The following is a 57,671-nucleotide window of genomic DNA, read 5'->3' on the forward strand; positions in this document are numbered from 1 at the left end:
ATTGAAAAACAGCTATCTCATAGCCGTTTAGATGTAAGGATATTGGATATTCATCGGGACAACCTTTGCGGTTCATACCATCCCCTCCTTGAGGAAATTTTCCTTATTCTTCATTTTAAAAATAGGACCAATGTCACTCAGCGATTAATGTCACAGCCCTTAACGGAATTTGCCAAGCGAAGGGAGGAGTTAAGACATTTGAAGTATTTAGACTCCCTTAAGAATGGCGGTATTATCACCTTGGCCTTATTTGTGTCAGATTTCCAACAAAATATAAAAGATAACAAATTAATCAATGTAGCTATAATAATTACAGCTCAAAGGAAAACGTTTACATTTGACTTTTAGCTGTCTTTTGAGATTATCGTACTTCCAGCAGGTTATTTTGAAAGTAATATTTATCACTAAGTATCCTTGTTAATAGTACTATTGGTCCATTTGTCATTTTTTTGTAACTATTAATTAAATCGCAACCGACTATAGTAGTTTCCTGTTATATTTTTTATTTTGTTTTATAATAAGGAAGGAGTTATTTTCTAAAGGAGGCATACATAATGGCAATCAAAAAGGTATTAACCATAGCTGGTTCTGATTCAAGCGGCGGAGCGGGGCTGCAAGCTGATCTAAAAACATTTCAAGAGCTTGGCGTTTACGGGATGACTGGGATTACCTGTATCGTCACGATGGATCCAAAAGGATGGCATCATAACGTATTTCCGATTGATGTGACCATTCTCGAGAAACAACTGGATACCATTTTGTCAGTTGGAATTGACGGGATGAAAACAGGAATGCTTGGCACTGTTGAAATTATCGAGCTAGTCGCACGAAAAATCGATGAACATCAATTAAAGCATGTGGTTATTGACCCTGTCATGGTTTGTAAAGGAGAAGATGAAGTCTTAAATCCGGAAACGACGGAAGCGATGCGGGAATTGCTTCTGCCACGCGCTTATGTTGTGACACCAAACCTTTTTGAGGCTGGTCAGCTGGCAGGAATGAAGACACCAAAGACCATTGAAGAAATGCAGGATGCAGCTGTAAAAATTCACGATCAGGGTGCTAAGTTCGTGTTAATTAAAGGCGGCAGCAAGCTCCAAACAGAAGAAAAATCAATCGATCTTCTTTATGATGGCAAGGAGTTCCAGATTTTCGAATCAGAGAAGATTGAAACAAACTATACCCACGGTGCAGGCTGTACGAACTCAGCGGCTGTTGCTGCAGAAGTGGCAAAAGGAAACTCGGTCTATGATGCAGTCGATGTGGCAAAGAGATTTGTCTCTGCAGGGATTCAGCAAGGTTTCCCATTAAATGAATATGTAGGTCCCACTTGGCATGGTGCCTACCGCAGTGGACGAGCTGTAACAGAGTATTGTGAGGACTGTGAATAATAAAGATAAAGATGAAGAACCGAGCTTGTTCGGTTCTTTTTCGTTGGGTCAGGAAGTTAATAATTAACGTGTAAAATTTGCCCAGCGTGAAGCGCCTTGGAAAAAATGAACTACCTTCTCCCATGGGCAAGGCGCTTGTGCTCTTTTATTAAGCACAGATTTCGCATTTTCTATTTGATTTTAGTATGATAATTACATTATGAAAAACAATACTCATTAGGTATAAATCCATCATTTTGGAAGGAGGCTGCACTTTGGAACTTATCGATGTTAAAAAAGTTCAGGACGCTATCAACCTTTTTGCTAATAAGGATGTTTATATTCATCTTGAAACAACCAATGGTGCCTATGCAACACATAATGACCAATCGTTCTTCTCTGCCGGAGCGTTTATCCGCAACGCCCTTGTCCGCTATGAAATCGGAAAAATTAAAGGACCCGGTCCGTATCGTGTGGGTTTAAAAATCAATCTCGGCTGGATTTATGCTGAGGGGATCACCCACTTTGAAATTGATGAAGAAAATCATCTATTGTTAGCAGGTCATGACTATGATGGCAAGCTTGCTGTGGCATTAGAAATTAGTCTAACGCCATTTGAATAAGATGTCCTATTAGACCCGAAAGGAGAATGATTTATGGAAAAAGAACGCCATTTATTGGTCGTTTTCCCTCATCCAGATGACGAGGCGTTTGGTGTATCCGGGACGATTGCAACACATGTCGAGAACGGAACTCCTGTTACCTATGCTTGTTTAACCTTAGGGGAAATGGGGCGCAATATGGGAAATCCCCCGTTTACCGATAGGGAAAACTTACCTAAAATTAGAAAAGAAGAATTAAAAGCGGCTGCTGAGGCTATAGGGATCCAAGACCTTCGCATGCTTGGTTTCCGTGATAAAACCGTTGAATTTGAAGATGATGAAAAATTAGCAGACACCCTTACAGCCATCATTGATGAGGTAAATCCGTCCTTGATTATCACTTTTTATCCTGGTTATTCTGTTCACCCTGACCATGATGCCACCGGCGCGGCTGTCATAAGGGCAGTTGAAAGAATGCCTGCTGCCGCACGGCCAACCTTACACTGTGTTGCCTTCTCCAAAAATTGTATTGATGAGCTTGGTGAACCTGATATTATCAAGGATGTTTCACCTATGATACATAAGAAGCTGGCTGCCATTCAGGCACACCGGTCGCAAACAGAGCATTCATTTAAAGGCACTGTAGAAAAGTTGAAAAATCAAGAACCGCAAATGATGGCTTGGATTAACAATGAACGGTTTTGGACCTATAAATTCTAAAGCGTAAGCGCCTTGATCAGCCCCGACAAGCACAAGACGAGCCGGCCGAAAGGTTGCTCTTTAACCTTTTGGACGGATTGGCTTGTGACCTCGAGGGGCTAGGCGCTGGAGCTGGATGTATATAACCTGTAATAAGCCATCACCCAATACCATTACCAAAAGCCCTTCAATGCGAAGGGCTTTTTGATTGAATCTTTTTGTTGAAACCTTTTTTAAATAACCTCAAGTATCGCCTGTGCGACTCCGTGTTCGTCATTTGTATCGGTAATGACATCACATAGTGCCTTGATTTCATAGCTGGCATTGCCCATGGCAACCGACCTTCCTGCCCGCTCGAACATGGAGACATCGTTTAGGTTATCACCAATCGCCATTGTCTCAGCCATATCGATTCCTTTAGCTTTTGCAAATGTTGCGAGGGCAAGACCTTTCTGAGCCTGTTTATTCGTTATTTCAAGGTTTTCGTGGCCAGAAGAAGTAACGTCCAAGTCTGAAAAATCAAGAAGGTCCACGCCGGCAGCCTTAAGTTTACTGCGATCAAAACAAAATGCCAAGACCTTATAAATCAGATAATTTTCATCAGCAAATAGAAGCTCGTAGTCGTCAATTTGGTGAATTAAGCCATCGCGGATTCTCGCTCCCGCTGCATGTCTAATTTCCTCAGGATCAATCTCGGGATTAGCACTAACAACAATGTCCACTAAGATGGAAACAGCCTTTTCCGGATCAAGCGTGTAGGCACCCTTGTCAGTATAAACCTCGTAATAGACATCATGTTCACTTAGTTTTGCTGCTACCGCTCTCGCAAGTTCCTTACTTATGGGGGTTGAAGAGAGGACATCGCCTTCTTTTGAGCGGACCTCCGCTCCATTCACACAGATAACAGGACAGGATAAGCCGGCCTCAGATAGTACGTATGTAGCTTCTTGATAAGACCTTCCGGTAGCAACGACAAATTCAACACCCTGGGCCTGTGCTTTTAAAATCGCTTGTTTATTTTCTTCACTAATTTGCTGCCTTGAATTTAATAATGTTCCATCCATGTCTGAAGCAATACATTTAATCATGTTGTCCACCTTTTCCCTTTTTTCTATCTACATTATTGCCATTCTAACACAGATCTCGAGCCATTAAAGAATGGAAAGCTCACCCCAAATACTTACTGCCTTCGCGAACACTTAAAGGGGCTAACTTATGTCCCTCGATAAATTTCTTCACAGATGCTGGATTTGTTTTTGAATACTCCCGCAATGCCCAGCCAATCGCTTTTTGAATAAAAAATTCCTTCCTCTCGGCATTTTTCAATATGTATCGATATAGCAGGTTTTCATTCGTTTTCTTCTTATATTTTAGTTGAAAAAGAATCGCGGCCCTCCGCAGCCAGATATTTTCATGAATGGCCCAGCCATCAATCGTTTCTTCGATAACATCTGGAAATTTCTCTGCTATATTTCCGACTGGTTTAGGAGCAATGGCATCAACAGTATCCCACCAGGATTTGGTCGTAATCAGCCATTCCATGAAAGGCAGATCACTTTTTTGTAGTTTCTTCAGGGATTTTTCCATATAAGTTAAAGCCGTATACTGATATTCTCTTTCCTCTTTATTCCAAAGCTCTTCTATGAATTCTTTATTAAAAGGCTCAAGTAACAAGCCTGTTTCCTGAAAGAATTTCTTTTCTAAATCCTTACGTAAAGGGGATTTTATTCCTAGAAAAGAGAAATGACCTTTCATATAATTTTGCATTGGTCCAGCGTTGTCCTCATTGCGGTTCTCCTCAAACAGCTTTGTTAAAACATGTGTCTTTGTTACCATTAACATCCATCCTCTCCCAAATCACCGATAACTAATTCTACTACTTCCCATTTTTCCCTTTATTTTATCCGGATAATCCACTGACTCAATGACACACTATTAGCAGATAGGGGGGATACATAAATGACAAAGAAAATAAATAAAGGCAGCCGTAATCAAAATTCACCACAAGCAGGTCACGCGGAAGCGGAATTCGGCACGGAGTTTGTCAGCGGCGATAACAGCAAGGGGAATAAGCGTAACAAAGGCCAGCAGAGTAAGACAAATCCACATAAATAAAAAGCCGGGGGACCTCCCCGGCTATACCCGCTTCTATAGGATCTTACTAGCTGCCAAATCATTTATTTCCCCAGCAATTCTCTCATGGATTTTTTCAACAACCGAAAAATCCATTGCTGCTACATAAATCTCTTCCAGTTCATCATGCAGGGATTTAGCTTTTGCCAGATAACTTGTCGCTTCGGTCATTTTGTTTTTATATTTTTCAGCAATATTACTGATGAAATCAGCAAACAGCTCATCCGTTCCAGGCTCAATCAAAATCTCATACATATCAATAATCTCATCGCCGTCTCGGCTTGGGAAGTATTCATGCGGGGCCGTACTGTCGAAAATCGCCACACCCAGTTCCCGGAAAATGACCATATCGAGGCTGTGTGGATCAAAACCGCAATGATAAACTTCTACATCGATACCGCGCTCTTCTCCTGCGGCTGCCAGCTTTTTCAGCATTGTCGACTTTCCGGAACCTGGACGTCCTTTAATAAAATAGCGTTTAGGAATTTCCTCTGTCAAATTCGGAACATAATCAACCGCTCCTTGCGGCGTGGCAGCTCCTAAGAAGCGATGACGGACATCAGGCGTTTTATTTAACTTTATTTTTCCAAAAAAAGAGTCAATTAATTTATTGGTTAATTGGTCCGCCTTTTTAAAATTCATGCTATTAATATAAATTTTTTCCCAATCATCATGGATTTCTAATGCCTCTTTAAACGTTGCATAGGCTTTCTGAAATGATTGACTGATTTGGTTTGTCAGCTTTTGAATCACATTTTTCTGCCTATTTAGGTCGCGCGAATTCCAAGCTTCGCCAAGATTTATATACTCTTCAACTGCACCTGGTGCCTTAGGCTCAATCACATGCGGCGCTGTCCCGTCAACAAGACCTACCTTTAACGCGGGAATAATCACGCCATCAATGGACAGGTTATCAGATGAACAATGAAGAAACTCAATATTATAACCTTTCTCGACCCACTCTTGGCCTATTTTCTTCATAAGTGAGGATTTCCCGGTTCCTGGGCCGCCTTTTAAAATAAACAATCTTTCTAATCCTTGCAGATTGGAATCATATAGACTATAAAAGCCTCTAGCCGTATTGCCGCCGGCATAATAATTTTTGATTTTCCCTGCCACTCTTCAACACTCCCTTTTAACAAATCAACTTGCTTAAAAGCTTAAGATGTATAACGTTCGATTAGTTTCCTACAAGTAAGGCTGTGTTAATCTTGAATGTTGATTTCCGCTCCAGGAAGCTTCGATTTCCGCGGGCGTGCCGGGGAGCCTCCTCGGTGCACTTGCGCCTGTGGGGTCTCCCCTGGCCCGTACTCCCGCAGGACTTTGAATTTGCATCCTCGAATCCGCCCACGCACGAAGGAAATGCGATAGCATTTTCGAGGAGTCTTCGCCGCCTTCCGCTCCAATCAACTTGTTAAAAATCATCATTAGCCTTTAACACAGCCATAAGTAAAGTCTAATTCACCCGATTTTCAGGTGATTCACTTTCACGTTATCTTATGCTTTTGTTGTTTTTTAGGTGAGTGCCTATGAAAAATTTATCTTACATCCATCTACAAATTAGATTGTCAGTCCTGCTGTCATTTTGTTACTGGGATCCATTCAGCACTTGTTACTTCCTGTAATTTCATTGGGGAGACCACAATCTGAACACCTATTTTCCCCGCGCTTACGACCATATTTTCCAGTTGTCTGCTGCTTTCATCGAGGAATGTCCTATAATCCTTCTTCATGCCGATTGGGGAACAGCCGCCGCGGATATAGCCTGTCCATTTTTGAATATCCTTCATTGGCAGCATCTCAATTGCCTTTTCTCCTGCAGCCTTGGCGGCCTTTTTTAAATCCAGTTCCTCCGCAACAGGAATGACAAACACAAGAATACTTTTACTGGCGCCTTGGGCAACTAACGTCTTATAGACGATTTTAGGGTCTTTTCCAATCTTCTCCGCTACTGATATCCCGTCAATTTTTCCATCTTTATTATCGTATGTAAGCACGTCATACTCGACCTTCTTTGCATCAAGTATTCGCATCGCATTTGTTTTTGGCTGTGCCATCACCATCATCCTTTAAACCATTTTTATAGTAGGATTATATCATTGCCATTTTGGATTGAAAAACCTAGACATACACAAAATCACCCAAAATCTGTCACCCGATTGTCACTCTATTACTCCATTATTATAGTAAACTAAATTTAGATCCTAACAAAACTACACTTGGGAAAGGGCAGATCGCCAGCTATCCAGCCATAGACCTTTGTGAAACCCCTCACATATCTGACTGCCTTCACACAAACTACTTTTATAGAAAAGTATTCCCCCATAAATTGACCTGAGGTAAAAACTATGAAATACGATTTAGTTTTATTACATGCGCCAAGCGTATATGACTTTAGAAAAAACTCATTACTTGCCGGTCCAATCAGCGACGTAGTCCCATCCTCACCTGTGTTTGAGATGTACCCAATTGGGCTGACAAGTATTGCCGATTATCTAGAGCGGTACGGCCTTAGGGTAAAAATTATTAATATTGCCAACCGGATGCTGATGAGTGAAAAATTTGATGTGGAAGCAAAGCTCAGGAAAATTAAGACGAAGGCATTCGGGATTGACCTTCATTGGCTGCCACACGCACACGGCAGTATCGAGCTCGCTAAAATTGTTAAAAGCCTTCACCCTGAGACCCCCATCATCTTTGGTGGATTATCCGCTACTTACTATCATAAAGAGCTAATTGAATATCCTTTTATTGATTTTGTAATGCGCGGTGACTCAACCGAAAAACTGATGCTTTTACTTATGAATAAGATTGAAGCAGGCAATACCCATTATGCTGATATTCCTAACCTTACCTGGAAAAAAGGCACAGAGTGCGGTTACAATCCTATTACCTACGTTCCAAAAGATCTCGATGATATTGATGTTCCAGGTTATCGTTATACCATTCGCTCCGTGTTTAAATACCGGAACTTTCTGGACCCGCTGCCCTACAACGGCTGGCTCCAATATCCAAACACTGCCCTGTTAACAGCCAGAGGATGTACGCAAAACTGCTTGATTTGCGGCGGCTCGAGAGAAGCTTATGACCAAAATTGCAATCGGAATTCTTTAGCATTACGCTCCCCGAAGAAATTAGTAGAGGATATTCAATTTATTTCCCGCTTTAGCCGAGCACCTATTTTTATTCTGCATGACCTCCGTCAGGGTGGACGTGAATATGTACAGGAATTTTTCAGCCGTTTAAAGGAACTCCATTTAAAAAATGAAATTGTGTTTGAATTGTTCCAATATGCTGATGAGGAATTCTTTAAAATGATGAATGACAGCGTCCCAAAATACAGTATTGAAATCACGCTTGAAACACATGATGAAAAGATGAGACGCTATAATGGCAAATTTAGCTGTACCAACCAAAAAGTGATCGATACCCTTAATTTCGCTTTAAAAAATGGCTGCAAAAAGATTGATCTGTTCTTTATGGTCGGAATTCCAGGGCAGACCTACATAAGTGCGGTCGAAAATATTGATTTTTGTGAGACCATTCATCTGGCATGTAACAAAGACCCTAGAATCTTTTACTTTGTCGCACCACTAGCACCATTCTTAGATCCTGCCAGCCCGGCCTTTGAACATCCTGAAATTCATGGCTATAAGAAGTATTGTCACACTCTTGAGGATCACCGTAAGGCCATCACACAGCCTTCCTGGAAGCATATGCTAAGCTATGAAACAAAGGATATGACACGCGATGACATTGTCAATTCCACCTATGAAGCAGCCGAACGCCTTAATGACTTTAAATTAGAGTACCAGTTGATAAGTAAAGAGGATTACTTTGATATCAAAGAAAAGATTGAGAAATCAAGGGAATATATTAAATTGATTGACCATGTTCTTTCTCTTCCCGCCGAGGAGCAGGCCGCTGAACTAGCTAAGATTCAAGAAGAAATAGAAGAGTTAAATAAGTATAGTATCTGCGGGAAAAATGAATTGAAGTGGGAAGTACCAAAGAATTATGCCAATTTCTTTTCACTCGCCTTAGTTGGTATGGAACAATTATATGAAGATTATGTAAACAAACTCAGACATCTCCTCAGTCCGAAACGCCGCCAGCAATTTAAACTTGATGCGGATTATCGGAAAATAAAAGGCTAAAATAGTAAAAGGTATCGGATTCTTTTCCGATACCTTTTTTAAGAGATAAGAAACTATAAAATTACTTTGAAAATTGTCCAGCTCCAGCGCCTAGGGGCTCGGGGTCATAAGCCCCTGTTCAAGGCGCTTCCGCTTTTCTATTAGTGCCCGCCCAGGTAGGCTGCTCTGATTTGATCGCTTTGGCTGAGTTGTTCAGCTGTTCCGGAAGCGACTATTTTTCCTGTTTCAATAACATATGCACGATCGGCAATGGATAAAGCCATATTGGCATTTTGTTCAACCAGAAGGATCGTGGTTCCAGTTTGATTAATCTCTTCAATAATACGGAAGATGGTTTTAACTAAAAGTGGCGCAAGACCCATTGAAGGCTCATCTAACAGCAATAGGCGCGGTCTAGCCATTAAGGCCCGGCCCATCGCAAGCATTTGCTGCTCTCCTCCTGAAAGCGTACCGGATAGCTGTTTGCGGCGCTCTTCTAAGCGGGGGAATAACTGATAAATTTTATCAAAGTCTTCCTTGATTCCTTTTTTATCTTTTCGTAAATAAGCACCTAATTCTAGATTTTCCTCCACCGACATATTAGCAAAGACACGACGGCCTTCAGGAACATGTGAAATACCTCTCTTTACGATGGACTGGGCTACCTTACCAGCTACATGCTCATTTTCAAATACGATTTCCCCGCTTTTGGGTTTAAGTAAGCCGGAAATCGTTTTTAACAATGTACTTTTTCCCGCACCATTGGCTCCGATTAAGGTCACGATTTCACCCTGATTAATCTCTAGGGAAACTCCCTTTAATGCATGTATATTGCCATAATAAACGTTCATATCATTAATTTTAAGCATTACGAGACCTCCTCGCCAAGATACGCTTCGATGACTTTTGGATTATTTTTGATTTGCTCTGGTGTACCTTCGGCAATTAATTGGCCATGATCTAGTACATAAATCCGCTCACATACGCCCATTACTAGAAGCATATCATGTTCAATTAATAGAATGGTAAGATCGAATTTTTCTCGAATTAACGCGATTAAATTCATTAATTCTTCCGTTTCCTGTGGATTCATCCCTGCCGCTGGCTCATCGAGCAGCAATAGCTTGGGATTAGCCGCTAATGCCCGGGCAATTTCTAAGCGGCGCTGCTGACCGTACGGCAAATTTTTCGCTTGTTCATGCAGGACATTATCAAGCTTAAAGATTTTCAAAAACTCAATCGCTTTTTCCTCCATTTCCTTTTCACCCGCAAAGTGAGAGGGAAGACGGAAGATCGAGCTTAAAATTGTATGCTTCGCAAGCGCATGATAGGCTACCTTAACATTGTCAAGAACAGATAGCTCATTGAATAAACGGATATTCTGAAATGTCCTGCTAATTCCTTTTTTCGTTATTTTAAAAGGGGCTAACCCGTTAAGTTTATCTCCATCGAGTGAAATACTTCCTTCTGTTGGAACATAAACTCCCGTTAACAGGTTGAAAAAGGTCGTTTTACCGGCACCATTTGGACCGATTAAACCAACAAGTTCACCCTTCCTTAATTCCAAATTTACATCAGAAACAGCCTTTAAGCCGCCAAATCGGATACCGGCATTTTCTACCTTAAGCAACTGTGTTTTTGCTGTCATGCTGTATTCCTCCTTTAGCCGATTTACCAACTTTAAAGAATGAGGTAATTTCTTTTGTTCCTAATAATCCTTGTGGACGATAAAGCATCATTACAATCAGTACTAAGCTATAGATTACCATCCGCAGCTCTGGATAGCTTTGCAGGTAGGTAGAAATAATTGTTAAAAGGATGGCTGCAATAACAGCACCTGACATACTGCCTAAACCACCAAGAACCACATAAATTAAAATATCAAATGATTTCAAAAAGCCAAAGTTGGTTGGTTGAATAATATAAAAGTTATGAGCATATAATGCACCGGCAATACCGGCAAAAAAAGCACCAAGCACAAAGGCAGCAACTTTATAATAAGTCGTGTTAATCCCCATTGCATCCGCGGCTATTTCGTTTTCCCGAATGGAAATACAGGCTCTGCCATGGGTTGAGTTTGTGAAGTTCACAATGACGATAATGGTTAATAATACGCAGCCGATCAGCCAAGGCCATGTCGTTAAATGAGAGACCGTCATACCGCTTGCTCCGCCAACATAATCAATATTTAAAAAGACAATTCTAACAATTTCTCCAAAACCAAGTGTCGCAATCGCAAGATAGTCTCCTCTAAGCCGTAACGTAGGGATTCCAATAATAAGACCCGCCACCGCTGCTGCTAATCCGCCCACTAGTAGACCTACTGGAAAAGGCAGGCTTAATTTCATGGTCATAATCGCTGAGGCATAGGCACCAACTGCAAGGAACCCGGCATGTCCAATCGAAAACTGTCCGGTAATTCCGATAATTAAATGCAGGCTGACTGCAAGAATAATATTAATACCCATAAAGAACAAGGTATTTACATAGAATTGATTTACTGTTCCACCGGTAATTAAAAATTGCATAACGACTGCAAAAATAACGGCTAAAACGATTGATGTCCAGAAAAACTTTGCTTGTTTTAAAATATTCATCGTAGAAGCCTCCCCCTAAACCTTTTCTCTGACATTTTTGCCAAATAGTCCTGCTGGACGGAAAATTAAAATTAAAATAAGAACAATAAATGCGACGCCATCACGCCATAAAGAGTATCCTGCCGCACTAACAAGTGCTTCAATCACACCTAATAATAATCCGCCGGTCATCGCACCCGGAATAATTCCAATTCCACCTAAGACAGCAGCAACGAATGCTTTTAGACCAGGGATAATTCCCATTAACGGTTCAATCTTTGTATAATACATTCCGAAAATTACCCCAGCTGCCCCCGCTAAAGCAGAGCCAATTGCAAAGGTAGCAGAAATCGTGTTATTCACATTGATCCCCATTAATCTGGCAGCATCCATGTCATGTGAGACGGCACGCATTGCTTTTCCGATTTTTGTTTTATGGACAATAAATTGCAAAAGAATCATTAAGACAATCGATGTTAACAAAATTAAGATAGACTGACCACTAATTTTTACACCTAAGATATCCATATCTTTTAAAGGTACTAAATTACTTGGGTATGCCTCAGGCTGTGCCCCGCGGACATATATCGTCCCATATTCAATAAACAATGATACCCCAATAGCTGTAATAAGGGCCGCAATTCTAGTAGCATTCCTTAACGGCTTATAGGCAATCCGCTCAATTAACACTCCAAAGATCGCACATACAACCATTGAAATAAGCAGGGATGGGAAAAACCCTAAATGAAGAATAGTAATTGAATAAAAACCAATAAATGCACCTACCATGAAGACATCTCCATGGGCAAAATTAATTAATTTAACAATACCGTAGACCATTGTATATCCTAATGCAATTAATGCATAGATACTGCCTAAGGATATTCCATTCACGAGCTGCTGTATTAACTCCATATGTTTACACTCCTTCTGATGAACTCCTACATTTCTTTTTCTAAATACTAGTTTTTAAGTTTAGCACGCTAGTTACCTTATTATTCTTTTGTAAACTGGAATAGGGAGACATCAGCTCTCCCTATTCCTTGGCAAACTATGAATTTGTCTAGTGTTTACGGGTTAACCTTTGTCTTATATTGTTGTTGGCCGTTTACGTATTCTAGAATAACTGCGGCTTTAATTGGATCATGATGGTTATCAAGCTTCACTTTTCCTGATACAAGCTGTAGACCATCTGTTTCTTCTAGTGCCTTCTGAATTTTCTTAGGATCACTGCTTCCTGCACGTTTAATGGCGTCTGCAAGGAAGTAGACCGTATCATACCCTAGTGCTCCGAAAGCATCGGGGGATTTACCACCATATTTTGCTTTAAAAGCTGAAACAAACTCCTGAACCTTCTTGTCACTATCACCTGAAGAATAGTGGTTCGTAATATATGTGTTCTTAAGCGGATCGGCACCAGCAATATCCACTAGTTTAGGAGAATCCCAGCCGTCGCCGCCCATAAATGGAACAGTAATACCAACCTCACGAGCTTGTTTTACAATCAAACCGACTTCTTCATAGAAACCAGGAAGGAAGACATAATCTGGTTTTGCGGCTTTGATTCGTGTTAGGGTGGCATGGAAATCCGTATCCTTTGCCACGTATGCTTCTTCAGCGACAATCTTTCCGCCATTAGCCTTAAAGGCCTTTTTAAAAGCAGCTGCAAGTCCTTTTGAGTAATCGCTTGAGCTGTCAATTAAAACAGCCGCATTTTTCACCTTTAAGTCATTGGTTGCAAAGTTTGCTGCCACTGTGCCCTGGAAGGGGTCAATGAAGCAGGTACGGAAGACAAAGTCATTTAATTTTCCATCTTTATAGGTAATGGTTGCGTTTGTGGCAGTTGGTGTAATTAATGGAATTTTATTATCCTGGGCAATTTGTACTTGGGCTAGGGTGTTTGTACTAGTTGCTGCACCAATCATTGCTGCCACTTTATCTTGTGTAGCCAGTTTAAGGGCACCGCTTGTAGCTTCTGCTGCATCAGACTTATTATCGACCGTTACTAATTCAAGTTTTTTACCGTCAATACCTTTTTTGTTAATCTCCTCAATCGCTAATTCAATACCTTCCTTAGCAGATTGGCCATAGGAGGCTACTCCGCCTGAGAGTTCTAAGTTTGCGCCAATTTTGATGGTGCCGCCTTTTTCTCCATCACTACTCGCACTTGAATTACATCCTGCCATTACCCCTGCTGCCACCATAAAGGACATACATATTCCAGCTAATTTCCTCTTTCTCATCCAACTACCCCCTATTTTTTAAAAAAATGCCCAAGACCTTTGTCCTACTGTTTCAAAAAATCTATAATATTCTGAAAACATTGTACATTACTATTTGGGGGTTCGTCTAGTCCTATTATACAGTTATTTTAAAATAATTAAAAGAATAAGAAAATTAAAACGTTTTATTAGTGAAAAACGCTTTATTACAATAAAGTAATGATGAATAACTTTTTTAACGCAAAAACAATCTATTTTTAATATTTTGGTTAAATATAATCAGTTGTTCGTTCCAAAGAAAAAGGGATTCCTTTTTTTAGAACCCCTTTTCCATAAATATTATACTAATTCTTTATTTTTCGTTTCTTTTCCTAAAATAAAGACTGCTAATGCACCAATTAGGATTGAAAAACAGAAGATCATAAAGATGGTTGAGATCGCAACATGCTGAGCAACCAGATTTCCTACTAATAACGGACCCAATACACCGCCAATCCGCCCTACTGCGGCCGCAAAGCCTGTCCCTGTTCCGCGAATAATTGTCGGATACTGCTCCGGTGAGTAAGCATATAAACCGCCCCATGCCCCAAGGTTAAAGAATGATAACAGAATCCCAGACGTCATTAACGTGGCCGTAGTGTCTGCGTTGCCAAAGAAATAGGCGCTGATCGCAGTCCCAATTAAGTAAACTACTAAAACAAATTTTCTGCCAATTTTTTCAATAAACCAGGCTGCTGTAAAATAACCCGGCAGCTGAGCTATGGTCATGATCAGTACATATTGAAAGCTCTTAATGAGACTGAATCCTTTCATGACCATGACACTAGGCAGCCATAAAAACATCCCGTAGTAGGAAAAAACGACACAAAACCAAACAATCCAAAGCATTGCCGTCTGCCGTCCGTAATCCTTTGAAAATAATTTCTGCAAACTTTGACCCAATGTGGTCTTCTGCTTATCTTTTACTGCCGTAAACCGTGGTGAATCGGGAAGGCCCATTCGCAGATATAGGGCATATAGGGCTGGAATCGCACTAATGACCAAGGCAACCTGCCAGCCAAACTTCGGAATAATAAAATACGAAATGACCGCAGCCACTAACCAGCCGCCTGCCCAAAAACTTTCGAGTAAGACCACTATCCTGCCGCGCTTCTCAGCAGAGACGCTTTCTGAGACTAAAGTAGAGGCAACTGGAAGCTCGCCGCCCAAGCCTGCTCCAATAAAGAATCTTAAGACAAGGAAGGCTGCTAGTGAGGTCGTAAGTGCAGACGCGCCGCTACCTACTGAAAATAATAGTAAGGTAATGATAAAAACATTTTTCCGGCCGATTCGATCCGCCATTAATCCAAAAACAAGTGCGCCTACGGCCATCCCAATCGAATTGATACTGCCAATCCAGCCCATTTCTCCTGGCGTTAAATCCCATTCTACTTTTAAGGCTGCAATGATAAAGCTAAGCATCCCCACATCCAGGGCATCAAACATCCAGCCCATGCCCGCAATTCCGAGCAGTCTCCGGGTGGATATTTCTTTTTTATTTTTCATGATAATCCCCCTATGTAACAAGTATTTACATTATTCCCCAAAATCCTCTAATCTAGGTAAAAATAATAGTGAACATAAGGTATTCTACCAATTGTCTTGACATCTGTCATTATATTCCGCAAAAAAAGAGAATGCACAACTACCAGTGCATTCTCGTTCACCTTATCAATCATTCAAATTCACTCTTCCTAATCAAGCGCTCCTTCGACATTTTTAAATTGATTAAAAAACATCTGGTCATACCGGCCTTTGGCTTCCATTAATTCCTCGTGGCTTCCTTTTTCGATGATTTGACCATTGCCGATGACCATAATCATATCGGCATCCCGAATCGTATTTAAACGGTGAGCAATGATAAAGCTAGTCCGTTCTTCCATTAATTTAAGCAAAGCCTCTTGAATATGAAGCTCTGTTCTTGTATCAATGCTGCTGGTGGCTTCATCTAAAATGAGCAAGGCAGGTCTTGCCAGGATCACCCTGGCAATGGCTAAAAGCTGGCGCTGACCTTGGCTTAGATTTCCGCCATTTTCCGATAAAACTGTTTCATATTTATTTGGCAGTCTCCTGATAAAAACATCTGCATTAGCCATTTGGGCTGCCTGCTCCACCTCTTCATCCGTGGCATCAGGTTTGCCATATTTAATGTTCTCTTTTATCGTTCCAGAAAATAGATATGTATCTTGCAGAACAAACCCAAAACATCTCCGCAAACTATCCCTTGTGTAATCACGAATATCTCGTCCGTCTAACAGGATCCTGCCCTCTGTAACATCGTAGAATCTTGTCAGCAGGTTCACAATCGTGGTTTTCCCAGCACCTGTCGGGCCAACTAGGGCCGTGCTGCTGCCGACTTGGGCCTCAAAGCTGACATTCTTAATAATTGGAACGTCAGGGCGGTAGCCGAAACTAACATTTTCAAAGACGACATGGCCTTTTGGATTCATTAATTCCACCGCATGCGGCGGATCAACTACCTCCTCGGGCTCATCAATGATTTCAAAAACTCGTTCTGCCCCTGCCACACCTGACTGAAGAATATTAAAAATATTGGCAAGGTCATTTAACGGCCGGACAAATTGACGTGAATAAGTGATAAAGCTCGCAATCGCCCCAACCGTAACCAGGCTTTTCACTGCCAAAATCCCGCCAATAACTGCGACAATGGCAAAGCCAAGATTATTAATGACATTCATAATTGGCATTAAAAAACCCGACCAGATTTGCGCCTTAAGGCCGACATCACGAAGCTTGGTGTTAACCAATTCAAACTCTTTAATCACTTGTTCTTCATGATTAAATGCCTTAACGACTTCAATCCCTGAAATGGATTCTTCAATATGACCATTTAATTTACCGAGCTCTATCTGTTGATTCTTAAATAAGACACTCGTTCGCTTTGCAATTGTCTTGGTCAGTAAAAAAACTAGCGGCACTGTAATTAAGCTTGCTATTGTTAATAACGGGCTTAGGATAATCATCATGATTAAAGAGCCGGTAATCACAATCAGGCCGGACATTAGCTGGGTCGTGGACTGGGAGATGGTGTTACTGACATTATCCACATCATTCGATAACCGGCTCATTAGCTCCCCGTGCGTCCGGGTATCAAAAAAGGAGACTGGCAGCTTTTGCAGCTTCCGAAAGATTGCCTCGCGCAGTCGCTTCACAACCCTTTGTGCCACACCCGCCATCAGCCAGCCTTGTAAAAAAGTCAGGGCCGCATCTGCTAAGTATGAACAGGCCAGCACAATAATCATTATTTCTAAAAGGTTGGAATCAACCTTACCTTGTTTAAGGCTCATCGCATCAACGGCTCTTCCAATTAAATACGGAGCAAGGAGCATCAGAACGGCATCCACGACAATAAAGAAAAAGACTAAGCTCAGCATTTTTCGCTCGTTGCCAAAATAGTACCATAAGCGTTTTAACGTTCCCTTTAAATTCTTGGGCTTGACGACAGGGCCGCGAAGGCGCTGGGCACCACCCGGTCTTAACGGAGGAGGTGTATGGACAATCTGTTCATTTCCTTTTGACATTTACAAAGCCTCCTTGCCCATCTGCGATTGATAGATTTCTTGATATACCCGGCAATCCGAAAGCAACTCGCGGTGAGTCCCGACTCCAACGAGTTCACCATGATCCAAAACGACGATTTTATCCGCATCGATAATGGAGGTAATCCGCTGGGCAATCAAAATACAGGTTAGGCCTTTACCATATTTTTTCAAGGCAGCCTTAATTTTCGCTTCAGTGGCAACGTCCACTGCACTCGTACTATCATCCAAAATTAAAATGTTTGGTTTTTTCACTAGGGCCCGCGCAATTGAAATCCGCTGTTTCTGCCCGCCGGAGAAATTAACACCGCCCTGGCCAATTCTAGTTTCATATCCCTCCGGCGAGGCGGCAATAAAGTCATCGGCACCGGCAATCACGGCCGCCGTCCTTACTTCTTCGTCGGTGGCATCTTCTTTTCCCCAGCGGATATTATCTGCTACCGTGCCGGTAAATAAGATATTTTTTTGCGGTACAATCGCGATTTGATCTCTTAGCAGCTGCGGCTTTAGCTGTGAAATATCTTGCCCGTCTACCTTAATTGTGCCGCCTATCACGTCATAAAAACGGGGAATTAGCCCGACGAGGGTGCTTTTTCCTGAACCAGTTGAGCCAATAATGCCTACCGTTTCACCCGGGAGGATGGTTAAATCAATATGTTTTAAGATTGGCTCGCCACTGGTTCCTTCATAAGAAAAAGTGACATCTTCAAAGTCAATTCTGCCTGTTTCTTGACCATGATGCGGCGATGCGGCCTGCGTTTCTACTATGGTACCATTCTCCTGTAAAAACACTTCATTAATTCTGCCCGCGGATGCCTTAGCCCTGACGAACATATTAAAGACCATCGAAATGACCATCAGGGAGAAAAGAATTTGCGTCATATAGTTGGTAAAAGCAATGATATGGCCTACTTGAATGGTACCTGATTCTACCCCTAGTCCGCCCATCCATAGGACGGCGACAATGCCTAGATTGACCGTGAGCATGATGGCCGGGCTGAAAGTAGCCATCAGACGCCCTGCGGCGATGGATTGATCCTTAAACTGGTCATTTGCTGTGGAAAATTTGCCAATTTCAACATCAAAGCGGTTAAAGGCCTTGACGACACGAACCCCTGATAAGTATTCCCTCATCACCGAATTCACGCGGTCTAAGGCCTGCTGAACCTTAGAAAAGAGAGGAAAACCGAGGCGCAGGTTCAGGACAATTAATAAGGCTACAATCGGAACTACCACGGCCAAAACAATAGATAAGTGCAAGTTTAGCCGTGTAGCCATCACAAGCCCCCCTATGGCCAGCAGAGGAGACTTTACAAAGATTCGCATCAGCCCATTCACAAACACCTGCACTTGTGTGACGTCATTTGTTAAACGGGTTATCAACGAGGCGCGGTTAAACCGATCGAGATTTGTAAACGAAAGCGTTTGAACTTTTTTAAATAAATCGGAGCGCAATTCGGTGCCAAAGTTTTGCGAGACAATGCTGGCAATTACGCTGCGCGAAGAGGCACTGATGGCACCGACGACCGTAATTAACAGCATCACTCCGCCCATTTTTAACACATAATGAATGTCTCGGTTCACTACACCTTTATCGATGATTTTTGCCATAATGGTTGGCTGCATCAAATCACTTATTGCCTCAAAGGTGAGAAATAGTACAGCAATGCTAAAAGACTTCCAATATTTCTTTATGTACTTTGATAAAAACTTCATCCTCTCACCTAACCCTTTGGTGATATTAATAAGGCTATTATAATTTCGTTTACCGGAATAAAACAATTTTTAAGCATAGAAAAAACAAAATAGCCCATTGCAGAGAATGGGCTATTACTGTTTAACCTGATTAATCTTGAACCGGGCTGAATTCATGGACCCATACACGCATCTGTGGCAGCCACGGCATACCTGGATGGTAGGAAAGGATCGACTGCTTATATTCCTCAACCGTGCTGAAGCCCTCGCGGCGGGCATCATCATCCGTCAACTCGCCCAAGCTCTGTGAATAGACCTTATCGACGACGAACTGACGGCCTTCAAGTGTCATGATTTCGCCTGGGTCGGCATAGCGGCCGTTCCGGCGTGTAGCTGTCTTTTCACCCGCTAAAACCTTCTCGATATCGGTCTTTACGGTAATTAATTTTTCAACCGAACAAGTTTTCGGTGGCAGTACAGCGTTTTCATTCTCGTTTGTCATTTGAATCTCTCCCTTTGTTTGATTAATTCATATTAACACTTTTTATATAGTTATATCCATTATGAGCTCAGTTAAACTACCTGTCCGCCTCTATCACGGTATTTAAGAATTCCCTCAGTGCTCGATAGGCTAAGTGTATAAGACCGGAGGAAAATCCCCCAGTCTTTAACTAGTTAAATCTCTTTTTTTATAAAAAATATAGGTTACACTGGTAAAGGCTACGATTAAAAAGAGGGAAATAACAACAAAGAGAGGATCCAACCCGCCTCCGTACATTACATTTTTTGCCTCGAAATATTTAAACGGGCTCAAGTACTTCAGACTTTTCAACCTTTCATTCAAGTCAATCGCCACGGACAAAATAAAAGTCAGTAACAGTACACCTGCAGATAGGGAAGGTGCCTTCTTTGACTTTCTTTTTAAAGAGGAAATGGCACTGCCCATCACCATAAACAACAGCTGCAAGATGAACATGCCCGCCATCAAGATGATCATATCTCGATTTACATTTTCACCCTTGCTGTATTTAGCCATCAGGGCAATCGACGAAGTTAATGTGGCTAAATTAAAAACGACCAGATTGAACAAGGCTGCCAGCAATTTGGCCGAAATAACCCTCGTTCTTGAAACGGGCTTCACGAATAAGAACTCGGCTGTTTTGTCCCGTTCCTCTTTTGCAATGATCCCGGCGCCAAGCATGGCTGCATGTATCGTTGCCATCAATAGCAAATAAATAAACAGCATGCCATAATAACCGCTCGCCTTTGATAAATCTAAACTTCCGGCTCCCATTACCACCTGCAGCGATTTGGGCATATCTTTCATTACATCAGTCATTGATTGCTGTGATGAATACAAATTAGCATACTTATTCATGCCGGATAGCACCATTAAAAACACGCCAAAGCACCAAAAGAGGAGTGATTTTCGATGAGACTTTAATTCTTTTAAAAATATATTCATCTTCTGATCCCCCTAAACGGCATGAATATCTTTTTTAGTATAAATCATATAACTTGCCGTAATGGCTGCAACGACAATCACGGCACCTGTAATGAGAAAAGATCCTTCGAAGCTAGCGTGTTTGATAATATAGGTGTGATCAAAGTATTTAAATGGCGAGATGAACCGCTTCACATCATCACCGGACGTCTCACTAATGACACCGAGAAAGTAAAACGCAAAGACCGTTGCTAAAGAGACCGTTAAGACTGATTTAATTTTTGGAACAATGACAGAGATGATGATGCCGATTGCTAGAAAGATTAATTGAATAAAAAACATCGTCAAGGAAAGCAGTACGAATTTCTTTATACTAAAATCTACTGTTTTAACCTGCAACGCGATCAAATTGGACGCAATCTGATAGACTACATTGGTAATCAAAAGGGACGTGAATGCTGCCAGCAGTTTACTCGTTAAAACTTGTGTGCGGGTCACCGGCTTGGTTAACAGGAAATCAGCCGTTTTTTCGCGAACCTCTTTGCTGACAATTCCGGTACCGAGATTCATTGCTTGAATGGCCGCACAAAGCGTTGTGAACGTCAAAGCATAGCTGTAAAATCCCAAAATCGTAAAGATATTTTCCAAATTAAGTCCAATCGCCTTCCTCATCGCCAACGGGTAGCCAGCTAATAATTTCTTAAACTCATCCGCATCTTTTGCAAACGAGGGAAACATCGACAGGAATAGCAATGCCACCATGATTAACGAAAAGGTCCAAATTATAGTTGATTTTCGATACGCCTTTAACTCATGAAAAAATATATTCATAGACTCTTAGGCCTCCTTTTCGTAATAATGCATAAAGATCTCCTCAAGATCTGGTTCCTCAATCCACAAATTGACGACTTCTATTTCGGCTAACTTCTTCAAGACCGTATTGATGTTTCCTTTAAAAAGAAAGCTGATTACATTCCCTTTAGCCTCCAAATTATTTACACCCATGATATTGAAATAGTCGGGAGAGAGGGCTGACTTCGTTTCCACCTTAAATTTTTTATAATTGTTTTCTTGTAACGTACTTATCTTCTCAACCGTTACAATCTTGCCCTCTTTAATAATCGCCACTCGATTGCATAGTCTTTGAACCTCACTCAAAATATGTGACGAAAAAAGGATCGTAGCGCCTTTTTGATTTTCCTCCTCCAGCAATTCAAAGAACTTTTGCTGCATTAACGGATCCAGCCCGCTTGTCGGTTCATCGAGGATGATTAGCTTTGGTTCATGAAGCAGGCCTTGAACAATCCCCACCTTCTTTTTATTTCCCAGTGAGAGATCATCAATCTTTTTATTTAAATCAAGATCCATCAGTTCCGCTAACTCTTTGATTCTCTTACTGCAGTCCTTCTTGTAAAAGATGGCGGAGTATTTCAAGAGATCCTTCACTTTCATATTGTCATAGTAAAAAACTTCCGAAGGCAGATAACCAATTTCCTTTTTGATTTCCGGTGCAAACTCAATGCAGTCTTTTCCAAAGATTTTGGCGCTGCCACTCGTTGGATAAATGAGGGAGAGGAGTGTCCGGATGGTCGTCGATTTACCGGCTCCGTTTGGTCCAATAAAGCCAAAAATCTCACCCTGTTCGACCTGAAAGTTAATATCGGTAATCCCTCTAGACTTGCCGTACGTCTTTGTCAGGTTGTTAATTTCGATTACATTCATGGTTCCTGCCCCCTTTTTACTTATAAAAAACCTTCGTAAGGATTTGGAAATATTGCTCTGCTTCAAGCTGAATGGCTGAATAGTCAATTTCGTGATTTGGTGTTAATTTTGCTTTGTTAAGCTCCTCTTCACTTAATTTTTCAAACGTCCAGGTAATAATTTTTAAGATTTTTTGGATGTCGACATCGTCGCGAAACTTCGAAAGATCAATGCCCTCGTAAATCTTCCCAAAATTAATCTCATTTAAGGCTTTCACCTTTTTCTCAATTTCTGTTCTAATGTCGTCCGCATCGTCCATATAGGCTTCTTCAATAAGTTTAAAGATGTCTGGATATTTGGCGAGGAGGTCCATTTTAATTGCGACCGCCTTCCGGATTCGTTTGAAAAAATCTGCCTCTGTAAGGTCGACCTTTTTGTAGAAGTCATCGGTAATGATTTGGATGCAATGGTCAAATAAGAATAAGAACAACTGCTTCTTGTTTTTAAAATAATGAAAAATTAATCCCTTGGAGATGTCGGCTTCTTTCACGATTTCGTTGGTTGAGGCCTTATCATATCCTTTCTGGGCAAATTCCTTTATGGCAGCATTTAGGATTCGGTCTTGTTTTTCCGTTTCTAAGTTGAAAAATTTTGAGAACACTGGTGCAGCCCTCCTGTTTTTAGTGTTGACCACATCAGTCAATGAAGTCATTATAATCTCGTTGACTACCCTGGTCAATAGGCGGATAAGCTATATTTTTTACAAAAATATGAAATTGATTCAGGGGATATAGTTTGGGTTTGTGGGATATGTTACGATGCAGGTAGATTTAAGGGAGGTGTTTTATATTTGGATTAAAAGTCGAGACCCCTCATTGAAGTTAGAAGGCTTGATATCCTCTCAAGGCCGTCTTCCTGCCGGACATCCTATTCTGCCTGTATTGGCAGGCAAGCAATCTTCGGTTGAAGCGGGAATTGGCGGGGAAGACCGAGTCGCTGAAGTTCTCCGTAAGTCCTCTTTTTCATTTGACCACCACATTTTTCATGATTTATCTCCTACTTCTGATTTTCAAATGGATACGTTTTTGTTGAGCCCCAGGTTTGGGGTGGTGTTAGAGGTTAAAAATATTGGCGGGATTCTGGAGTTTAAAGATAACCCTCCACAATTGATTAGGACCCGGGAGGATGGGCATAAGGACGGGTTTGACAGTCCAGTGGTTCAACTGGAGCGAAATTATGAGTTACTTTCTGACTGGCTTAAGAGCCGAAATATTAAGATTCCTCTTTACGGCGCTGTTGTTTTAGCCTACCCGAAACAAATTGTGGCCATTCCCCCTCAAAGGACAAAGATTTTATTTCCCAACTTGATTCCTTCTTATCTAAAAAACATTCCAAACAAGGAACAGAAGTTTGGCCTCTTCCGACAGTTATGTCAAACTATCCGACAGTTTCCTTCACTCATCCGCCACTAATCTTGGCTGGCGCCAGTAATTCTTTCTTATCCGCTGGTTACTTGGCCTCTTCCGCCAGTTATGTCAAACTATCCGTCAGTTTCCTCCACCCCCTCAAAGTGATATGATATTCATGATTAAAACTCAAAAAAAGGGAGTGCAGTAAAGTTGAAAAACGAACTAATTGAAAGATTTACTTCCTATGTAAAAGTAGATACACAATCCAATGAAAACAACGAAACCTGTCCATCGACAGAAGGACAGTGGACCTTGCTTCGCATGTTGGTTGAAGAGCTAAAACAAATTGGCATGCAAGAAGTAACCATCGACGATAACGGCTACGTGATGGCAACCCTGCCAGCCAACACCGACAAAGACGTATCAACCATCGGCTTCCTAGCCCACGTGGACACCGCCACCGACTTCACCGGCAAAAACGTCAACCCGCAAATCGTCGAGAACTATGATGGTGGTGAGATCGTCTTAAACAAAGCCCTAAACGTCATTATGTCACCAAAGGACTTTCCAAGTCTGCCAGAATACAAAGGACATACCTTAATCACAACAGACGGCACTACCCTGCTAGGCGCGGACAACAAGGCTGGCGTTACGGAAATCATGACCGCAATGGCTTACCTTATTCAACACCCTGATATCAAACACGGTAGGGTTCGCGTTGCGTTCACACCAGATGAGGAAATCGGCAGAGGTCCACATAAGTTCGACGTTGCGGCCTTCAATGCACAATATGCTTACACCGTTGATGGCGGTCCGCTTGGTGAGTTAGAATTCGAAAGCTTTAATGCCGCAGGAGCGAAAATTACAATAAAAGGAAGTAACATCCACCCAGGATCAGCCAAAAATAAAATGGTCAACTCTATCAAAATCGGTATGGAACTACATAGCAAACTTCCGGCACAAGAGGCACCAGAACATACCGAGGGATACGAAGGCTTTTATCATCTGCTAGCCTTTAACGGTGATGTGGAGCAAACCAATCTTCACTACATTATCCGTGACCATGACAGAGAAAAATTCAATGACCGCAAGGCAGCCTTACAAGCCATTGTGACTGAACTCCAAGCCAAATATGGCACCAACAGAATCGTGCTCGACCTGAATGACCAATACTACAATATGAAAGAGAAAATTGAACCGGTTATGGAAATTGTCGACATTGCTCATGAAGCGATGGTAAGCTTAGACATCAAACCAATTACCAAACCAATCCGCGGCGGCACAGATGGCTCACAGCTTTCCTATATGGGTCTGCCCACACCGAACATTTTTACCGGCGGCGAAAATTTCCATGGGAAATTTGAATTTATCTCCGTTGAAAATATGGTTAAAGCAACCCAAACCATTGTTGAAATCATTAAATTAACTGAACAAAAGGCATAAACAGTAAAAAGCTAACCTCTGAACAGGTTAGCTTTTTATCCCACTAAGCACCACTAAACATTGCTGCAAACTTAATACAGTTTCCTTTAACTGCCTGTTCAATTGCTCTTCAGGCCATCTCTGCTCTTTTGCTTCCAGGTCTTTCTTTATCAGACCAATCATCCAAATCGAGAAAGAAGCTGAAAACAAATTATATTCCCACATAAACGAGTCACTATCTAATTCAAAATCCAACTGAGCAAGGTACTCCTCCAGAAATTGCTTTCGCAACTCAGACGTTACCTGTCTAGGAAAAAGGGGATGTGACATATCAATTAAATGGTACAAGTCCCAATAGGGGGAACTTAAATGGGTGTGCTCCCAGTCCAAGATCATCAACTGATCGCCGACTTTCGAAAAATTGCCTAAATGTAAATCTCCGTGCGACAAAACGAGTCGATTGGAAAAATTACTTTTTTCAAGCAGGGAGTACGTATGTTCAATTGCCTCTCTTTCCAATTTCAAAACCGGCAGCTCAAGTAAGAATTCTTTCTTCCTGTTCACAATGTCCGCTATAATCTCACCGATTTGCGGCTTTAATCCCGAGGCCGGTACAGGACCTATAGTTTCAATAGGCAATGAATGCCACCAGGCAACCCATTTAATCACTTCTAAAACACTCTTAACGTTAAAATCATGAGTCAGTGCCCCAAGGTCCTCTACGATCATCCAATTCATTTCTGGCAGTTCACTTATTTTATAGGAAATAATTTTTGGATATATGGCAGGAAACTGTGGGAGAATATGCTGGTGTATCCATACTTCTTTCCCTAGCTGATCATTGTTGGTTAATGGTTTAAAAATAAAGCTTTTAGAGGAAGAAAGAAAAAACCTTTCGACAAATCGTCCATTCATACCTTTGTAAAGAATTTCTCTTTTTAAAATTAATGCATCATTAAGAGACCCGCTTTCAAGGACGATATTAGCTGGCAGCTCCATCGGCCCACCACCTATTCATATATTATAAGCTTTACAATCTTTTTTAAAATACCATATCTAATATGTATGACTGATACGTGGGTTTATATCCTTTTATCCTTATTACATATTCCTTCTCGAATAGGACAGAATAACTATGGTTCATTTTTAAAAGGAGGTAAGCTCAAATGGAAGAAAATACAACACATGAATTTGTAGAAAAACTGCATGAGAGACAGGAAAAGGACAAAGACAACAAAGAACGTCAAAGTAAAGGACATCAAGGTTACAAATTACCGAATAAACAGCATTAAACGCAAAAGCCCCGTCTTAACCATAAGTCGGGGCCTTTTCTTGAAGAATTATTTATTCATATTAGCCAAAAATCCACCTAGCAGGTCATCAGGATCAAGTTCAACTTCCTTATTGTCCTCTTCAGGCCTCATTTCGGGCTTCTTAGCAGTATCCCAGTCAAAATCACTTAAATCATCTTCCATATCAAGGTCCTCTAAACCAGCCGCGAGCTCTTCAAAAGACTCTGCCTCAATCGGAATATCCACCTCATTAGCTGGAGCCGGAAAGGGAACAGACTGTAATTCCTCCTGAAGGTATAAGGCTTCTTCAATATCTATGGAATTACTATTTAATGAAGCTAGCAAAGAAGTAGCCCGGACCGGGTCAGAAATCAATTGATAGAGAATACTGCCAAGCATTGCTTCAGAATGCTCATGTTTTAACCAATCGCGCTGAACCTTTGTTAACTTCTTTGGAAGGGGAATCGTAATGGTCTCTTTCTCACGTGAAAAAGAATGACTTACCCCTTGTACCACAAACTCAGCAATAGTACTTGAAAAGTTTCTCCGTTCTGTCTCCTTTAACCTTTGTAAATGCTTTACTATATGGTCAGGCGTATCTGAAGGGACACGAAAGGATATTGCTTGGCCTCGCTTAATTTCAGATTGAGGAGTTTTCTTCATACGATCACCTAGTTAGCTTTTATTGGTTCTTTAGGTTTCTCCGTTTTTCTAACAAAATCCATGATGAGCTTATAGTAAGCATTGGCCATCATCCAAATGCTTTCTTTATCATCCTCAAAGAATTCAATATTATAACCATCCAAATTATTATTAAGGGTTTTGAGATAATCTTTTAAGACATGGGATCCTCCGCCAACAAAATAGCAGATTTCAGTTTGTGAATTTCTCTGCCAAACATTTCGTAACAACCGGTATTGTTTCTTGGCTAAATCAAGTAAAATACGATCTGTAATATCGTGGACGCTTGTCCTGCTTCCCTTGACCATAATATGATTGCGATCATTTTTCCTTGTAATGATTTCAACCACATCACGGCGGCTATCCAACTCAACACCGTGCTTGATTCGTATTTCCTCGCGAATGGATTCTAATGATTCCGAAACCCCAAGGTTAAAGCCCTGCGCCTTATCATCATCTACATTTCGATTTTTAATTACGGCGATATCAGTTGATAACCCGCCAATATCCTGAATTAAGATACGCTTATCAATTAAATCCTTGTTGATGATTTTTAAATTATTATCCATTACAAGATTAATATAAGCGGCAAAGCCTTCCGGATAAACCTTTACCTCGTTAAATTTGATATTAACTTTTAATCCTTGATACTTTGGTGTTACCAAAAATTCAACCTGGTGAACATTCCCAACTAATCTTGAACGGTAGCCGGCATCCTTACCTTCCTTTACTTCACGGAGGGGCAGACCTGTTCCTAATGTATAGGATGCATCAATGACATTCTTAGCACGTGGGAAACTATCTTGTTTAACTGCATCCATTGCCAATGTAGTAAAAAGCATAATTAGGGTTTGATCTTCTTCCGATTTGCTGCTTCCTGGATCTAATTCTGTTGCATTATTTGTTTTTGTAGCTAAATTCCCAACCCGGTAAACGGCGTTGTTCTCTTTGAGGGCAGGGGAGTGAACTTTGATATGAATACCATCTAAAGGATTTTTACTATCCAGTTCTTCTATACCGATAACAGGGCGATCCTCTGTATCTCGGGCGATAATGTTAGGTATATTCAATTCATACTCTAGTTCCCCGAAAATAGCCTTAATGGAGTCATTTCCTACATCAATTGCTGCAACTCTGGATTTTGTCATACTATATCATTCCCTCTCATTATATTAAGTAGTTTATGTAATAAGTCTCTCTACTTATAAGGCTATATGAGATTGATAGATTCTTCAATGCAAATTTTAAAAAGAAATAAAAGTGTAAAAAAGTAAACAATTTGTAAACCTCATCTGCAATGTACACAATAATGTAAACGTATATACAAAGTTGTTTACATCGTTTTAAATCAAGATGCAAACAAGTTTGTATACAAGTAAACCACTTTGTAAATTTATTGTAAACATAATGCATACTTGTAATCTTTCATGTATACTTGTAAACAAAATATTTTTTTCGCAAAAAAAGCTTGCTACATCCTATGATCATACAGGCAAAAAGTCAATATATATTGGAAAAGGTAAGATACACCAGTGTGTTCATCCAGTATTGGATTTTAGGCCATTTCTTTGCTTTCAAAAAGATAATACCAATTGTCCTAGTATCTTATCCAGCTAGTTATTCTTTCAAGGGTATGGAAGGGTAGAAACCTGTTTATGTAAATATTCAACTTACTCAATCGGCAGATTCGTCCCGATTATCTATGGGAAAATAGCCAAGTCATTATTCATGATACCGTTTTGATTGAGGTAATACCATTTGCCATTATCATTTAACCATCCGGTCTTCATGATTGCTTTTTGACCTAGAGAATATGCTATACTGTTATCCTCAATCCAGCCCTTTTCGCTGTTTATTTTTTGATAATAACACTTTTTATTTCCTGCACTCACCCAGCCATTTGGTATATTCATGTCCCCGCCACTACTAACACTCCCGTTCACACTTACACTGACTTTACAACCATTGACCTTTACAATTGCATCAAAGCTGCTTCCTGAGTGTAAAATGACGACAGTTGTGCTAACGTCCACACAAATGAAAAGCAAAAGTATGAGATTGCTAGATTCTTCATTGCGAATTTTTTTTAAAAGAGATAAAAGTTTAAAGAAGTAATCAATCTGTAAACTTGTTGATAATGTAAACATATACGTAAACAATTAATACAAACCTGTATACATCTTGCTATAAGTGAATGCGTACAGGTTTGTATACACGTAAACATAGTTGTAAACATTAAGTATACAATATGTATACATGTACACAAAAACGTAAACACTATGTATACAATATGTTTACATGTTCACGATAAACGTAAACATAAAGAGTAAAAGTATTTTTTCGTCAATAAAAAAATTAGGCACCCTGCATGGGGTGCCTAATCATCTATTAAACTATTTAATCACTTTCCAGAACTCACCAGCAACTACTTGATAACCTAAAAGACTTAGGTGTATGTTTTGTGGATTTGGAAGGTAATTTTGGAAGTCAGCTACGTTAATCACTTGTGCGGTCGGAACAAATGTATCACTATGTTGAACAGCTTGTGTCTGGATTTGACCGTTAAAGCCAAGTAATAACTGGTCTAACTGTGCCTTCTGTACCGCATCTGTGATATAAGGGAATGGGTTATAATAGCCCATTACATATACCTTTACCTTAGGATTCAATTGATCAATTTTACTTAAAATAGTGTTAATATTTGCAGCTGTTGCAGTAATTGCAGCCTGTGCCTGAGCTATAGTAGAATCCTTCTGTTGAATAACAGGAAGTATGTCGTTGGCTCCAATGTCAATTGTAACGTGTGTGGCCTCTTTAATTTCCTTTTGAACATCTGCCTTATTTAATTGAGCAATCACATCTGACGTTTTATAACCTGATACACCAAAGTTATCAAAATCAACTACATCAAATTCCGTTTTGAGGGATTCAGCAAGGTAGTTTGGATAGCCCCAATCTAAATCTACTCCGTTAACTGGAATTCGATCTACACCAAGAGGAGTCATACCAGCTGCTAAAGAATCTCCTAACGCCACATATTGAACTTGCTGCCATGCACCATCTGGTCCGATTTTACGGCCATCAATGACGGTATTAACTGCCATGACTCCGTTAGGATAAGGATAAAAGTAGTACGATTTTCCATCTACTCGTACCCAGCCCGTTTTCATGGCTCCAGTTTGATCAAGGAAATATTTCTTTCCATCAGCTACTAACCAGCCTGTTTTCATTACTCCGGATGGATCCAAGTAGTATTTCTTTCCTCCAGTTACTATCCAGCCTGTTTTCATCACTCCAGATGGATCCAAGTAGTATTTCTTTCCTCCAGTTACTACCCATCCTGTTCTCATTACTCCTGACGGATCCAAGTAGTATTTCTTTCCTCCAGTTACTACCCATCCTGTTCTCATTACTCCTGATGGATCCAAGTAGTATTTCTTTCCTCCAGTTACTAGCCACCCTGTTTTCATAACTCCAAATGGATCTAAGTAGTATTTCTTTCCTCCAGTTACTACCCAGCCTGTTCTCATCGCTCCTGTATGATCAAAAAAGTATTTTTTTCCACTGATTGTTAACCAGCCATATTTAAGTGTTCCATTTACATAATAATACCGGTGTCCATTCTTTTGAACCCAGCCATTTGGAACATTAACATTGACTCCGTTTGCCTTGGCAATGGCGTCAAAACTGCTAGTAGAGTATGTGATGACAACCGGCGTATAATTTTGAACTCGGCTGTAAAGCCAGCGGATCTCTTGATTGTGCATCCGTACACAGCCATGGCTTACATATTTTCCAATTGAGCTTTCATTTGCATTTCCATGTATGCCATAGGTTGTTCCATATGTACCCCTTGCTTCTAATCCCATCCATCTGTCACCTAATGGATTACGTGGATCACCGCCAGGAATATGCCCCTTATAATATGGACGGTTAACCATTTTGATAACAATTCTAAATTTTCCCTCTGGGGTTAGATTTCTTGTTTTACCAGTTGCCACTTTAAAGGTTTTTACTAACTTTCCACCATCATAGAAAGCAAGAGTGTTAATTTTTTTGTTAATAATAATTAATTGGGAACTGCCTGCTGCATCTGTTGGTGTAGTAAAGACAAAGATACTAAAAAGCAAAACAAAAATAATCGATAACTTCTTCATTTGCATCTCCCCATATATATATGTATTTTACATTACAATAACATTTCAAAGAGGAAATTTTTGTCACAATTTGATAGAAACATTTTAATAGTTTACAAATCTATCAAAAATTCATTCGACATTTTTTGTTAAACTGAGTGCAAATAGAAGTAATGGTGACAGGCACCAGTTGGACAGCTTGAAAAGAATAATAAAAGTAGGTTATTCTTAAGTGACTATTCCACTTAAGGTTGTGGTTATTATGAGGATTAATAAATTTATTAGTGAGTCGGGAAAGTCCTCTAGACGAGGAGCAGATAAGTTAATTAGCGAGGGAAGGGTCACCATTAACGGCCAGGTCGCTCAAATGGGCAGCCAAGTAGAGCCTGGTGACTTGGTTCGCATTGATGGGAGTCCTATTCAAGTTAAGAAAGAATATGTTTATATTGCCTTAAATAAACCAGTTGGAATTACAAGTACAACTGAAAGGCATATAAAAGGAAATATCGTTGACTTTGTGAATCACCCAATGCGGATTTTTCATATTGGCAGACTGGATAAGGACTCAGACGGTCTAATCCTGCTAACAAATGACGGAGATATTGTTAATGAAATTCTTCGCGCAGAGAATAAGCATGAAAAAGAATATATTGTTACCGTAAATAAGCCGATTACCGCTGAATTTGTTAAGAAAATGGCTGGCGGAGTGGAAATCTTAAATACCAAAACACTTCCATGCAAAGTCACACAGCTTTCAAAGTATGTCTTTCAAATTATCCTAACCCAAGGACTTAACCGGCAAATCCGCCGGATGTGTGCCGCCTTAGGCTATGAGGTGGCCAGACTGCAGCGGACAAGGATCATGAATATCCATTTGGGGAAATTGCCAATAGGCCAGTGGCGGGATTTAACCAAAAAGGAAAAAGAGCAATTGTTCGATGATCTTAACTATCATCCTCGGGAATGGTAATAAGAAAAGCGCAAGCGCCCTGGTCAGCGGCGTATGGCCTCCTCGGAAAAGCTATCGCTTTTCCTTCGTGCGATGCTTATGCTGCCGAAGCGTTCCTTGTGGAGTGCTCCAACTGAGATAAAGGAAACACGAAGAGCGACAGCGATTCGATGTTGACTTATCGTAGGGCGGAGCGCGAAGGACACTAGCCGCTAGGGCGCTGGAGCTGGACAATTTTCAAAGTGAATTTTTATACTTTCTAAATCCATTAAAAAGGATGAACCACCATCATTTTGGTTCATCCTTTTATTACATTCGGCCTTCTTCCAGAACACTCTCCATCTTCTTCAACTTCCGATAAATAACCGAACGGTCAATCCCTAGTTTTTTCGCTGCCTCAGTCGCATTTCCATTAAACATTCCGAGAACATGCTTAATATATCGCCCTTCAACAATAGATGTAAAATCCTTTAATGTAGACTGCTTATCCAGATTATTTTTTATAAAATGATCAATCGCAAACCAATCCGTTACCGATTCCTCAGCAGCCTGCTTTATATTTTGCTGTTCTGTTACAACCAAACGCTCGACATAATTCCTTAGTTCTCTGGCATTCCCAGGCCAATCTAATTTAAGCATTTTTTGAAATTCGTCCGCACTAAGGACGAGCTGTTCATGATACTTCTCATTAAATTCTGCTAAGAAATAGGAAATTAATCCGACAATATCTAATTTTCGGTTTCGAAGCGGAGGAATATGGATAGGAATGACGTTAATTCGATAATATAAATCCTCACGGAACATCCCTTTTTTAACCATCTTCCACAAGTCCCGATTGGTCGCGGCAATAATTCGGCAATTAATGGACACATTTTGTACACCGCCGACTCGTCTTACTTCATTATTATCAATTACCCTCAGCAATTTGGCCTGCAGATCGAGCGGCATTTCGGCGATTTCATCCAAAAACAAAAATCCATCATTGGCCAACTCAATAATGCCTTTCTTCATCGTATCTGCCCCAGCAAAGGCACCTTTCTCATAGCCAAACAGTTCTTGTTCAAAAATGTGAGGTGGAATGGCCGCACAGTTAATGGTGACAAATGGGCCTTGAGAACGGTCACTTTTACGATGGATGTAGCGTGCCACTACCTCCTTTCCAGTTCCTGACTCACCGTAGATTAAGACTTTGCTATCATAAGAGGCAATTTGATTGCAGACCTTGACAATTTGTTTCATCGATAAGCTCTCAGCGACAAAACCAATCTCAGCTCCTGTGTCTATTTTATCTTCTTTACTTTTATTATTGATCGTTAAGATAGTAGGGTCGACATTGAAGATCGGGAATTTTCCGTTATATTCATTTGAAGTCGTTACAACAAGCTGGACCTCACCATCCTTTTGTAAAATCGGGATGGATGTCGACTTGATATGAAATCCTCGATTCGTATCCACCGTCCTGGATACCCTTTGCTTTGTTTCAATTGCCTCCATGGTAATAGACCGTTTATAATAACCTGCTTTTACTAAATCTTGAACGTTCATTTTTAACAATTCATCTAGCGATATACCAAGAGTCAGTGCAGTAAACTCATTCGAGATGAGTATATTTCCTTTTCCGTCCGTAACAAATAGTGTGGAAGGTAACTCGTTGATATCCTGAACCTTAAAGTTATTTTTAGCTTTTTCAATCAACTTTTTCTTCATCTAGATCAACACCATCCTACCATTCTGATTCTTTCATTATAATGAAAATGCACTATCAAGGCAGTGGATATATTATGACAATTCCATTTAAAACGAAAAAAAACAGCACCTAGATCTTAAGGTGCTGTTTAACTTTTAAGGTTTAAGCGAACACTAACTCTTTTTCTTCTTCCAACACTGTTATTTTTCCTAATCTATTTAACACTTCTTGTGCTTCTGCAAACATGCTGGTAATCATTTCTTCAACCGTTGTAATTTCATTGACTAACCCGCAAATCTGTCCAGCCATCACAGACCCGCGATCTGTATCTCCTTCGAACACCGCTTTACGTAAAGAGCCTAATGAAATCTTTTCTAGTTCATCACGGGAAGCATTTTTATTTTCAAGCTCTAGGAATTCTGCAATCATGCTGTTTTTAATACTGCGTACTGGTCCGCCAAGGCTGCGGCCTGTAACCGTTGTGCTTGTATCATCTGCGTTAATAACCGCAAGTTTGAAGTTTTCATGTGTTGGGCACTCAACAGTTGCTAAGAAACGAGTTCCTACTTGAACACCTTGTGCGCCTAAGGCAAAGGCTGCTGCAATACCGCGGCCATCGGCAATACCGCCCGCTCCCACGACTGGAATCGAAACCGCACTGGCTACTTGCGGCAAGAGCGCCATGGTTGTTGTTTCACCAACATGGCCGCCTGCCTCTGTACCTTCTGCGACAATCGCATCCACACCTAGCGCTTCCATTTTCTTGGCAATTTTTACAGAAGGAACAACAGGGATAACTTTAATCCCATGTTCTTTAAAAGTCGGCATATATGGAGCAGGTGTTCCTGCACCCGTTGTGACAATTTTTACGTCTTCTTCAATAACAACTTCAATAAGTTCAGGGATGTTTTTCATCATTAACATTAAATTAACAGCGAATGGTTTATTGGTAATTTCTTTTGTTTTTCTAATCTCCTCACGGAGGCGGTCAGCTGTAAGTCCGCCAGAACCGATAATTCCTAATCCACCAGCATTTGATACAGCTCCTGCAAGCGGAGCAAGCGCAATTTGTGCCATACCGCCTTGAAAAATCGGATATTTAATTCCTAATAATGTTGTAATACTCATGTCCATTTCCTCCTAAAAGTCTCTTTGATTTATGATTAAGCCACTTTTGAATTAGTTGGGCTAGTTAGTTGTTTCTTTTCCAATGATTTAAAAATAAAGGTTAATGCGAAACCAATAAGTGAAATCACTAACGCGATATAAAAAGCATTTGTAAACTGTCCACCATTTGCTGCTGCAACGGAGTTAGCTATTCTAGGGCCAAAGAATGCGGCGCCTGAGTAGCCAATAAAGGTCACTCCATAGTTGATGCCATAATATTTCATTCCGAACTTCTCACCCACAATGGAAGGGAAAATACCCATTGTACCGCCAAAGCATAAGCCAATACCGATAATGGCAACCGCAAAGCCCGCCACAGAAGTGGATAAGGCAATCGTTAACATCATGGCAGCAATGACAATATAGATAACCATTAGACATTTTGTCCGGCCGATTTTATCAGAAATCGCTCCCCAGAAGACACGGCCAGAACAGTTGCTTAATGAATATAAACTTACGAATAATGCCGCTGTTGCAGGTGTTAATCCAAACATTGTTTGTCCAATAACAGAAGCATTTGACGTAACCATCATTCCGGAAAGAGCACCGATTAAGAACAAGCTTGCAATCACGTAGAAAATTGGCTTTTTAATCATTTCAGTCCAAGGAATGTTGATACCAGCCTTATTTGCTCCGCTAACTACAGGCGGTGTCCATCCTTCTGGAATAAACCCTGCTGGACATGCTTTTACGAATAAGCCTCCCCCTAAAATCACAACTAAAAATGAAATCCCTAGGGTAATAAGGGCCGATTGGACACCGTTGCTAGTAATTAGTGCATTGGCAATCGGTGCGATAACAATCGTTCCACCGCCATAGCCCGCTGTGACAATCCCGGCAGCAAGGCCTCTTTTATCTGGGAACAGTTTAACGGAGTTGCCAATCGTAGCCGAGTAAACAATTCCTTGGCCAATTCCCGTAATTACACCGTAGGTAATGTACAACATCCATGGTGCAGTTGCTAAGCCTGATAAAATAAAGCCTAAGCCAAACATCGCCCCGCCAAGGAAGATGGCTGTTCTCGCACCGCCTTTATCGACCAATTTACCGCCCAAGATCATCGGGATTGGCGAAATGGCACCATTAATGGTAAAAGCCAGCATGATTTCCGGCATAGTGACATGGAATACGTTTGTTAACGGCATTGCAAAAATACTGAAAGCGTAGATGGCACCAACACAAATGTTAATGATGGTTGACGCGATAAGAATGCTCCAACGATTAAGTTTCATTTTAACTAATTCCTTCCAATTTTGGATTTGCCAGCAGCCCTTTACATATGCCATGCCGCCAGCTTATTTCAAAACCACTACCTAGTTGAAACTAATTCAGGTTCGTTTCTAGTTGCTTTTTTCTCTTCAATAATAGCCTTCAATTTACCCCAGTTTTCTTGGAACATGGCTGCATCCATTTCTTTTAGGTCTGCAGAAATAACCGGGGTAAACTCCATTTGATCCAATATGTCTTTCTGTAGATCCATACCTGGTGCCATTTCCGTTAATGTAACTCTACCGTCAATCAATTCAAATACGGCACGCTCAGTTACATAAACGACTGGCTGATTGATTTGTGAAGCATATGAACCACTAAACGTAATTTGCTGAACCTTTTTAATAAATTTCTTTGCTTTTCCTTCTTGTAAAATTTGCAATTTGCCATCCTCGACTTTTACTTGAAGACCACCTGCTGTAAACGTTCCAGCAAAGACTAGTTTTTTAGCAGATTGAGAAATATTAATGAATCCGCCGCAGCCAGCTACACGAGTACCAAATTTGCTGACATTTACGTTGCCATATTCGTCAGTCTGTGCCAATCCAAGAACGGACAAGTCAATACCACCGCCATCATAAAAATCAAATTGAGAGTCATGGTCGACAATCGCTTCTGAGTTATAGGCATGACCGAAGTCCTTCAACCCGGCTGGAACACCGCCAATCGAACCTGCTTCGGTTGTAAGCATCAATTGATCGCTTACCTCTTCTTCTGCTGCAACTGTTCCAACACAAACAGGTATTCCTACACCAAGATTTAAGATGGTATTAGGCTTTAGTTCAGCAGCTGAACGGCGTGCAATGACTTTCCGCTCATCAAGTGGAAGGGCTTCAATTCCTTCAACAGGAACTTTGACCTGCCCAGAAAATGCTGGGTTATAGTAGGTATTCTCTGTTTGGAAATGATTTTCTGGTTTAGCAACAACAATATAATCAACTAAAATTCCCGGTACTTTGATATCCTTTGGATTCAATGTGCCATTTTTTGCAACGGTCTCGACTTGCGCAATGACAATACCGCCGGAATTGTGGACAGCTTGTGCAACTGGGAGAACCTCCATATGCAATCCTTCTTTTTCAAGGGTTAAATTACCGTTCTCATCTGCTACTGTGCCGCGGATTAGTCCTACCTGGATCGGAAATGATTTATAAAATAACCACTCGTCCCCTTCAATTTCTATGATTTTGACGATGTCTTCTCTAGTAGAAGCTGACATCTTTCCTCCTTCGACGCGGGGGTCGACAAATGTTCCCATGCCAACCTTTGTAATCACACCAGGTCGTTTTGCGGCAATTTCCCTGTATAGCTGAGTAATGACACCTTGTGGCAGGTTGTATGCTTCACATTTGTCTTCCTCTATTAATCTCGCCATGCCTGGAGAGGCAATCGCAATTCCGCCAATCCAGCGTTTTATTAGTCCTTCATAACCTAGGTGGCTCATCCCTTTATCGCGGCGATTACCAACTGCACTAGAGTGCATAATTGTTAAATTCTTAGGGTGACCCGTTTGTAAAAAACGTTCTTCAATCGAAATTCCCATCTCCTCTGCCCAGCAAGATAATCCGAATCCTGTAGCTGCAACTGTATCTCCATCCTTGATCAGCTCGGCAGCTTTAACCGCTGAAATTACTTTTGACATATCTGTTCACTCCTTGATATTACTTGTGAATAATTTCACAAGAAGAGGTATAAATAACTGCCTTAATGTTGATAGGCATAAAGTATTTGTGAATTTTTTCACAAGATTGCTGAAAAATTTTTTTGATTAGTAACAAAGTGTTATAGATTCGCTTGTGAATCATTTCACATTTACATCCTATGATAAAAAAAATCGACGGTCAAGCAGGTAAATGGGGCGTAAAAATTGCTTCTATACTGTGGTTTTTTTGCGACTTATGATAGTAGGGACCTTCTTTTTCAGTTGGTCTATCTACAAAGTAAAAACTGTCGCAGAAATATTGCTTGTTCTCCTTAGGCTTATTAAATCCAGCCCCAATTAAACTATTGCAAAAAAGCTACATCATTAACTTAAAATTTACTTATCCTATATTTTTTTAACCTGATTCATAAGCTCATATGAAAGAACAACCGCCAAAAAAGTTTTAAAAAATTTTTCCGAGCCTCCTTCTATTAAAATTCGCAATAATACAACAACCTAATTAAAAGAAAAATAACCTATTAAAAGTTACGAAACTATTTATTTGAATATATTTAAAATTCCCTATTGAAAGTTATGTAATGTTTAATTATAATACAAGACATAACAAATAAAACGTTTTCAAATTAAAAAGGGGCTGATAAATGAGATCTGCGGGATGAACATCACTTGGTACATTCAGTAAATCATTGAAAAAAGTAAAGGAATTGGGAATCTTAGAATCTGGATTTGGAGGAACTCTTAATGAGTAATGGCACTCTTACAAGAAAACTGGGTTTTTGGTCTGCTCTAGCGATTGCGGTTGGAACTACTGTTGGGTCAGGTATCTTTGTCTCATCCGGTGATGTTGCAAAAGCAGCAGGAACTCCATCTATTTCAATTTTAGCCTGGATTATCGGCGGCCTGATCGCCATACCGCAAGTAATGGTATTAGCAGAGTTATCCACTGCTTATCCTGAAAATGGAAGCGGTTACGTATATCTGAATAAAGCCGGTTGGAGACCTCTTGCGTTTCTATACGGTTGGGCGACGTTCTGGGCGTTAGATCCCCCTTCCATTTCTATTATGGCTTTAGCAATTGTTTCTTACCTTGCTAGCTTTTTTCCTTTCTTTTCTGGTATAGCCGGTAAGTTGCTAGGGGTTGCGATCATCTTAGTCATTACCTCCATCCATTATCGAAGTGTAAAAGAAGGTGGACTATTCCAAGTTATTATTACTGCTGTTAAGATCATTCCTTTTATTATTGTCATTGTTTTAGGGTTGATGTATATGAAAGCTGGTAATTTTTCATATGTACCTGCGCATGGAGCTGTAAAAACAAGTTTAATCGGAGGCGTATCCGCAACTACTTGGGCTTACACAGGGATGGCAGCGATTTGCTTTATGGCTGGCGAATTTAAAAACCCTGGAAAAATACTCCCACGTGCACTCATTAGCTCGGTATTCATTGTACTAGCTTTGTACACCTTGCTGGCCATTTGTGTCATCGGCTTAATGCCGTTTGATAAATTAATTCATTCAAATGCTGCTGTTTCAGAGGCAGTGAGTTATATTCCAGGTCTTTCTCACATTGCTTCTTCCTTTGTCGCAATTACTGCCATTATTGTTATTCTCGGATCATTAAGCTCTTGTATTATGTTTCAACCTCGTTTGGAATATGCGATGGCAAAAGATGGCCTATTTTTTCAACGGTTTGCTAAGGTCCATCCAAAATATGAAACTCCTAGTTTTTCAATTATTATTCAGGTTACGTATGCTTGTATTCTCGTGTTTATGAGTAATTTAACAGCCCTACTTGGGTACTTCACACTCATTCAGCTTGTTATTAATATTTTGGACTTTGCTGCTGTATACAAATGCCGTAAACGGGCTGATTATAACCCAATCTATCGTATGCCAATGTGGAAATTAACTACTATTTTAGCCATCCTTGGTGCTTCATGGCTTGCTTGGGGAACCTTCACTTGGGCTCCTTGGCAAGGTATGATTGCAGCGTTTATTGTGATTGCAACCGGACTTCCTGTTTACTATTACTGGAATAAAAGGTATGGGTCCGCAAGTAGCAAGGGCAATGATGTAGTGGCATGACTTGATTAATAGGAAGTTAGATCCAAATACTAACTTCCTATTTTTGGGGCTGTGTTAATCTTGAATGTTGATTTCCGCTCCAGGCGGCTTCGCTTTCCGCGGGCGTGCCGGGGAGCCTCCTCGGCGCACTTGCGCCTGTGGGGTCTCCCCTAGCCCGTACTCCCGCAGGACTTTGGATTTGCATCCTTGAATCCGCCCACGCACGAAGGAAATGCGATAGCATTTTCGAGGAGTCTTCGCCGCCTTCCGCTCCAATCAACTTGCTAAAAATCAACAATTGCCTTTAACACAGCCATTTTTTCAAATACACATTGCACATTTTGTTGTAACTGGTTATAATACAAGACATAACAAATAAGATTTTTCCACCATATAAAAGGAGGACCAAGTCCATGTTGAAATTTGATGAAGAATTATTCCTTACGCTAGTTGAAAAAGAGGGCCTTGCATTTAGAGGGGAAATTGAAAGTTTTGTTGATGAAATTTGCCAAAAAGGCTACAAGAACATTTTCCTAATCGGTGCAGGCGGAACCATTGCCATGATGTATCCTTATGAATATATTCTAAAATCAAACTCTACGATTGACGTTCATGCAGAAATTGCAGCGGAGTTTATGGTTATGAACCATAAGCATTTTAGTAAAGATTCCGTTTGTATCTTTACCTCTGTTTCTGGAACAACGAAGGAGACCCTTGCCGCTGCCGAGTATTGTAAAGAAAAAGGAGCGACAACCATTGCTTTAGTCGCAGAACCGTATACACCATTAACAAAAATGGTCGACTACTGTATCACTACAGGTTCAGAAAAACACTCTTTTGATACTTTTTATCTGCTTCTCTACATGGTTATCTTCCGATTTATGTATAACCATGATGAATTTCCTCAATATGAGCAATTTACGAAGGAAGTTAATTTACTCCCACGTGCCATTCTGAATGCTGTTAAATCTTTTGATCGACAAGCAGAAGAATTTGCAATCAAACATAAAGATACAGATTATCATATGATGGTGGGTTCCGGTAATTTATGGGGAAATACTTATTGCTATGCGATGTGTGTTTTAGAGGAAATGCAATGGATCCATGCTAAATCCATTCATGCTGCTGAGTTTTTCCACGGTACGCTTGAACTTGTCGTCGAGGATACAAGTGTAATTTTACTTAAGGGGGAAGATGAAACAAGGCCTCTTATCGATCGTGTAGAAAGATTTGTTGAAAGTATAACCAAGAATGTAACGATTATTGATACAAAAGATTTCGAGATGGAAGGGATCAGCGAGGAATTTCGAAAACACTTTGCTGTCAGCATTAATTGGTCCGTTTTAAGCAGGATCAGTGTTTATCTTGAGCGTGAACGGAACCATTCGTTAGAGCTTAGAAGATACTATCGCCAAATGGAATATTAGAAATGATGAATGAGCACTACTCGTAGTGCTCGTTTCTTCTTAAAAAAGGAAAAGTGGGGATATAACAATGAAAATAGCTGCTGTCGGAGATAACTGCATGGATGTTTATCTAGCAAACGGGAAGGCCTATCCTGGAGGAAATCCCGTCAATGTTGCTGTCTATTTAAAAGGCTTAGGTGCTGAATCGTCCTATATTGGCTGGGTTGGGTCTGATTCATACGGTAATGAAATGATTCGTGCAATTCAACTCAAGGGTGTAGATACCACTCATCTTTCTCAAAAGGAAGGTAAAACAGCGGTCACCTATGTTGAATTAGTTGACAATGATCGCAACTTTGGAGAATACGTTGAAGGTGTAATGGCTGACTTTACCTTAACCCCGGAAGAAATTATTTTTATCGGAACACACAAATGCGTACATGCTGGAATTTGGGGACATGTGGAGCACTATTATCCTGCATTTAAAGAAATGGGGCTGCTTACTTCATTTGATTTTTCAAACCAATTAGATGATCCCCTTGTAAAAACCTTACCACCGTTTGTCGATTATGCCTTTTTTTCCTATACAGAAGATGATGCCTATATACGTCAGTATTTAGAGGAAATTATAAGCCTTGGTTCAAAAGTTGCTGTGGCAACATTAGGCGAAAATGGTTCTCTTGCCTATGATGGGCAGCAATATTACCAATATGGTGTGATAGAAGAGAATGTAGTTGATACAATGGGAGCAGGAGACTCTTTTATTTCAGGTTTTATTTATGGAATATTGAAAGGCTGTACCATTAACGAATGCTTACAGTTCGGTACGGAAACAGCTGCAAAAACGATTCAATATTTCGGTGCATGGTGACTAGGACTAGGCTATAGATGTATAATAGATAGTAAAATTTATTGTTTGATAAGGATGAAGCAGGTAATGAATTTAAATCCTTCTACCCCCCAGCCACTCTATATGCAAATAAGGCAAATGTTGAAAAATGATATCCAGCAAGGTAAGTATAAACCAGATGAACAAATCCCAACTGAAGCTGAACTTTGTGAAATTTACAATGTAAGCCGGATTACCATCCGAAAGGCAATTGAGGAATTGGTGAAGGATGGTACATTAACACGTATTCCACGGAGAGGAACGTATGTTACCTCAAAAAAGTTTCATAACGAGTTAATATCTGTAAGCGGATTCTCAGAGTTCAGTCATCAGCTTGGCATGACCCCTAATTCTCGAATTTTAAAAAGTGAGGTCATACCTGCAACTGAGGAAATTGCAGAATATCTTAAAATTGAGGAAGGAAGCCCCATTTTGGAACTTGAGCGGCTAATGTATGTAAATGATCGCCCTCTGTTTTATGATATTGCCCATTTCTCGTTAATTCGATTCCCAGATTTAGAAAAGAAAATTGTTGGAAATGAATCAACCTATAAAATTCTTTTGAACGATTACCAAACGGAAATTGTCAGTAATGACAAAATTATTGATGTTATCGGTGCTACAAAAGATTATGCTAAATGGTTGGAATGCGATATTGGGGCTAATCTTTTTAAAATTTTAAAGATCTCATTCAATGCAGCTGATGAACCTGTCCATCTCTCTACCTTTATGTGTGAAACAAACAAGGTTAAACTTACGGTTCATCGGGCAAAATAGCTCATGTAAGTTTGGTGAAACCTTTTTTATATATTTTTTTAAAATTTCCTCTTGCAATTATTTTTATATACTGCTAACATGAAGTAGCATGATTTTGGAAAGCAAATATTTAAATATATCTGGATCTTTCCAAGCAGATAACCTTGACCACTTCTTTGGAAGTTAAGGCCATACGGACAGCCGGGTCAACTGCCGATTGGCAACTTTGGTTGCCTTATTGATTGAGTTAAAAGCTCAAATTTTATAAGTTGGTTACTTTACAACCAGTGCACATGCACACAACTTGTGAAACGGTCAATAAGAGTGGTAAAAGTGATTATTTGCTATATAGACTCTGATCCTAAAATGATATATGTTAAATATTAAAAAGCTTTCTGCCAAAATGTTTGATGACTTGGTAGAGTATAGATATGACCTTTTGTCATGGATATACTTGATTTTTAATATTGAATATATCAAAGCAAGTGTTGTGCGCAATTAATTCCTGCGTTTTGCACTTGCTTTTTTTGTTGTTACGGAATTTAGTTGTGCTAAAAAATTTATTAGGTTAGGAGATAGGAAAATGGGAAAAGCGCTTATTATCGGGGCTGGCGGCGTAGCATCTGTTGCCATCCACAAATGTGTTCAAAACAGCGAAGTATTTGAAGAGATTTGTATCGCAAGCCGTACAAAATCAAAATGTGATGAATTAAAGGCCAAACTTGATGGCGGCAAAACAAAAATTACAACTGCACAAGTGAATGCAGATAATGTAGATGAGTTAATCGCGTTAATTAATGAAGTAAAACCAGATATCGTCATGAACTTAGCATTACCGTATCAAGATTTAACGATTATGGATGCTTGCCTTGCAACAAAGACACACTATATGGATACAGCAAACTATGAGCCAGAAGATACTGCAAAATTCGAATACAAATGGCAGTGGGATTACCGCGAGCGCTTTGAAAAAGCTGGCATTACAGCACTATTAGGCAGCGGCTTTGACCCCGGTGTAACAGGCGTATTCTCTGCTTACGCTCTAAAACATTATTTTGATGAAATTGAATATATCGATATTCTTGACTGTAACGGCGGCGACCATGGTTACCCTTTCGCTACAAACTTCAACCCTGAAATCAATATTCGTGAAGTTTCTGCTAATGGACGTTACTGGGAAAATGGCGAATGGATTGAAACAGAGCCAATGGAAATCAAGCGTGTTTATGACTTTGCTGAAGTTGGCCAAAAAGATATGTATTTGCTTTATCATGAAGAGCTTGAATCTCTTGCTCAGAACATCCCAGGAATTAAGCGAATCCGTTTCTTCATGACATTCGGCCAAAGCTACCTTACACACTTAAGAGCTCTTGAAAACGTGGGAATGACTTCAATCGAGCCAATTGAATTTGAAGGAAAGCAAATCATTCCACTTCAATTCCTTAAGGCTGTATTGCCAGACCCTGCTTCTCTTGGACCTCGTACAGTGGGTAAAACAAACATCGGCTGTATTTTCAGAGGGAAAAAAGATGGAAAAGATAAAACTTATTATGTTTACAACGTTTGTGATCACCAAGAGTGCTATAGAGAAGTAGGCTCACAAGCCATCTCTTATACAACTGGTGTTCCTGCGATGATCGGTGCAGCAATGATCCTAACTGGTAAATGGAACAAAGCTGGAGTTTATAATATTGAACAATTTGATCCAGATCCATTCATGGAAGAGTTAAACAAATGGGGACTTCCATGGGTAGAAGACTTTAATCCAGTTCTTGTTGATGATGAGCCAGCTGAGAAAAAAGAAGCGGAGCTAATTAAATAAAATGCGGTTTGAAGATTTACCAACACCATGTTATGTCGTAGACGAAAGTCTTGTTGAAAAAAACCTGAAAATCCTGAACGGTGTGATTGAGCGTACAGGTGCTAAGATTGTTTTGGCCCAGAAGGCATTTTCTATGACAACAATGTATCCCCTCATTGGAAAGTATTTAAGTGGTACCACAGCAAGCGGATTATTCGAAGCACGTCTTGGTTACGAGGAAATGGGCAAAGAAAATCATGTCTTTGCCCCTGCCTATCGTGACGATGAAATAGATGAAATTATCTCAATTTGTGATCATATTATCTTTAATTCCTTCTCACAGTTAGAAAAATTTAAAGATAAGGCTTTAAAAGCTGGCAGAAAAGTGGGCTTACGAATCAATCCGGAATGCTCTACGCAAATTGGACATGCCATTTACGATCCATGTTCTCCAGGTTCCAGATTTGGTGTTATTAGAGACCATTTTCGCCCTGAGCTGCTTGAGGGTGTATCCGGTCTTCACTTTCACACCCTTTGCCAGCAAAACTCTGACGATTTAGAAACCACTCTAAATGCAGTGGAAGAACGATTCGGAGAGTGGCTTCCGCAAATGGAATGGATCAATTTCGGCGGCGGTCATCATATTACAAGAGAAGATTACGATATCCCTCGACTTGAGGCTTGTATTAAGAGAATGCAAGATAAATATGGATTAGAGGTATATCTTGAGCCAGGAGAGGCCGTTGCTCTTAATGCCGGTTATCTCATTACCTCTGTGCTGGATTTACATCAAAACCGAATGGATATCGCTATTCTTGACACATCTGCAACCTGCCATATGCCGGATGTCTTGGAAATGCCTTACCGTCCGCCACTAGTTGGATCAGGTGAAGCAGGCGAAAAACCATACACATATCGACTTGGCGGGCAAACTTGCTTAACAGGCGATGTCATCGGTGATTACTCCTTTGATGAGCCCTTAAAGAGCGGGGACCGATTAGTCTTTGGCGACATGGCCATCTATACGATGGTAAAAAACACAACCTTTAACGGTATGCCATTACCAGCAATCGCCGTACAAAAACCAGATGGCGATTGTGAAATCGTTCGCGAATTTGGCTATCAAGACTTTAAAATGAGATTAGCTTAATAGATTAGAAGCAAGGGGACGGTTCTCTTGCTTCTATTTCATAAGCAAAAGCATACGCAGAGAGACGGTTCCTCGCTTCATTCATTGGAAGCAAGAGAACCGTCCCTCTGTTTTTTTATATTCCGAAGGGGTTTGTCCCGTGACTTTCTTAAATACTCTCGTAAAATAATTCAAATCATTGTATCCGACGATTAAGGCGATATCTGTAACTGCTGCGGTTCCGGTTTGTAGATGGAGCATAGCTTCCTCGACTCTTTTTTGATTTACGTAGTCAATGATACTTTTGCCTGTATCCTGCTTAAATTTGCGGGATAAGTGAGAAGGATGGACATGGATGCTGGCTGCAATTTCTTTAAGGGTTAATGTCTGCCCAAGATTTGAATGGATATAATCGACTGCCTTTCTTACAATCATGCTGAAATCCTTATTTGAGTATTTCTGAACGAGACCGCAATATTCGTTTATCATATCGAATGCTAATATTTTTAAGTATGGAAGATTTGGGGCTCTTTCAATAAGAATCGCAAATTTTTCTGACACATAGTGGACAACAAGGGGCTGCAGGCCGCCCTTTTCAGCTGAAATCCGGCATATGGTATTTAAGACAAAAAGTAGGTTTTTAGCCGAACGAAAGGGACTCTCGGGAATACGGTCTGAAAAGTCCATCATCCCCTTAACTTCCTTTGATAACTTGCCGATTTCCTCCATATCACCTTTTTCTATCGCCCTCATTAATTCTTTTTCTGCTTTATATCGCTCCTCAATCAAATTTTTATCTTCTTCGTAAAGGACTTTTTCAACCTTTTCCGCTGACTTACGAACTTCCGTGTTCACTAATTTACCCTCAATATAGGAATGTTGACACATGTTAACCAGCAGGTCCCCCAGATAGGTAGATTTGTTACTGCCAATAATTGAAAGTGATTGATAATAATCTTGAAGCTGTTTCCGCTCACTAATTGGGAATTTATGTGTTGAGATAAGGTCACTAATCAGCTCATTAGAAGGAATACTAGATAAAAATGGGCCCAAAACAATAAATCCCTGATAGTGATTATTACTCCAAATCCCGGCTGCTAAGTATTCAAGCCCAATGCTATTTATATAATGAAAATACTGTTCGTTCTCTGCTTTCATCAACTTTTCATTCATGGTTTGCTCATCATTAGCGAAGGGTTGCAGGAGCAAGGGTGTTTGAATTTGCGATTTTTGAAAGATGATCTTGCCTTCGCGGCCCACAATCTTTACATCTAAATAAGTAATCGAATGAAGGAGCTTTCCTTTTTTAGTGATTTCTATCGATAGACTCATCTTTCTTTTCCTCCCTAATCTATTTCTACTATTAAAACCTTTCAAAAGAAAAAATGCAATATTTATGCTAATAAGGTCAAATTTGTATGATTATCTATCGAAAGCGTATACTATAATGAATTTGGTTGAAACGATATTTAGGAGGAAGCAAAATGAGAAAGGTCTTAAATATTAATGCTAATTGGAAATTTATTAGACAAGATGAAGAGAATGCAAGTGCAGTAAACGTTAATACAGATAATTGGCAGGAAGTTCAGGTTCCTCACACCTGGAATGCCATCGATGGTGCCAATGGCTTTGATTATTATAAAGGTGCCTGCTGGTATCGAAAAGAATTTTTAGTAGATGCATTAGAACAAGGAAATAGAGTATATATTGAGTTTAATGGCTCTAATAGTATTACGGATGTATATGTGAATGGACAACATCTTGGACAACATCGCGGCGGTTACTCAATTTTCCGCTTTGACATTACAAATGTCGTCGAGTTTGGAAAAAAGAATACCCTCTCCGTCAAAGTTGATAATACCGTTGTTGATGATGTGTATCCACAGATGGCCGATTTCACTTTCTATGGCGGGCTTTATCGCGATGTCAATCTTGTGATTGCGAATTCAATTCACTTTGATTTACTCGATTATGGTTCCAAAGGTGTCTATATTGTTCAAGAGAATGTTTCAAATGAGAGTGCTGCTTTAACCATCAAATCTAGGGTCGTCAATGACCTTGATGTTGAAAAAAAAGTAAGAGTTTGGGCAGATATCTTAGATGCTAATGGTAAAAATGTAGCCTACGGGGCCATGGAAGTTTTTCTAGCAGCAGGTGAAACAACAGAAGTAGCGATTCCTGTTATGATTGAAAACCCTACCTTATGGAATGGAAGAAAGAACTCCTATCTTTATGAAACGAAGATCTCATTGGTCAGCTTTAACGATACTGTTGATGAACTAAACATCCCATTTGGAGTCAGATACTTCCACGTTGACCCGGAGAAAGGTTTCTTTTTAAATGGAGAATCACTTCGATTAAATGGTGTATCTAGACACCAAGACCGCAAAGACATGGGCTGGGCGATTACGAAAAAAGAACACCTAGAAGATATGGAACTAATTAAAGAGGTCGGCGCCACATCAATCCGTTTAGCCCACTATCAGCATGATCAGTACTTCTATGAACTTTGTGATCAGGAGGGCATGGTCATTTGGGCTGAGATTCCCTTTATCTCGGTTATGTCAAAACATGAGTTAGAAGGAATCAATGCCAAGCAGCAAATGACTGAATTAATTCGTCAAAACTTCAACCATCCATCGATTATGTTCTGGGGTATCCAAAATGAAATTCAAATCAGCGGAGAACGCCCAGAGCTGAGAAGACTTGTCAATGAATTAAATGAGCTCACGAAAAAAGAAGATCCCACTCGTTTAACGACCATGGCAAATGTGATGTTTGTACCTGATAAGGATGAATACAATTATGTGACGGATGTTGTCGGGTATAATAAGTATTACGGCTGGTATCAAGGAAAAGCGGAGGATTTCGCTGATTGGCTAGACGGTTTCCATCAAACCAACCCGCAAGTGCCTCTAGGCATTTCTGAATACGGGGCAGAAGGAATCCTGCAATATCACACCAATACTCCACAGGTAAAGGATTATTCAGAGGAATATCATGCTCTTTATCATGAAATAGTATGGGGAATCTTCTCAAAACGTCCATACCTATGGTCAACGTATGTGTGGAATATGTTTGATTTTGGGGCCAATATTCGCGACGAAGGCGGCGTACAGGGCAGAAACAACAAAGGGTTGATCACCTATGACCGCAGAATTAAGAAAGATGCCTTCTACATGTATAAAGCCAACTGGTCTGATGAGAAATTTGTTCATATCACGAGCAAGCGCTACATTGACAGAGCAGAAGAGCAAATTACCATCAAGGTTTATTCAAACTGTGATGAACTAACTCTGTATGCAAATGGCAAAGAGCTTGAAACGAAAACAAGTGACAATCATGTATTTGTTTTTGAAAACGTGGGGTTAGCAGAAGGAATCACTGAAATCAAGGTTACTTCTAACCAAGACGGCATGACTCTTGAGGATACAGCTCGATTCACGAAAACAGCAGAGCCAAATTCAAGCTATGAAGCTCCCGAAGAAGATACAGGCGGAGTGGTCGGAAACTGGTTCCAAATGCCGGAAATGGAAGATGTCGAGATAGAAGAAATTAACATCACCGATGATGTCTACTCTACTCGTGATACCTTCAAGGCGTTAATGGAAAATGAAGAAACAAAGGCAATCCTAGAAAAATACTTAGGTAACTTCACTGAACATCCAATGTACGGAATGGCAGCAGGAATGCAAGTCGACTTCATCGCCTCCATGGCACCCGAACAATTTACCGAGAAAATGATGTTCACCTTAAATAAAGAATTAACGAAAGTAAAGAAATAAACACAGGGACGGTTCTCCTGCTTCTTTTGAAGCAGGAGAACCGTCCCTTTGCTTATCTTTAAATGGTGCTGCTCTCTATTCTTGAATCGGGTAGCTGATTAAAGTTGTAAATGCCTTTGCCACTTTCCTAGCAAAAACAAGGGGCGGCTCCACCGATTGTATATGAATGTACATCAGATGTGGTTGTGTATAGATCCAGTGATTATGCAGTGCTCCCACAATGAGCCCTTGTTCCACACTGGATTTCATGAATCCTGGAATCTCCTCTTCAAGTAATGTTATTTCTCCCAAGTTTAAGGCATTCCCATTCACATCCAAAGACTCAAATGAGATCCCTACTGGTAAAATGGAATGACTAGGACGTCCTTGAATAAGTACATTAAAACTGCGCTTTAGCGAAACAGAACAGCCATTTTGCTGCAGCTTGGCTTTTCCATTTAGGATTTGGGCAAATTGTTCTCCTAGCTGCTTGATGTTATTCACTTAATGCCCCCCCTTCCTTTACACATCTAAGTCTATGTTTAGACAGGGTTATTAAGTACTCAATGGACATCGTTTTCAACGTATGAAATCAGATATTCACATCATTTACTGGTTTTACCTTAACAGCGCTTAATTTAAAACCAGGCATCCTGCAGACAGGGTCCAGTTCTTCTCCGACAAGATAATTCACATTTTGGGAGTCTGCCCAATGAAATGGAACAAAGATGGTATCCGGACGAATCTCCTCCGTGTATTTGCTTCGAACCATTATACTGCCTCTTCGAGATTCAATTTTAACTAAGGATTGGTCTACAATTTGGTATTTCCTAGCCGTAGTCGGATGAATTTCCATATAAGATTCAATATTTCTAGCAGCTAACGCAGGACTTCTCCTTGTTTGAACTCCCGTTAAGTAATGAGACATGACTCTTCCTGTTGTCAAATACAAGGGATACTCGCTGCACACCTCTTCCTTTGGAACAACAGATCTGTTGGGGACTATAGTCATCACAGCCTTGCCATCAGGATGAGCAAAGGACGTTTCAAACAGCCTCATGGTCCCTTTATGATCAGGATCAGGACATGGCCACAAAATGCCGCCTTCCTTTCGCAGCCTTTCATAGGTAATCCCGTAATAATCCGCGATTCCCCCTCGACTCGCCAATCGCAATTCATTAAAAATTTCTTCAGCAGATGAAAAAGAAAAGTACTTTTCTTTCCCCATCACTCGGGCAATCTCCACAATGATTTGCCAGTCATGCTTCACTTCACCCGGGCATGGGCAGCTCGCTTCCCGTAATGTTACCCTGCCCTCCACATTCGTCATGGTCCCTGCATCCTCTAAGTAGGAGGAAGCGGGCAGAATGAGATCCGCTAGTTTAGCTGTCTCTGAAATAAATAAATCGACCGCGACAAGAAATTTTAACTTTTTTAATGCATTCTTAACAAATTGAGCATTTGGATTGGAGACAACTGGATTGGAGCACATTAAAAACATCCCCGTAATTTCTCCCTCATTGATTTTCTCCATCATATCATAGGCCGAGACGCCTTTTCCGGGTAGATCCTCTGGATGGATTCCCCAAACATTCGCTATATGTGTTCGATGTGCTTCGTTTTCAATCAACCGGTACCCTGGAAGCTGGTCAGCTTTTTGGCCATGCTCCCTCGCCCCTTGACCGTTCCCTTGTCCGGTAATCGCCCCAAAACCGCAATGCAGCTTGCCCAGCTTGCCAGTAGCTAAAAGGAGATTGAGGAAGTTACGGACAGCAGCCGAACCATCTGTTTGCTGCTCGACTCCTCTCGCAGTAAAAATCATTCCTGTTTCTTCTTTGCCAAACGTAATGGCTGCTTTGCGAATTTGATTTATCGGAACTCCTGTAATTTCTTCGATTTCCGCTAACTTTATTGACCTTACATACTCTTTAACCTCATCAAAACCATTCACACGTTCTTGAATAAATCGTTCATCCGTGTAATTTTCTTCGATGATCACCTTCAACAGCCCGTTTGCTAATGCTGCATCAGTTCCCGGCTTCACTTTTAAATGTAAGTCTGCCAGTTTCGTAGTCGATGTTTCCCGGGGATCAATCGCAATAATAAATGCCCCATTTTCTTTTGCTTTTTCAAAATAGGGCAAAATTGTTGGCTGGCATTCCGCAATATTCGTTCCGGCTAAAATAATGCATCGGGTATAGGGAATTTCAGCAAGACTATTGGTCAATCCTCTGTCCATCCCGAAGGTTTGACTGGCGGCTGAAGCAGCGGCCGACATACATAATCGGCCATTATAATCGATATACTTCGTCTTTAAAGCCACTCGGGCAAATTTACCAAGTAAATACGCTTCTTCGTTCGTAATCGATGCACTCCCATACACAGCTAAGGCATTAAGTCCGTCTTCGTCTTGTATTCTAGTAAACTGATCTTTAATCTGTTCCAATGCCTGTTCCCACGTAATTCGAACAAATTCTCCATTTACTTTTAACATTGGAAATTTTAATCGTTCCTTATGAAACGCATGTTGGTAGGCATTCAGGCCTTTGACGCATACACGGCCATGGGTGGTTGGATTATCTATTCCAACCGTTTTATATTGCTTCCTTGAAACAATTGACTGTTCAATCAATTGCATCTTACACTGCATACTACAAAAGGGACATTGTGTATCATATATTTTTTCCGCTTGTACTTCCTTTTGCTTTTTACGGAAATACTTTAACATCAATTCCGTCACAATTCCTCACCTTTTCCTACTGATAGTTCTTCATCTAAGCGCTCTACTAATTCCTGGCGAAGCTCTTGGTCGAACAATACTTCCCTGACATGAATTAAGCCCATTCTTTCAAGCCACTGCCCTATTTGCTCCTGGTAATGAGCTGATTCCCGATAATATTGAATCAGCCCTCTAATGATTTGGACAGCTTCTTTATCAGTCGGGACGACCGCCAATAATTCTCCTGCTTGAATCATTCTCCCGCTGCTGCCTCCCGCATAAATTTCCCAGCCTAATCCCGTTCTAATGACGCCAATATCTTTTATTGTAGAGTCTGCTCCGTTATGCATACAGGTGGAGACACCTATCTTTAACAGGCAGGGCACAGCTAGAAACTCTAATCCCTTTTTAAAGGCAGCCGCTAATTTCAGGGATCGCTGTTTATCACATTGGCAATTGTATTCCTCTATGCACATGATGATCCTGTCAATGCCTTGTTCTCTGTCATATTCCGGATAAATCATCCCTAGGTAATAATTGATTGCAGGACGACAAATGCTGCAGCCATTGTTGGTATTCCAATTCAGCTTCTCTATTGCTTCTATCAAGGTAGTGATGCCGAGCTGCAGCAGCTCTTGTACGACTTCATCCTCTGTTAGGGAGGTACAGGAGCACATCGATTTTTGTTTGCTGACTTCAGTACACTCATCGCTCTTTAGATAGGCAACTAGTTCCGTAACTACCGATTTACAGCCACCGCAGGAGCCAGATGCTTTCGTGCATTTTTTCACCTGGTCAACGGTGGTCAATCCTTTTTGTTGAACTGCTTCCACTATCGCTCCCTTTGTCACCCCATTACAGTTACAAACTAGTTCGCTAAAAGGCATGTCAGCAACTGAATAACCGGTCTCACTTGCTGATTGTAATAAAGCTGTTTTTTCAAGGTCAGACACTTCCTGCTGGCTGACGATCATATCGAGTAATTTCGGCCGTTCCCTTGTATCTCCAAAAAGAACAGCCCCAATCAATTTATGATCTTGAAAGACCAATTTTTTATAGATTCGATTGACCTCATCGTATAGTTTAATGGACTTCGACAAGGTGTCTTCATGGAACTTTCCTGCAGAAAACACCTCTATCCCTGAAATCTTTAATTGTGTAGAAAGAACAGAGCCCGTATAGCCTTGGTTGTCGACGCCGCAGATATGTTTGGCTGCTATTTTCCCTTGTTCATATAGAGGCTTTACAAGTCCATAAACACGGCCGCGATGTTCGACGCATTCTCCGACAGCGTAAACATTCTCTGCGCTTGTTTGTAAAAAATCATTCACAAGGATGGCTCGATTCGTTTCAATTCCACTTTCTCTGGCTAATTGGACATTCGGTCTAACCCCAGCTGCCATTACCACCAAATCCGTATCAATCATGGTCCCGTCTTTAAAAACCAGCCCTTCTGCCCGGTTATCCCCGATAATTTCCTGCGTGTGTTTTTCAAAAAGAAACTTCATTCCTTGATTCTCCAAATCAACTTGAAGCATCCTCGCTGCGGTATGATCTAATTGTCGTTCTAATAAATAACTGCCAATGTGGACCACACTTACATCCATTCCAAGGTTGAGGAGCCCTATTGCTGCTTCGAGCCCTAGCAAACCTCCGCCAATGACCGCTGCTTTTTTAAAATGCTTCGCTGTTGTCATGATTGTCTGACAGTCTTCTATCGTGCGGAAGGCCGTAACCCCTTTTTTATCCGCACCTGGAATAGAAGGAAGAAAGGGAATCGATCCAGTCGCTATGATGAGGCGATCGTAGGAAATCTCTTGGCTTTTATCGGTGATTACCACCTGTTTTACCGTGTCAATTTTTACAACTGTTTCCCCTGTAAATAGTTTAATTTGGTGCCTTTCATACCAATTACGATCATTTAGGGTAATCTCCTCAAGGGTTGTGCCGCCTTGCAGCACCGTCGACAAAAGGATCCGATTGTAGTTCACATGTGGCTCACTGCCAAAAATCGTCATATCAAAACCATCGGGACAAATCGTTAGGATCTCCTCCATACAACGTACACCTGCCATCCCGTTGCCTATTAAGACCAGTTTTTGCTTTTTCATAACAAACCTCCAGCATTGTAAGAGTACCTTCCATGTTCATGAATACCGTTTATTATTTCATAAAAGAACGAATTAGAAATCAATCATGTCATATCTCCTAACACAAAAGTTTCTATGTTAGAGGACCTTACATAAATCATGACAAAAAAATACTGGCAGACTATTCTAACAACATGCAAAAAATTAAAAAGCAGGAGGTCCGAAATGAAAAATAAAGTGAATCTGTTCTCATTCATTCTGTTGCTTGGGAAAGTTGTCTTTTCCAAAAAAAACAATGTGGGCTGGTAATAGGAGTCAAGGCGAAGTAATGGATACTGGTTACCGAACTAAAAGGAGGAGAGGTTTTTTATGAAGTTATCAGAGCTAAGAAAAAGTGGTCATACACCGTCATTAGTTGCGTCATTTTTATATTTTGATGTCAGTTTTATGATTTGGGTAATTTTGGGTGCGCTTGGAGTTTTTATTACGAAAGACTTCGGTCTATCTCCCGCACAAAAAGGTTTCATTGTGGGCGTTCCTATTCTAAGTGGTTCCTTCTTCCGCTTAATCCTCGGTCTACTGACAGATCGAATTGGGCCAAAAAAGACAGCCATTATTGGGATGCTTGTCACGATGGTCCCTCTCGTTTGGGCATGGTTATTTGGCACCACATTAACAGAGCTCTATTTAATAGGGATTCTTCTTGGTGTAGCAGGGGCAAGCTTTGCTGCAGCGATTCCAATGGCAAGCCGCTGGTATCCTCCTCATTTACAAGGATTAGCGATGGGGATTGCAGGTGCCGGTAACAGCGGAACCCTGTTCGCCACGCTATTCGGTCCGCGTCTTGCAGAAAAGATTGGCTGGCATAATGTAATTGGGTTAGCGATCATTCCTCTTACGATTGTCTTTATCCTTTATATCGTTATGGCAAAAGATGCACCCCTACAGCCTTCAGCTAAGAAGCCAGTCGGATATTTCACTCTTTTTAAACAGAAGGATACCTGGTATTTCTGCCTGCTTTACAGTGTCACCTTTGGTGGATTTGTAGGGTTATCAAGCTTTTTAAGCATCTTTTTTGTCGACCAATATCAATTATCAAAAGTTAGTGCTGGCGATTTTGTCACTCTGTGTGTGGCAGCCGGAAGTTTTTTCCGCCCTGTGGGCGGGTCGATCGCTGATCGAATTGGCGGTATTCGTCTCTTGACTTTTTTATTTATTGCTGTAGCTCTATGCATGTTCGGTGTAAGTCAGCTTCCACCTCTCCCGCTTGTCACGACGTTATTGTTTTTCGGAATGCTTTTTCTCGGAATGGGAAATGGAGCTGTCTTTCAATTAATACCGCAAAGATTCCAAGCGGAAATAGGCATGGTTACCGGGATTGTAGGAGCAGCCGGGGGAATTGGCGGGTTCTTTGTTCCTAATATCCTCGGCACACTTAAACAAATAACAGGAACCTACACACCAGGTTTTATGGTGTACGCGGGAATTGGTTTAGCTGGTTTGGTGATTGTATTACTTGCTAAGCAATCCTGGCAAAAAGCATGGACATCCAAGGAGGTCTCTAGACAACTATAAGCTGCTGCTATTTTTGGATCGAGCTACTACGATTGCAGGATTCTACTTACCTATTTTTATACCAGTAAACTTAAACAAGCCTATTATTCAGATTAGCGATACTTTGTCCTTCTATTTATCTACATTTTGTAAAAAGATAGACTAACATCTAAGTGAAATTTTGGTATTATCTTGGTATAATTGAAATAGTAATAAATACTCTACTAGATTACTAGATTTTTAATTCGAAATATTAGGAATATTTCAATTATCCTTGAGGTGAAGGTCTTGCATAAAGTTAAAGTCATCATTGGAAGCAGTCTTATTGTCATCATTGCGCTATTATTAGCTGGGATGTACTACCACCAGTCAACCAGGTTCAATGCGCATGTCATGATCAATCACACAAAGGTGGGCGGATTGACTGCTGACAAAGCATTAAAAAAGTTAAAATCCACTGTATTAAAAAACGATGTCTTTATCGAAGGGAATCGAATTTTTGACGGAAAAGATACGAAAATGGAATTTACCAGTAACGATTTACCTAGTGTAAAGAAATTGTTAAAAAGCCAACAGACGTTTTGGCCCTCCTCAAAGGAAAAAAACTTTTCACTGCAGCCAGGAAGTATGGACCAGTATCGCAGTCAAACATTGAAAAAGCTTGTAGAGGCCAAGCTTCTTTCCATGAATAAGAACTTATTAGCTCCGAAAGATGCTGAAGCTCGTTTAGAGCACGGCAAAATTATTGTCTCGAAAAGCGTTGCTGGAAAACAGTATGATGTTGCTCAATTAGTAAAAAATTATCAAAAACAGGAATATACAAGTGAGATCCATTTGAAACCTGAATACTTACAGCCAATCAAAGCGGACAGCCCCATTATAAAAAAAGAAAAGACAGTCCTGCAGGAACTTGTTCAACGAACTGTTGATTATAAAGTGCAGGACAAAGTCTATTCTTTAACAGGCAGTGAGTTAATAAAAAATGCGTCGGTGACAAAAGAGATGCAAGTCATAATTGAATCAGATGGGATAAAAGATAAGCTGAATGAAATTAATGATTCCCAATCCACATTAAATAAAAATTTTCATTTTAAAACCCATTCAGGTTCTGTGATAACAGTTAAAGGGCAATCTTATGGCTGGGCCATAAATGTCACCAAAGAAACGAAGCGGGTACAGGAAGCCTTTGAAACCGGGAAAAAGTCACTTGAAGCAGACCATATTTATGGAGTTGGCTGGAGTACTTACGGTACAGGCTATAATGCTAAAAGCAATGATGGCATTGGTCATACTTATGCTGAAGTGTCCATTGCTGAACAGCGTATTTGGCTTTATAAGAATGGGAAATTAACCTTTACCACCAATGTGGTTACCGGCAGACATAATACCCATGAAGATACACCGACAGGAGTATGGTATGTTATGTATAAAGAAACGCCATCCATCCTTCAGGGAAGTGAAGTGGGGAATGCAAATTATTCTGTTAAGGTTCAATATTGGGCACCATTTACCCTTAGTGGATGCGGGTTCCATGATGCCAGCTGGCGAAGAAACTGGGCAAGCGCTGCTTACCTAACCGCAGGATCCGGCGGCTGTGTCAACACTCCATCTAATGTGATGAAGGTTGTGTATGACAATCTTAGTAAA

The 57,671-nt window shown here is 40.5% G+C and carries 49 protein-coding genes (2 of these 49 cut by a window edge); 18 read left to right on the forward strand and 31 right to left on the reverse strand.

Annotated features, from left to right (window positions below):
- Positions 1-76: the 5' end (the start) of a formate dehydrogenase accessory sulfurtransferase FdhD gene (fdhD, locus tag L1999_RS28855; RefSeq protein WP_235741645.1), read on the reverse strand. 701 nt of this gene lie to the left of the window's left edge; only the first 76 of its 777 coding nucleotides appear in the window; it begins with the start codon at positions 74-76; its stop codon lies off the left edge, out of view.
- 478 nt (positions 77-554) lie between these two features.
- On the opposite strand from fdhD, the gene pdxK reads away from it, so the two are divergent.
- The 3 genes from pdxK to bshB2 all read left to right on the forward strand — a co-directional run bounded on the left by pdxK (position 555) and on the right by bshB2 (position 2,692).
- The gene (gene pdxK / locus L1999_RS28860) at positions 555-1,391 is read left to right on the forward strand and encodes a pyridoxine/pyridoxal/pyridoxamine kinase (protein ID WP_235741646.1); all 837 of its coding nucleotides are present in this window, start codon (positions 555-557) and stop codon (positions 1,389-1,391) included.
- Positions 1,392-1,645: 254 nt separating this feature from the next.
- A complete protein-coding gene (locus tag L1999_RS28865; protein ID WP_235741647.1) occupies positions 1,646-1,993 on the forward strand; it encodes a YojF family protein in 348 nt (115 codons plus the stop codon).
- Between the two features lie 33 nt (positions 1,994-2,026).
- Entirely contained in the window at positions 2,027-2,692 is a 666-nt protein-coding gene (bshB2, locus tag L1999_RS28870) for a bacillithiol biosynthesis deacetylase BshB2 (protein WP_235741648.1), read from the forward strand.
- Between the two features lie 212 nt (positions 2,693-2,904).
- Here bshB2 and L1999_RS28875 read toward each other — a convergent pair whose 3' ends face one another.
- Both L1999_RS28875 and L1999_RS28880 read right to left on the reverse strand, forming a co-directional pair.
- Positions 2,905-3,759, reverse strand: coding sequence for a Cof-type HAD-IIB family hydrolase (locus L1999_RS28875; RefSeq protein WP_235741649.1), 855 nt, complete (start codon positions 3,757-3,759; stop codon positions 2,905-2,907).
- Between the two features lie 79 nt (positions 3,760-3,838).
- On the reverse strand, positions 3,839-4,507 hold the full coding sequence (locus L1999_RS28880; protein ID WP_235744500.1) for a DNA alkylation repair protein: 669 nt from the start codon (positions 4,505-4,507) through the stop codon (positions 3,839-3,841).
- Positions 4,508-4,630: 123 nt separating this feature from the next.
- Here L1999_RS28880 and L1999_RS28885 point away from each other — a divergent pair, with 123 nt between their 5' ends.
- Positions 4,631-4,786: a hypothetical protein gene (locus L1999_RS28885; RefSeq protein ID WP_235741650.1), complete on the forward strand. Its 156-nt coding sequence runs from the start codon at positions 4,631-4,633 to the stop codon at positions 4,784-4,786.
- 33 nt (positions 4,787-4,819) lie between these two features.
- On the opposite strand, the gene L1999_RS28890 is transcribed toward L1999_RS28885, so the two are convergent.
- Together L1999_RS28890 and ybaK are read right to left on the reverse strand one after the other, a co-directional pair.
- Complete coding sequence (locus tag L1999_RS28890; protein WP_235741651.1) at positions 4,820-5,923, reverse strand: PRK06851 family protein; 1,104 nt, start codon at positions 5,921-5,923, stop codon at positions 4,820-4,822.
- 461 nt (positions 5,924-6,384) lie between these two features.
- The gene (gene ybaK, locus L1999_RS28895) at positions 6,385-6,861 is read right to left on the reverse strand and encodes a Cys-tRNA(Pro) deacylase (protein ID WP_235741652.1); all 477 of its coding nucleotides are present in this window, start codon (positions 6,859-6,861) and stop codon (positions 6,385-6,387) included.
- A gap of 291 nt (positions 6,862-7,152) precedes the next feature.
- Between ybaK and L1999_RS28900 the strand changes: the two genes are divergently transcribed.
- Positions 7,153-8,961, forward strand: a complete 1,809-nt coding sequence (locus L1999_RS28900; protein WP_235741653.1) for a TIGR04190 family B12-binding domain/radical SAM domain protein — start codon at positions 7,153-7,155, stop codon at positions 8,959-8,961.
- 140 nt (positions 8,962-9,101) lie between these two features.
- Here L1999_RS28900 and L1999_RS28905 read toward each other — a convergent pair whose 3' ends face one another.
- From L1999_RS28905 to L1999_RS28965, 13 genes are all read right to left on the reverse strand, one after another.
- Positions 9,102-9,809 (reverse strand): ABC transporter ATP-binding protein, encoded by a 708-nt coding sequence (locus L1999_RS28905; RefSeq protein ID WP_235741654.1) that lies wholly within the window; start codon positions 9,807-9,809, stop codon positions 9,102-9,104.
- Positions 9,809-10,588 carry an ABC transporter ATP-binding protein gene (locus L1999_RS28910; protein WP_235741655.1) on the reverse strand — a complete coding sequence of 260 codons (780 nt, stop codon included), beginning with the start codon at positions 10,586-10,588 and terminating at the stop codon, positions 9,809-9,811. Before L1999_RS28910 ends, L1999_RS28905 begins: the two co-directional genes overlap by 1 nt.
- Positions 10,563-11,537: a branched-chain amino acid ABC transporter permease gene (locus L1999_RS28915; protein WP_235741656.1), complete on the reverse strand. Its 975-nt coding sequence runs from the start codon at positions 11,535-11,537 to the stop codon at positions 10,563-10,565. Before L1999_RS28915 ends, L1999_RS28910 begins: the two co-directional genes overlap by 26 nt.
- Positions 11,538-11,552: 15 nt before the next feature.
- Positions 11,553-12,431 carry a branched-chain amino acid ABC transporter permease gene (locus L1999_RS28920; protein ID WP_215045408.1) on the reverse strand — a complete coding sequence of 293 codons (879 nt, stop codon included), beginning with the start codon at positions 12,429-12,431 and terminating at the stop codon, positions 11,553-11,555.
- A gap of 155 nt (positions 12,432-12,586) precedes the next feature.
- Positions 12,587-13,759: an ABC transporter substrate-binding protein gene (locus tag L1999_RS28925; protein WP_235741657.1), complete on the reverse strand. Its 1,173-nt coding sequence runs from the start codon at positions 13,757-13,759 to the stop codon at positions 12,587-12,589.
- 318 nt (positions 13,760-14,077) lie between these two features.
- Entirely contained in the window at positions 14,078-15,283 is a 1,206-nt protein-coding gene (locus L1999_RS28930; RefSeq protein ID WP_235741658.1) for an MFS transporter, read from the reverse strand.
- Between the two features lie 188 nt (positions 15,284-15,471).
- Positions 15,472-17,319, reverse strand: coding sequence for an ABC transporter ATP-binding protein (locus L1999_RS28935; protein WP_235741659.1), 1,848 nt, complete (start codon positions 17,317-17,319; stop codon positions 15,472-15,474).
- On the reverse strand, positions 17,320-19,053 hold the full coding sequence (locus L1999_RS28940) for an ABC transporter ATP-binding protein (protein ID WP_235741660.1): 1,734 nt from the start codon (positions 19,051-19,053) through the stop codon (positions 17,320-17,322).
- A 130-nt stretch (positions 19,054-19,183) separates the two neighbouring features.
- Complete coding sequence (locus L1999_RS28945; protein ID WP_235741661.1) at positions 19,184-19,534, reverse strand: ASCH domain-containing protein; 351 nt, start codon at positions 19,532-19,534, stop codon at positions 19,184-19,186.
- Positions 19,535-19,699: 165 nt separating this feature from the next.
- On the reverse strand, positions 19,700-20,497 hold the full coding sequence (locus L1999_RS28950) for an ABC transporter permease subunit (protein ID WP_235741662.1): 798 nt from the start codon (positions 20,495-20,497) through the stop codon (positions 19,700-19,702).
- Positions 20,498-20,509: 12 nt separating this feature from the next.
- Positions 20,510-21,307 carry an ABC transporter permease subunit gene (locus L1999_RS28955; protein WP_235741663.1) on the reverse strand — a complete coding sequence of 266 codons (798 nt, stop codon included), beginning with the start codon at positions 21,305-21,307 and terminating at the stop codon, positions 20,510-20,512.
- A gap of 6 nt (positions 21,308-21,313) precedes the next feature.
- On the reverse strand, positions 21,314-22,198 hold the full coding sequence (locus L1999_RS28960; protein ID WP_235741664.1) for an ABC transporter ATP-binding protein: 885 nt from the start codon (positions 22,196-22,198) through the stop codon (positions 21,314-21,316).
- A 16-nt stretch (positions 22,199-22,214) separates the two neighbouring features.
- Positions 22,215-22,838, reverse strand: a complete 624-nt coding sequence (locus tag L1999_RS28965) for a TetR/AcrR family transcriptional regulator (protein WP_235741665.1) — start codon at positions 22,836-22,838, stop codon at positions 22,215-22,217.
- A gap of 157 nt (positions 22,839-22,995) precedes the next feature.
- Between L1999_RS28965 and L1999_RS28970 the strand changes: the two genes are divergently transcribed.
- Both L1999_RS28970 and pepT read left to right on the forward strand, forming a co-directional pair.
- Positions 22,996-23,649, forward strand: coding sequence for a nuclease-related domain-containing protein (locus L1999_RS28970; protein ID WP_235741666.1), 654 nt, complete (start codon positions 22,996-22,998; stop codon positions 23,647-23,649).
- A 147-nt stretch (positions 23,650-23,796) separates the two neighbouring features.
- Positions 23,797-25,029: a peptidase T gene (gene pepT, locus L1999_RS28975; RefSeq protein ID WP_235741667.1), complete on the forward strand. Its 1,233-nt coding sequence runs from the start codon at positions 23,797-23,799 to the stop codon at positions 25,027-25,029.
- A gap of 27 nt (positions 25,030-25,056) precedes the next feature.
- On the opposite strand, the gene L1999_RS28980 is transcribed toward pepT, so the two are convergent.
- A complete protein-coding gene (locus tag L1999_RS28980) occupies positions 25,057-26,007 on the reverse strand; it encodes a phosphotransferase (RefSeq protein ID WP_235741668.1) in 951 nt (316 codons plus the stop codon).
- Positions 26,008-26,174: 167 nt separating this feature from the next.
- On the opposite strand from L1999_RS28980, the gene L1999_RS28985 reads away from it, so the two are divergent.
- On the forward strand, positions 26,175-26,300 hold the full coding sequence (locus L1999_RS28985; RefSeq protein WP_235741669.1) for a DUF4023 domain-containing protein: 126 nt from the start codon (positions 26,175-26,177) through the stop codon (positions 26,298-26,300).
- Between the two features lie 48 nt (positions 26,301-26,348).
- Here the strand turns inward: L1999_RS28985 and L1999_RS28990 are convergent, their stop codons facing one another.
- The 4 genes from L1999_RS28990 to L1999_RS29005 form a co-directional block, all read right to left on the reverse strand.
- Complete coding sequence (locus L1999_RS28990; RefSeq protein WP_235741670.1) at positions 26,349-26,963, reverse strand: hypothetical protein; 615 nt, start codon at positions 26,961-26,963, stop codon at positions 26,349-26,351.
- Between the two features lie 8 nt (positions 26,964-26,971).
- Positions 26,972-28,129, reverse strand: coding sequence for a ParM/StbA family protein (locus L1999_RS28995; RefSeq protein ID WP_235741671.1), 1,158 nt, complete (start codon positions 28,127-28,129; stop codon positions 26,972-26,974).
- A 552-nt stretch (positions 28,130-28,681) separates the two neighbouring features.
- Positions 28,682-29,140 (reverse strand): hypothetical protein, encoded by a 459-nt coding sequence (locus L1999_RS29000; RefSeq protein ID WP_235741672.1) that lies wholly within the window; start codon positions 29,138-29,140, stop codon positions 28,682-28,684.
- A 234-nt stretch (positions 29,141-29,374) separates the two neighbouring features.
- The gene (locus L1999_RS29005; protein ID WP_235741673.1) at positions 29,375-31,138 is read right to left on the reverse strand and encodes an SGNH/GDSL hydrolase family protein; all 1,764 of its coding nucleotides are present in this window, start codon (positions 31,136-31,138) and stop codon (positions 29,375-29,377) included.
- A 241-nt stretch (positions 31,139-31,379) separates the two neighbouring features.
- Between L1999_RS29005 and rluF the strand changes: the two genes are divergently transcribed.
- On the forward strand, positions 31,380-32,087 hold the full coding sequence (gene rluF / locus L1999_RS29010) for a 23S rRNA pseudouridine(2604) synthase RluF (RefSeq protein ID WP_430539996.1): 708 nt from the start codon (positions 31,380-31,382) through the stop codon (positions 32,085-32,087).
- A gap of 288 nt (positions 32,088-32,375) precedes the next feature.
- Here the strand turns inward: rluF and L1999_RS29015 are convergent, their stop codons facing one another.
- The 4 genes from L1999_RS29015 to L1999_RS29030 all read right to left on the reverse strand — a co-directional run bounded on the left by L1999_RS29015 (position 32,376) and on the right by L1999_RS29030 (position 37,831).
- Positions 32,376-33,761 carry a sigma-54 interaction domain-containing protein gene (locus L1999_RS29015; protein WP_430540059.1) on the reverse strand — a complete coding sequence of 462 codons (1,386 nt, stop codon included), beginning with the start codon at positions 33,759-33,761 and terminating at the stop codon, positions 32,376-32,378.
- 154 nt (positions 33,762-33,915) lie between these two features.
- Complete coding sequence (locus tag L1999_RS29020; protein ID WP_235741675.1) at positions 33,916-34,881, reverse strand: DUF561 domain-containing protein; 966 nt, start codon at positions 34,879-34,881, stop codon at positions 33,916-33,918.
- A 35-nt stretch (positions 34,882-34,916) separates the two neighbouring features.
- Complete coding sequence (locus L1999_RS29025) at positions 34,917-36,206, reverse strand: L-lactate MFS transporter (protein ID WP_235741676.1); 1,290 nt, start codon at positions 36,204-36,206, stop codon at positions 34,917-34,919.
- Between the two features lie 23 nt (positions 36,207-36,229).
- Positions 36,230-37,831 (reverse strand): acyl CoA:acetate/3-ketoacid CoA transferase, encoded by a 1,602-nt coding sequence (locus L1999_RS29030; protein WP_235741677.1) that lies wholly within the window; start codon positions 37,829-37,831, stop codon positions 36,230-36,232.
- Between the two features lie 762 nt (positions 37,832-38,593).
- On the opposite strand from L1999_RS29030, the gene L1999_RS29035 reads away from it, so the two are divergent.
- From L1999_RS29035 to nspC, 6 genes are all read left to right on the forward strand, one after another.
- On the forward strand, positions 38,594-39,937 hold the full coding sequence (locus L1999_RS29035) for an amino acid permease (RefSeq protein WP_235741678.1): 1,344 nt from the start codon (positions 38,594-38,596) through the stop codon (positions 39,935-39,937).
- Between the two features lie 392 nt (positions 39,938-40,329).
- The gene (locus tag L1999_RS29040) at positions 40,330-41,343 is read left to right on the forward strand and encodes an SIS domain-containing protein (protein ID WP_235741679.1); all 1,014 of its coding nucleotides are present in this window, start codon (positions 40,330-40,332) and stop codon (positions 41,341-41,343) included.
- Between the two features lie 67 nt (positions 41,344-41,410).
- Positions 41,411-42,193 (forward strand): fructoselysine 6-kinase, encoded by a 783-nt coding sequence (gene frlD / locus L1999_RS29045; RefSeq protein ID WP_235741680.1) that lies wholly within the window; start codon positions 41,411-41,413, stop codon positions 42,191-42,193.
- 66 nt (positions 42,194-42,259) lie between these two features.
- Positions 42,260-42,988, forward strand: a complete 729-nt coding sequence (locus L1999_RS29050; RefSeq protein WP_235741681.1) for a GntR family transcriptional regulator — start codon at positions 42,260-42,262, stop codon at positions 42,986-42,988.
- A gap of 562 nt (positions 42,989-43,550) precedes the next feature.
- Positions 43,551-44,789, forward strand: coding sequence for a saccharopine dehydrogenase family protein (locus L1999_RS29055; RefSeq protein ID WP_235741682.1), 1,239 nt, complete (start codon positions 43,551-43,553; stop codon positions 44,787-44,789).
- Between the two features lies 1 nt (position 44,790).
- Complete coding sequence (gene nspC / locus L1999_RS29060) at positions 44,791-45,918, forward strand: carboxynorspermidine decarboxylase (protein ID WP_235741683.1); 1,128 nt, start codon at positions 44,791-44,793, stop codon at positions 45,916-45,918.
- A gap of 81 nt (positions 45,919-45,999) precedes the next feature.
- Here nspC and L1999_RS29065 read toward each other — a convergent pair whose 3' ends face one another.
- Positions 46,000-47,229: an AraC family transcriptional regulator gene (locus L1999_RS29065; protein WP_235741684.1), complete on the reverse strand. Its 1,230-nt coding sequence runs from the start codon at positions 47,227-47,229 to the stop codon at positions 46,000-46,002.
- 152 nt (positions 47,230-47,381) lie between these two features.
- Here L1999_RS29065 and L1999_RS29070 point away from each other — a divergent pair, with 152 nt between their 5' ends.
- Entirely contained in the window at positions 47,382-49,682 is a 2,301-nt protein-coding gene (locus tag L1999_RS29070; protein WP_235741685.1) for a glycoside hydrolase family 2 protein, read from the forward strand.
- A gap of 75 nt (positions 49,683-49,757) precedes the next feature.
- On the opposite strand, the gene L1999_RS29075 is transcribed toward L1999_RS29070, so the two are convergent.
- From L1999_RS29075 to nirB, 3 genes are all read right to left on the reverse strand, one after another.
- Positions 49,758-50,165 (reverse strand): DUF1259 domain-containing protein, encoded by a 408-nt coding sequence (locus L1999_RS29075; protein ID WP_235741686.1) that lies wholly within the window; start codon positions 50,163-50,165, stop codon positions 49,758-49,760.
- 88 nt (positions 50,166-50,253) lie between these two features.
- Entirely contained in the window at positions 50,254-52,401 is a 2,148-nt protein-coding gene (gene nasC / locus L1999_RS29080; protein ID WP_235741687.1) for an assimilatory nitrate reductase catalytic subunit NasC, read from the reverse strand.
- Entirely contained in the window at positions 52,398-54,491 is a 2,094-nt protein-coding gene (nirB, locus tag L1999_RS29085) for a nitrite reductase large subunit NirB (protein ID WP_235741688.1), read from the reverse strand. Before nirB ends, nasC begins: the two co-directional genes overlap by 4 nt.
- 348 nt (positions 54,492-54,839) lie before the next feature.
- On the opposite strand from nirB, the gene L1999_RS29090 reads away from it, so the two are divergent.
- Entirely contained in the window at positions 54,840-56,045 is a 1,206-nt protein-coding gene (locus tag L1999_RS29090) for a nitrate/nitrite transporter (RefSeq protein WP_235741689.1), read from the forward strand.
- 267 nt (positions 56,046-56,312) lie between these two features.
- Positions 56,313-57,671, forward strand: the 5' portion of a protein-coding gene (locus tag L1999_RS29095) for a L,D-transpeptidase family protein (RefSeq protein ID WP_235741690.1). 24 nt of this gene lie beyond the right edge of the window; only the first 1,359 of its 1,383 coding nucleotides appear in the window; the start codon lies at positions 56,313-56,315; the stop codon falls past the right edge of the window.

Origin of the sequence: Neobacillus drentensis (assembly GCF_021560175.1) — a bacterium.
In the GTDB taxonomy this organism is placed as follows: domain Bacteria; phylum Bacillota; class Bacilli; order Bacillales; family Cytobacillaceae; genus Neobacillus; species Neobacillus drentensis_A.

Excerpts from the sequence above, each read along its gene's own strand:
- rluF (WP_430539996.1), top strand. The coding sequence starts at position 31,380 with ATGAGGATTAATAAATTTATTAGTGAGTCGGGAAAGTCCTCTAGACGA.
- L1999_RS29035 (WP_235741678.1), top strand. The coding sequence starts at position 38,594 with ATGAGTAATGGCACTCTTACAAGAAAACTGGGTTTTTGGTCTGCTCTA.
- L1999_RS28990 (WP_235741670.1), bottom strand. The coding sequence starts at position 26,963 with ATGAAGAAAACTCCTCAATCTGAAATTAAGCGAGGCCAAGCAATATCC.
- L1999_RS28995 (WP_235741671.1), bottom strand. The coding sequence starts at position 28,129 with ATGACAAAATCCAGAGTTGCAGCAATTGATGTAGGAAATGACTCCATT.
- L1999_RS28930 (WP_235741658.1), bottom strand. The coding sequence starts at position 15,283 with ATGAAAAATAAAAAAGAAATATCCACCCGGAGACTGCTCGGAATTGCG.
- L1999_RS28885 (WP_235741650.1), top strand. The coding sequence starts at position 4,631 with ATGACAAAGAAAATAAATAAAGGCAGCCGTAATCAAAATTCACCACAA.
- L1999_RS28925 (WP_235741657.1), bottom strand. The coding sequence starts at position 13,759 with ATGAGAAAGAGGAAATTAGCTGGAATATGTATGTCCTTTATGGTGGCA.
- L1999_RS28880 (WP_235744500.1), bottom strand. The coding sequence starts at position 4,507 with ATGGTAACAAAGACACATGTTTTAACAAAGCTGTTTGAGGAGAACCGC.
- L1999_RS29040 (WP_235741679.1), top strand. The coding sequence starts at position 40,330 with ATGTTGAAATTTGATGAAGAATTATTCCTTACGCTAGTTGAAAAAGAG.
- L1999_RS29090 (WP_235741689.1), top strand. The coding sequence starts at position 54,840 with ATGAAGTTATCAGAGCTAAGAAAAAGTGGTCATACACCGTCATTAGTT.
- bshB2 (WP_235741648.1), top strand. The coding sequence starts at position 2,027 with ATGGAAAAAGAACGCCATTTATTGGTCGTTTTCCCTCATCCAGATGAC.
- L1999_RS29070 (WP_235741685.1), top strand. The coding sequence starts at position 47,382 with ATGAGAAAGGTCTTAAATATTAATGCTAATTGGAAATTTATTAGACAA.
- nspC (WP_235741683.1), top strand. The coding sequence starts at position 44,791 with ATGCGGTTTGAAGATTTACCAACACCATGTTATGTCGTAGACGAAAGT.
- L1999_RS28985 (WP_235741669.1), top strand. The coding sequence starts at position 26,175 with ATGGAAGAAAATACAACACATGAATTTGTAGAAAAACTGCATGAGAGA.
- L1999_RS29055 (WP_235741682.1), top strand. The coding sequence starts at position 43,551 with ATGGGAAAAGCGCTTATTATCGGGGCTGGCGGCGTAGCATCTGTTGCC.
- L1999_RS28955 (WP_235741663.1), bottom strand. The coding sequence starts at position 21,307 with ATGAATATATTTTTTCATGAGTTAAAGGCGTATCGAAAATCAACTATA.
- L1999_RS28950 (WP_235741662.1), bottom strand. The coding sequence starts at position 20,497 with ATGAATATATTTTTAAAAGAATTAAAGTCTCATCGAAAATCACTCCTC.
- L1999_RS28945 (WP_235741661.1), bottom strand. The coding sequence starts at position 19,534 with ATGACAAACGAGAATGAAAACGCTGTACTGCCACCGAAAACTTGTTCG.
- L1999_RS28910 (WP_235741655.1), bottom strand. The coding sequence starts at position 10,588 with ATGACAGCAAAAACACAGTTGCTTAAGGTAGAAAATGCCGGTATCCGA.
- L1999_RS29030 (WP_235741677.1), bottom strand. The coding sequence starts at position 37,831 with ATGTCAAAAGTAATTTCAGCGGTTAAAGCTGCCGAGCTGATCAAGGAT.
- ybaK (WP_235741652.1), bottom strand. The coding sequence starts at position 6,861 with ATGGCACAGCCAAAAACAAATGCGATGCGAATACTTGATGCAAAGAAG.
- L1999_RS28915 (WP_235741656.1), bottom strand. The coding sequence starts at position 11,537 with ATGAATATTTTAAAACAAGCAAAGTTTTTCTGGACATCAATCGTTTTA.
- L1999_RS28935 (WP_235741659.1), bottom strand. The coding sequence starts at position 17,319 with ATGTCAAAAGGAAATGAACAGATTGTCCATACACCTCCTCCGTTAAGA.
- L1999_RS28900 (WP_235741653.1), top strand. The coding sequence starts at position 7,153 with ATGAAATACGATTTAGTTTTATTACATGCGCCAAGCGTATATGACTTT.
- L1999_RS28960 (WP_235741664.1), bottom strand. The coding sequence starts at position 22,198 with ATGAATGTAATCGAAATTAACAACCTGACAAAGACGTACGGCAAGTCT.
- L1999_RS29050 (WP_235741681.1), top strand. The coding sequence starts at position 42,260 with ATGAATTTAAATCCTTCTACCCCCCAGCCACTCTATATGCAAATAAGG.
- L1999_RS28970 (WP_235741666.1), top strand. The coding sequence starts at position 22,996 with ATGCAGGTAGATTTAAGGGAGGTGTTTTATATTTGGATTAAAAGTCGA.
- L1999_RS29005 (WP_235741673.1), bottom strand. The coding sequence starts at position 31,138 with ATGAAGAAGTTATCGATTATTTTTGTTTTGCTTTTTAGTATCTTTGTC.
- L1999_RS28905 (WP_235741654.1), bottom strand. The coding sequence starts at position 9,809 with ATGCTTAAAATTAATGATATGAACGTTTATTATGGCAATATACATGCA.
- frlD (WP_235741680.1), top strand. The coding sequence starts at position 41,411 with ATGAAAATAGCTGCTGTCGGAGATAACTGCATGGATGTTTATCTAGCA.
- L1999_RS28875 (WP_235741649.1), bottom strand. The coding sequence starts at position 3,759 with ATGATTAAATGTATTGCTTCAGACATGGATGGAACATTATTAAATTCA.
- L1999_RS29025 (WP_235741676.1), bottom strand. The coding sequence starts at position 36,206 with ATGGCATATGTAAAGGGCTGCTGGCAAATCCAAAATTGGAAGGAATTA.
- L1999_RS29065 (WP_235741684.1), bottom strand. The coding sequence starts at position 47,229 with ATGAGTCTATCGATAGAAATCACTAAAAAAGGAAAGCTCCTTCATTCG.
- L1999_RS28940 (WP_235741660.1), bottom strand. The coding sequence starts at position 19,053 with ATGAAGTTTTTATCAAAGTACATAAAGAAATATTGGAAGTCTTTTAGC.
- L1999_RS28980 (WP_235741668.1), bottom strand. The coding sequence starts at position 26,007 with ATGGAGCTGCCAGCTAATATCGTCCTTGAAAGCGGGTCTCTTAATGAT.
- nirB (WP_235741688.1), bottom strand. The coding sequence starts at position 54,491 with ATGAAAAAGCAAAAACTGGTCTTAATAGGCAACGGGATGGCAGGTGTA.
- pdxK (WP_235741646.1), top strand. The coding sequence starts at position 555 with ATGGCAATCAAAAAGGTATTAACCATAGCTGGTTCTGATTCAAGCGGC.
- L1999_RS29020 (WP_235741675.1), bottom strand. The coding sequence starts at position 34,881 with ATGAGTATTACAACATTATTAGGAATTAAATATCCGATTTTTCAAGGC.
- L1999_RS28920 (WP_215045408.1), bottom strand. The coding sequence starts at position 12,431 with ATGGAGTTAATACAGCAGCTCGTGAATGGAATATCCTTAGGCAGTATC.